Annotated in this window: 41 protein-coding genes; 15 read left to right on the top strand and 26 right to left on the bottom strand. The window is 63.7% G+C overall.

Features of this window, described 5'->3' with window-relative positions; genetic code table 11:
* The coding region (locus P0D68_RS29640; protein WP_408468785.1) for a hypothetical protein at nucleotides 1-207 on the top strand (207 nt) is incomplete at its 5' end.
* A 65-nt stretch (nucleotides 208-272) separates the two neighbouring features.
* Here P0D68_RS29640 and P0D68_RS29635 read toward each other — a convergent pair.
* Nucleotides 273-1,052 (bottom strand): AraC family transcriptional regulator, encoded by a 780-nt coding sequence (locus tag P0D68_RS29635; RefSeq protein ID WP_408301648.1) that lies wholly within the window; start codon nucleotides 1,050-1,052, stop codon nucleotides 273-275.
* A gap of 38 nt (nucleotides 1,053-1,090) precedes the next feature.
* Nucleotides 1,091-1,432 (bottom strand): FKBP-type peptidyl-prolyl cis-trans isomerase, encoded by a 342-nt coding sequence (locus tag P0D68_RS29630; protein ID WP_027803023.1) that lies wholly within the window; start codon nucleotides 1,430-1,432, stop codon nucleotides 1,091-1,093.
* Nucleotides 1,433-1,620: 188 nt separating this feature from the next.
* Here P0D68_RS29630 and P0D68_RS29625 point away from each other — a divergent pair, with 188 nt between their 5' ends.
* The 3 genes from P0D68_RS29625 (at nucleotide 1,621) to P0D68_RS29615 (ending at nucleotide 4,685) form a co-directional block, all read left to right on the top strand.
* The gene (locus P0D68_RS29625; protein ID WP_408301646.1) at nucleotides 1,621-2,427 is read left to right on the top strand and encodes a sensor histidine kinase; all 807 of its coding nucleotides are present in this window, start codon (nucleotides 1,621-1,623) and stop codon (nucleotides 2,425-2,427) included.
* A gap of 92 nt (nucleotides 2,428-2,519) precedes the next feature.
* On the top strand, nucleotides 2,520-3,863 hold the full coding sequence (locus P0D68_RS29620) for a hemolysin family protein (RefSeq protein WP_091809002.1): 1,344 nt from the start codon (nucleotides 2,520-2,522) through the stop codon (nucleotides 3,861-3,863).
* A gap of 99 nt (nucleotides 3,864-3,962) precedes the next feature.
* Nucleotides 3,963-4,685: a sulfite exporter TauE/SafE family protein gene (locus P0D68_RS29615; protein ID WP_091804832.1), complete on the top strand. Its 723-nt coding sequence runs from the start codon at nucleotides 3,963-3,965 to the stop codon at nucleotides 4,683-4,685.
* Between the two features lie 120 nt (nucleotides 4,686-4,805).
* Here P0D68_RS29615 and treY read toward each other — a convergent pair whose 3' ends face one another.
* The 8 genes from treY to P0D68_RS29575 form a co-directional block, all read right to left on the bottom strand.
* The gene (gene treY, locus P0D68_RS29610) at nucleotides 4,806-7,664 is read right to left on the bottom strand and encodes a malto-oligosyltrehalose synthase (protein ID WP_408301643.1); all 2,859 of its coding nucleotides are present in this window, start codon (nucleotides 7,662-7,664) and stop codon (nucleotides 4,806-4,808) included.
* A complete protein-coding gene (gene malQ / locus P0D68_RS29605) occupies nucleotides 7,661-9,874 on the bottom strand; it encodes a 4-alpha-glucanotransferase (protein WP_408301641.1) in 2,214 nt (737 codons plus the stop codon). The genes treY and malQ overlap by 4 nt, the downstream gene beginning before the upstream one ends.
* On the bottom strand, nucleotides 9,871-11,793 hold the full coding sequence (gene treZ / locus P0D68_RS29600) for a malto-oligosyltrehalose trehalohydrolase (protein WP_408301639.1): 1,923 nt from the start codon (nucleotides 11,791-11,793) through the stop codon (nucleotides 9,871-9,873). The genes malQ and treZ overlap by 4 nt, the downstream gene beginning before the upstream one ends.
* A 135-nt stretch (nucleotides 11,794-11,928) precedes the next feature.
* Nucleotides 11,929-14,148, bottom strand: coding sequence for a glycogen debranching protein GlgX (glgX, locus tag P0D68_RS29595; RefSeq protein WP_408301637.1), 2,220 nt, complete (start codon nucleotides 14,146-14,148; stop codon nucleotides 11,929-11,931).
* A 105-nt stretch (nucleotides 14,149-14,253) separates the two neighbouring features.
* Nucleotides 14,254-16,464, bottom strand: a complete 2,211-nt coding sequence (glgB, locus tag P0D68_RS29590) for a 1,4-alpha-glucan branching protein GlgB (RefSeq protein ID WP_408301635.1) — start codon at nucleotides 16,462-16,464, stop codon at nucleotides 14,254-14,256.
* Complete coding sequence (gene treS, locus P0D68_RS29585; RefSeq protein ID WP_408301633.1) at nucleotides 16,457-19,921, bottom strand: maltose alpha-D-glucosyltransferase; 3,465 nt, start codon at nucleotides 19,919-19,921, stop codon at nucleotides 16,457-16,459. Before treS ends, glgB begins: the two co-directional genes overlap by 8 nt.
* On the bottom strand, nucleotides 19,918-23,370 hold the full coding sequence (locus tag P0D68_RS29580) for a maltotransferase domain-containing protein (RefSeq protein ID WP_408301631.1): 3,453 nt from the start codon (nucleotides 23,368-23,370) through the stop codon (nucleotides 19,918-19,920). The genes treS and P0D68_RS29580 overlap by 4 nt, the downstream gene beginning before the upstream one ends.
* A 467-nt stretch (nucleotides 23,371-23,837) precedes the next feature.
* Entirely contained in the window at nucleotides 23,838-24,500 is a 663-nt protein-coding gene (locus tag P0D68_RS29575; RefSeq protein ID WP_408301629.1) for a DUF1345 domain-containing protein, read from the bottom strand.
* Between the two features lie 360 nt (nucleotides 24,501-24,860).
* Here P0D68_RS29575 and P0D68_RS29570 point away from each other — a divergent pair, with 360 nt between their 5' ends.
* The 4 genes from P0D68_RS29570 to P0D68_RS29555 all read left to right on the top strand — a co-directional run bounded on the left by P0D68_RS29570 (nucleotide 24,861) and on the right by P0D68_RS29555 (nucleotide 29,540).
* Entirely contained in the window at nucleotides 24,861-25,454 is a 594-nt protein-coding gene (locus P0D68_RS29570) for a sugar dehydrogenase complex small subunit (protein ID WP_408301627.1), read from the top strand.
* A 157-nt stretch (nucleotides 25,455-25,611) separates the two neighbouring features.
* The gene (locus P0D68_RS29565) at nucleotides 25,612-27,213 is read left to right on the top strand and encodes a GMC family oxidoreductase (protein ID WP_408301625.1); all 1,602 of its coding nucleotides are present in this window, start codon (nucleotides 25,612-25,614) and stop codon (nucleotides 27,211-27,213) included.
* A 19-nt stretch (nucleotides 27,214-27,232) separates the two neighbouring features.
* Entirely contained in the window at nucleotides 27,233-28,657 is a 1,425-nt protein-coding gene (locus P0D68_RS29560; protein WP_408301623.1) for a cytochrome c, read from the top strand.
* 145 nt (nucleotides 28,658-28,802) lie between these two features.
* Nucleotides 28,803-29,540, top strand: a complete 738-nt coding sequence (locus P0D68_RS29555; protein ID WP_177205134.1) for a metallophosphoesterase — start codon at nucleotides 28,803-28,805, stop codon at nucleotides 29,538-29,540.
* Nucleotides 29,541-29,581: 41 nt separating this feature from the next.
* On the opposite strand, the gene P0D68_RS29550 is transcribed toward P0D68_RS29555, so the two are convergent.
* Both P0D68_RS29550 and P0D68_RS29545 read right to left on the bottom strand, forming a co-directional pair.
* Nucleotides 29,582-30,283, bottom strand: coding sequence for an RES family NAD+ phosphorylase (locus tag P0D68_RS29550; RefSeq protein ID WP_408301621.1), 702 nt, complete (start codon nucleotides 30,281-30,283; stop codon nucleotides 29,582-29,584).
* On the bottom strand, nucleotides 30,280-30,717 hold the full coding sequence (locus tag P0D68_RS29545) for an MbcA/ParS/Xre antitoxin family protein (RefSeq protein ID WP_177205133.1): 438 nt from the start codon (nucleotides 30,715-30,717) through the stop codon (nucleotides 30,280-30,282). Before P0D68_RS29545 ends, P0D68_RS29550 begins: the two co-directional genes overlap by 4 nt.
* A 112-nt stretch (nucleotides 30,718-30,829) precedes the next feature.
* Here P0D68_RS29545 and P0D68_RS29540 point away from each other — a divergent pair, with 112 nt between their 5' ends.
* Nucleotides 30,830-31,501 carry a hypothetical protein gene (locus P0D68_RS29540; protein ID WP_408301619.1) on the top strand — a complete coding sequence of 224 codons (672 nt, stop codon included), beginning with the start codon at nucleotides 30,830-30,832 and terminating at the stop codon, nucleotides 31,499-31,501.
* A gap of 134 nt (nucleotides 31,502-31,635) precedes the next feature.
* On the opposite strand, the gene P0D68_RS29535 is transcribed toward P0D68_RS29540, so the two are convergent.
* Entirely contained in the window at nucleotides 31,636-32,487 is an 852-nt protein-coding gene (locus tag P0D68_RS29535; RefSeq protein WP_408183642.1) for a LysR family transcriptional regulator, read from the bottom strand.
* A 104-nt stretch (nucleotides 32,488-32,591) separates the two neighbouring features.
* On the opposite strand from P0D68_RS29535, the gene P0D68_RS29530 reads away from it, so the two are divergent.
* Nucleotides 32,592-32,975 carry a tautomerase family protein gene (locus P0D68_RS29530; protein ID WP_091804777.1) on the top strand — a complete coding sequence of 128 codons (384 nt, stop codon included), beginning with the start codon at nucleotides 32,592-32,594 and terminating at the stop codon, nucleotides 32,973-32,975.
* Between the two features lie 84 nt (nucleotides 32,976-33,059).
* On the opposite strand, the gene P0D68_RS29525 is transcribed toward P0D68_RS29530, so the two are convergent.
* On the bottom strand, nucleotides 33,060-33,854 hold the full coding sequence (locus P0D68_RS29525; protein WP_091809000.1) for an SDR family NAD(P)-dependent oxidoreductase: 795 nt from the start codon (nucleotides 33,852-33,854) through the stop codon (nucleotides 33,060-33,062).
* Between the two features lie 204 nt (nucleotides 33,855-34,058).
* On the opposite strand from P0D68_RS29525, the gene P0D68_RS29520 reads away from it, so the two are divergent.
* Nucleotides 34,059-34,895 carry a TOBE domain-containing protein gene (locus tag P0D68_RS29520; protein WP_408468784.1) on the top strand — a complete coding sequence of 279 codons (837 nt, stop codon included), beginning with the start codon at nucleotides 34,059-34,061 and terminating at the stop codon, nucleotides 34,893-34,895.
* 91 nt (nucleotides 34,896-34,986) lie between these two features.
* Here the strand turns inward: P0D68_RS29520 and P0D68_RS29515 are convergent, their stop codons facing one another.
* The 4 genes from P0D68_RS29515 to P0D68_RS29500 form a co-directional block, all read right to left on the bottom strand.
* The gene (locus tag P0D68_RS29515; protein ID WP_408301614.1) at nucleotides 34,987-35,694 is read right to left on the bottom strand and encodes a sulfate/molybdate ABC transporter ATP-binding protein; all 708 of its coding nucleotides are present in this window, start codon (nucleotides 35,692-35,694) and stop codon (nucleotides 34,987-34,989) included.
* 1 nt (nucleotide 35,695) lies between these two features.
* On the bottom strand, nucleotides 35,696-36,370 hold the full coding sequence (gene modB / locus P0D68_RS29510; RefSeq protein ID WP_408301612.1) for a molybdate ABC transporter permease subunit: 675 nt from the start codon (nucleotides 36,368-36,370) through the stop codon (nucleotides 35,696-35,698).
* A gap of 22 nt (nucleotides 36,371-36,392) precedes the next feature.
* On the bottom strand, nucleotides 36,393-37,163 hold the full coding sequence (gene modA / locus P0D68_RS29505; RefSeq protein WP_408468783.1) for a molybdate ABC transporter substrate-binding protein: 771 nt from the start codon (nucleotides 37,161-37,163) through the stop codon (nucleotides 36,393-36,395).
* A gap of 148 nt (nucleotides 37,164-37,311) precedes the next feature.
* Entirely contained in the window at nucleotides 37,312-38,013 is a 702-nt protein-coding gene (locus P0D68_RS29500; protein ID WP_408301608.1) for a phosphatase PAP2 family protein, read from the bottom strand.
* Nucleotides 38,014-38,406: 393 nt separating this feature from the next.
* Here P0D68_RS29500 and P0D68_RS29495 point away from each other — a divergent pair, with 393 nt between their 5' ends.
* Together P0D68_RS29495 and P0D68_RS29490 are read left to right on the top strand one after the other, a co-directional pair.
* Nucleotides 38,407-39,603: an extracellular catalytic domain type 1 short-chain-length polyhydroxyalkanoate depolymerase gene (locus tag P0D68_RS29495; protein ID WP_408183655.1), complete on the top strand. Its 1,197-nt coding sequence runs from the start codon at nucleotides 38,407-38,409 to the stop codon at nucleotides 39,601-39,603.
* Between the two features lie 107 nt (nucleotides 39,604-39,710).
* Nucleotides 39,711-39,887, top strand: coding sequence for a DUF3563 family protein (locus tag P0D68_RS29490; RefSeq protein ID WP_074766744.1), 177 nt, complete (start codon nucleotides 39,711-39,713; stop codon nucleotides 39,885-39,887).
* A gap of 278 nt (nucleotides 39,888-40,165) precedes the next feature.
* Here the strand turns inward: P0D68_RS29490 and P0D68_RS29485 are convergent, their stop codons facing one another.
* The 6 genes from P0D68_RS29485 to P0D68_RS29460 all read right to left on the bottom strand — a co-directional run bounded on the left by P0D68_RS29485 (nucleotide 40,166) and on the right by P0D68_RS29460 (nucleotide 45,538).
* Complete coding sequence (locus P0D68_RS29485; protein WP_408301606.1) at nucleotides 40,166-41,665, bottom strand: cryptochrome/photolyase family protein; 1,500 nt, start codon at nucleotides 41,663-41,665, stop codon at nucleotides 40,166-40,168.
* A 241-nt stretch (nucleotides 41,666-41,906) separates the two neighbouring features.
* Nucleotides 41,907-42,326, bottom strand: a complete 420-nt coding sequence (locus P0D68_RS29480; protein ID WP_091804754.1) for an organic hydroperoxide resistance protein — start codon at nucleotides 42,324-42,326, stop codon at nucleotides 41,907-41,909.
* Nucleotides 42,327-42,499: 173 nt separating this feature from the next.
* Entirely contained in the window at nucleotides 42,500-42,952 is a 453-nt protein-coding gene (locus tag P0D68_RS29475) for a MarR family winged helix-turn-helix transcriptional regulator (RefSeq protein ID WP_091804751.1), read from the bottom strand.
* 171 nt (nucleotides 42,953-43,123) lie between these two features.
* Nucleotides 43,124-43,930 (bottom strand): BPSS1780 family membrane protein, encoded by an 807-nt coding sequence (locus P0D68_RS29470; RefSeq protein WP_408301603.1) that lies wholly within the window; start codon nucleotides 43,928-43,930, stop codon nucleotides 43,124-43,126.
* Complete coding sequence (locus tag P0D68_RS29465; protein ID WP_091804746.1) at nucleotides 43,921-44,916, bottom strand: homoserine kinase; 996 nt, start codon at nucleotides 44,914-44,916, stop codon at nucleotides 43,921-43,923. The genes P0D68_RS29470 and P0D68_RS29465 overlap by 10 nt, the downstream gene beginning before the upstream one ends.
* A 226-nt stretch (nucleotides 44,917-45,142) precedes the next feature.
* Complete coding sequence (locus P0D68_RS29460) at nucleotides 45,143-45,538, bottom strand: hypothetical protein (protein WP_408183661.1); 396 nt, start codon at nucleotides 45,536-45,538, stop codon at nucleotides 45,143-45,145.
* A gap of 199 nt (nucleotides 45,539-45,737) precedes the next feature.
* Between P0D68_RS29460 and P0D68_RS29455 the strand changes: the two genes are divergently transcribed.
* Nucleotides 45,738-47,264 carry an AMP nucleosidase gene (locus tag P0D68_RS29455; protein WP_091808998.1) on the top strand — a complete coding sequence of 509 codons (1,527 nt, stop codon included), beginning with the start codon at nucleotides 45,738-45,740 and terminating at the stop codon, nucleotides 47,262-47,264.
* 54 nt (nucleotides 47,265-47,318) lie between these two features.
* On the opposite strand, the gene P0D68_RS29450 is transcribed toward P0D68_RS29455, so the two are convergent.
* Together P0D68_RS29450 and P0D68_RS29445 are read right to left on the bottom strand one after the other, a co-directional pair.
* Nucleotides 47,319-47,849, bottom strand: a complete 531-nt coding sequence (locus tag P0D68_RS29450) for a chromate transporter (RefSeq protein ID WP_091804741.1) — start codon at nucleotides 47,847-47,849, stop codon at nucleotides 47,319-47,321.
* Nucleotides 47,846-48,415 (bottom strand): chromate transporter, encoded by a 570-nt coding sequence (locus P0D68_RS29445; protein WP_408183664.1) that lies wholly within the window; start codon nucleotides 48,413-48,415, stop codon nucleotides 47,846-47,848. Before P0D68_RS29445 ends, P0D68_RS29450 begins: the two co-directional genes overlap by 4 nt.
* A 97-nt stretch (nucleotides 48,416-48,512) precedes the next feature.
* On the opposite strand from P0D68_RS29445, the gene P0D68_RS29440 reads away from it, so the two are divergent.
* The gene (locus P0D68_RS29440; protein WP_408183666.1) at nucleotides 48,513-49,430 is read left to right on the top strand and encodes a transcriptional regulator GcvA; all 918 of its coding nucleotides are present in this window, start codon (nucleotides 48,513-48,515) and stop codon (nucleotides 49,428-49,430) included.
* Nucleotides 49,431-49,456 lie beyond the last annotated feature (26 nt).

The raw sequence follows: 49,456 nt of genomic DNA, 5'->3' as shown, positions 1-49,456 counted from the left end.
CTCAAAGCAGTAAGACTCAAAGCAGTAAGACTCAAAGCAGTAAGACTCAAAGCAGTAAGACTCAACGCAGTAAGACTCAACGCAGTAAGACTCAACGCAGTAAGACTCAACGCAGTAAGACTCAACGCAGTAAGACTCAACGCAGTAAGACCCAGCGCAGTAAAACTCGTTGCGCTAAGACTCAACGCGGCACGCCGCCACGCGTGAAGACCCAGCGCGCCAAGACGCCACGCTGCAGAACCCGGCGCAGCAAACTCCACCGCGCTAAAAACTCAATGGCGCAACGCGCGCCATTGACCGGGCGCCAGCCCGAAACGCCGCGTGAACGCGTGCGTATACGCGCTCTGATCGCCGAAGCCGATATCCAACGCGATATCGGTCAACGAAAGGCGCGGATCGGCGAGCAATGTGAGCGACGTATCCAGACGCAGACGCTGCAAATAGCGATGCGGCGTTTCGCCGAAGGCCTCGATAAAAAGCTGATGAAAGCGCCGCATACCGAACCCGCAATGGGCGGCAAGGTCGGCGATCCGCAGAGGCTCTGATAAATGCGCGCGCAACCAGCGGTCAATACGCGCAAAGTCGAGACCGGCGCCGGCCGCCTGGGCGCCCGCCGTCGTGCCCGCGTCTGTCACTAGCGCGGCGCCGAGGCGTGCTGCTGCGTCCCAATGAAAACGTCGTGTGTCCAGATCGTCGCCTTGAGCGCCGCCGGTGGCGTGCGCGGCGATGCGATGTACAAGCTGCGTCAGCGAGGCGTCCACCGTGACGGCCCGCGCGCGGTCGAACAGCCGTTCCGGCACAGCGAGCGACGACGCCGGCAAGTCCAGAACCAATTGCCGGTTCTCGCCGATGCCCGCGTAATCGTGTCGCGCGCCTGCCGGGATGAGCCACGCGGAGCCGGCGTCGATCTGGTGCGCGACGCCGTCTACCGCCATTACCATCGCGCCGTCGAGTCCCAGCACGACCTGATGAAAATCGTGCACGTCCGACGCTTCGATTGCGCCGTAGCGGCGCAATGTAACGCTAGGTGCGGTAACGGCGGCGTGACTCATAGACGAGACGGTGCGCGGCAACAGAACGGCGAAAAAACTTAGACGCCGAGCAGTTCGACTTCGAATACGAGCGTCGCATTCGGCGGAATCACGCCGCCTGCGCCGCGCACGCCGTAGCCGAGCTGCGGCGGGATGGTCAGCTTGCGGGTGCCGCCGACCTTCATGCCTTGCACGCCTTCGTCCCAGCCCTTGATGACCATGCCGCCGCCCAGCACGAAAGCGAACGGGTCGTTGCGGTCCTTGCTCGAGTCGAACTTCTGACCATCGGTCAGCCAGCCGGTGTAGTGAACGCTGACGGTCTTGCCGGCCACTGCCTCGGCGCCGGTGCCTTCAACGATGTCTTCGTACTTCAAACCGGATTCGGTAGTCACAGTCGACATGTGTCGCTCCTTGGATCAAAAACGTAAAAACCGACATTGTAGGCGTGTTGACGCCGCGTCGCCCAGGAATGCCGCGTGGCACGCGGATTGCGTGAACACTGGTCGTCCGGCCAGGCTGATCGCGCCGGATCGCGTGCCTATAATGGGGCTTCTTTCAATCATCATGCACCGCCTGAGAGGGCTCGATCGTGACAACGTCTTCAACCGGAAATGCTGGCGCAAAGCTGGTGCCTTCCGGCTTCGCCGTCTCCGAACGCACCGCGCATCTGCGCGCTGAAACCGCGCTGTTCATGCGTGACCATGTGTTGTCACTGGTGTCGCACGACCTGCGTGGTCCATTGAATGCCATTCATAGCTGGGCCTACGTGCTGGAGCGCAAGCTCGACGCGAACGACCCCAACGCGCAACGCGCAGTCACCGGCATTCGTAACGGCGTGGATCAGCAGGTCAAGCTGCTCGAGACGATCGTGGACGCCACGCGCGCCGAAACCAAATCATTGGCGCTTGCCTACGCGCCATTTTCCCTGCATCCGTTACTCGATGAGATGGCCGAAGAAGTCCGCGCAGGCCTCGCGCGCGCTCGCGGCGTGGAAGTCACGGTCGATTCGCAACTTGCCACTGAGCAACTCAACGGCGACCGCGAGCGCCTCGCGGCCGCGCTATGGCTAATGCTCACGTTCGCGGTCGAAACCAGCGCCGAAGGCGCTACGGTCACGCTGCTCACGAAAGCGGATACGAGCGCATGGCATGCCAGCGTCGCGTACGAAACCAACAGCGCCGCGTTGGAGGACCCCTCCTTGCCGCATGTCCTCGAAGCGTTTGCCCGCAAGCAGGCGCGCGAGCCGCGCGAAGCGAAGCGGATCGCGTGGGTGCTCGCGCTGTGCAAGCGCATTGCGGAAGCGCACGGCGGCAGTTTCGAGCAAGGCGACGCGACCGACGGCACCACGGCCACGCTCGCGCTGCGCGTCCCGCTGCACGCAACGGCTGCGAAATGAGCGGTTCGACATAGCTGCGTGCTCCGCGCGAAAAGTTTTCACCGAGCTTTCACCCTCTATACTGACAACTTTTGTTGCCGGAGCCTTTCGCTTTGATCCAGGTTGTCGCCCTTATCGGTGCGTTGTTTCTCGTCGCCCTCAACGGTTTCTTTGTTGCCGCTGAATTCGGTCTCGTCAAACTGCGGCAGACGCGCGTGCAAAGCCTTGCCACCAAACACGGCATGCGCGGACGTCTGCTGGGCAAGGTGCACGGACGCCTCGACGCTTACCTCTCCGCATGTCAGCTCGGCATCACGCTGGCGTCACTCGGGCTTGGCTGGATCGGCGAGCCCGCGTTCGCGGAATTGCTCACGCCGGTTTTCAGCCTTCTCGGCGTCGAGTCGGAGAAACTGATCCACGGCATCTCGCTCTTCTTCGCGTTCTCGTGCATTTCGTTCCTGCACATCGTGGTGGGCGAACTCGCGCCGAAGTCGCTGGCGATTCGCGAGGCGGAGAAGGTCTCGCTATGGGCCGCCACGCCGCTGTACGGCTTTTATTGGGCCATGTATCCGGCGATCTGGGTGCTCAATACGAGCGCCAACGCCGTGCTCAAACTGGCCGGGCTCGACGCCGATCACGGCCACGACTCGCACTATTCGACCGACGAACTCAAGCTGATCCTGCGCGGCCGGCGCGCCAACGTCGCGACGGAGTTGGGTTCACCGGACGGCGCCTACAGCCAGGACGAGTGGAACACGATCGCGCACTCGCTGGACTTTTCGCGTATGACCGTGTCGGACCTCATGCGTCCGGCCTACGAGATGATCGGCCTGCGCCGTGATCTGCCGTTGCGCGAAAACATGCAGGTGGTGGCGCGGCACCGCTTCAGCCGCTATCCGCTGTTCGAAGACGCATCCGGCGAACGCGTGGCCGGCATGATCCATTTGAAGGACTTGCTGTTGGCCCGCCACGCGGGCAGCACGCTCGACGATCTCTCCAAATACGCGCGCCCGGTGCAGTACGTCACGCCGGATTTGCCGGCGCTCGAACTGTTTCGACGCTTCCGCAAGGGCGCGCCGCACTTCGCGCTGGTCGGCCATAAGCGCGAGAAGCCGATCGGTTTTCTGACACTCGACAATCTGCTAGGTGCACTGGTCGGCCAGATCCACGACGAATTCCGTCAGGGCGACGCCGACTGGACCCGCATGGACGACGGCACCTTGATGGGCAAGGGCAGCTTGCCGGTGGTGTCGCTGGAACGTGCGTTGGGCATCGACATCGACGAAGGCAAGGCCGAATCGGTCGGCGGCCTCGTCATTCAGGCGCTCAACGATCTGCCCACCGAAGGGCAGCGAATCGAGTTCGACCGCTTCGACGTGGTGGTCAAGAAGATGAAAGGGCCGCGTATCGTGCTCGTGCGCGTCTATCCGAAAACTTTCGACGACGAAGGCGGTTAACGCGCAATTGCGCCGCCCGACTCAGCCAGAGGCAATATCCGAAGGAGCGCGCTGCAGCGTCGCGCAGGTAGAATTGGCGTCCACACCATTGGGGGCGACATGGGATATCTGCTGGTGCTGTGCGTCGGATTGCTGGCCGGCACATTGAGCGGCGTGGTCGGCACCGGCTCGTCGATGATGTTGATGCCTGTCCTCGTGATGCTGTTCGGTCCGCAACAGGCAGTGCCCATCATGGCGATCGCGGCAATCATGGGCAACTTCGGCAAGGTTCTCGCGTGGTGGCGCGAGATCGACTGGCGTGCGTGCGGCGCCTACTGTGTGACCGCCGTGCCGGGTGCGGCACTGGGCGTGCGCACGCTGCTCGCGTTGCCGCCGCACGCGGTCGAAATTGCGTTGGGTTTGTTCTTTGTCGCCATGGTGCCCACGCGGCGTTGGCTCGCGCGGCGCGCCATCAAGTTCTCGTTGTGGCAGCTTTCCCTGATTGGTGGCGCGGTGGGTTTTCTCACCGGGATCGTCGTGTCTACCGGCCCGATTACGGTACCTGTTTTCATGTCCTATGGTCTCGTGAAGGGCGCTTTCCTTGCGACCGAAGCGGCGGGCTCGCTGACCGTCTATGCCGCCAAAGTCGCGGTTTTCAATCATTTCGGCGCTTTGCCTTTACACGTGGTGATCGATGGCCTGATTACCGGCTCCGCGTTGATGGCCGGCTCGTTTGCCGCGCGGACAATCGTGGTTCGGATGAGTCCCACGACGTTCAAACTGGTGGTCGACGGGTTGATGCTGTCGTCGGGGCTGTCGCTGCTTTGGGCGGCGGGGCGCTAGGCCCGGCAGACAGCTTCCGAAAATCACGCCGCTTGCGCTTCTGCCTCCGATAAAAGACCCATAAGAAAGGAGGTTTGAGCGCGTCCGCTCAAACCTCCTTCGCTCTGCCAATCTCGCGGATCAACTGCGTGGCACGCCGTCCTCCACCAATACCGCGATCGGCATGGCGCCCAATGCATCGCGCAGATACAACAATCCGTTCTCATCGACCTTGGGCGCCGCGGGGCTTAGCCAATCGAACAGCGCTCTCGCGGACAGGTCGGGCGGCATCTCTACCGCCGTGTTCTCCCATTTCTCGGGATCGACCATCGGCAAATCGCCTTTCTCGCCGAGCAAACCGGCAGCGAGCCGGCTCGCCACCACCACGGCCCACGCATTGCCATGGCGGCGCGCAAACGCGATCACATTCGACGCGTGCTTGCCGCGCACGGCGAGCGGCAGATATTCGCTGTGGCTCAGCAACTCGGGCAAATGCGCCCGCAACGCCAGCACGCGTTGCACCACCGCGAGTTTCACGCGTCCGTCATGCCAACTCGACAGGAATTCGGACGGTGGCGTTTGCGCGAGCCATGCCTCGCGTTTGGCGAAATCGACAGGCCGCCGGTTGTCCGGATCGACCAGACTGAAATCCCACAACTCGGTGCCCTGATAAAGATCGGGAATCCCAGGCGACGCCAACCGCAACACCGTCTGCTGCAAGCTATTGAGCGCACCGGCGCGGCCGATTCGCTCGACGAACGCGGACAATTCCTTCAGGAATCCGTCACGCCGCTGCGGCGCCAGGATGTCGAACAGGAACTCACGGCAGGCAGCTTCGTAGGCTTCGTCCGGGGCGAGCCAGTTGGTTTGCAGCTTGGCTTCGCGCAACGCCTTCAATTGCCATTGCGCAACGCGTTCGGCCAGTTCCTTCACGCCGGCTTCGTCGTCCGGTCGCAGGTCGGGCGGCCAGCAACCCACCAGCGTTTGATACAGCATCGCTTCGGCGGCGGGGCCGGGCGCCCAGTCGTAGCTCGTGTCCTGGCCGACACTGCTGACCGGCTTGCCGTCGAGCGCACGACGATGCGGCGCATTCAGCGTGGACCACGCACGCAGCGTCGCGCTCCAGTCTTGCGCGATCTCACTCAAGACAGCGATCCGCGCGCGCACGTCTTCGCCACGTTTGTGATCGTGGGTAGCGGTCGCGAGCATGGCGTGAGGGAAGCGCTGTGATCGCTCCAGATTCGATGCATGAAACTGTTCGACCGACAACGAGAATTCGCCCGGATCCGCGCCGACTTCGTTGCGCGACAGCAGCCGGCCATAGCGATAGCACGCCGTGTCCTCCACCGCCTTCGCGGCAACCGGCGCCGTCAACTGCGAAAACAGCGTCTGCGCGGTGCGCCGCGCGGAACCGGCATGACTGGGCGGCGCGCCGTTCGGGCTTTGCTGCTGCGGCGCGCCGCTTCGTCCGGCCGGCGCTTCTTCGGCGCTGCCGCCAAGCCACGCATTCACGCGTTCGAGTGCGACATGGTCCGCGCGCGCAAGCGAGCGTCGCGCGCCCTCCAAGGCCTGCTCGAAATAGACGTTATCCGCCGTGCTGCGCAGACCGTTCTGCGGATAGATTCGATACACCGGAAAGTGCACGACCAGCTCAGTCAGCACACGCCGCAGCGTGGTGAACGTGAAATCGCGCGTGGTCAGCGAATCGCGTGCAATGCGATGCAAGGCGCGCGCCGCGCGGTCCAGTTCCGCCGAGAGGTTTTCCGCGAGGATCTTGCGGCGCGCGGCGAGGGCTTCGTCGGCGAAACGCGGGCTGCGGCCAGTCAGTTCGGCCCACGTTTGAGCGAGCGGCTCGGCGCCGGCCGGATCGTGCAGCAGCGCACCCACGTCGTTCATGAAGTCATAGCCGGTCGTGCCGTCCACCGGCCAATCGTCGCGCAGCGGTTCGCCACGTCCGAGAATCTTTTCGACCACCACATACGGCGCGGTGTCGCGCAGTTCAGTGAGGCGCTGCCGCAAACGCTGACAGTATTCACGCGGCTCGGCGAGGCCGTCGACATGGTCGATCCGCAAGCCGTCCACCACGCCTTCCTGATACAGGCGGAAAGGCAGCGCATGCACGGCCTCGAACACTTCGGGCCGTTCCACGCGCACACCGGCGAGCGTCGAGATGTCGAAGAAACGCCGCCAGTTCACTTCGTCGGACGCGGTGCGCCACCACGCAAGGCGGAAATGCTGCCGCTCGATCAGCCGGTGCAGGCGGTCACGCGTCACAGGGTCGCCCGAAGAATACGTTTCGAGTGCGAACTCGATCGCCGTGCCGCCGTTCTGCGCGACGAATTCGCGCAGCATGTCGCGGCCTTCAGCTGCGCGCGGATGATCGGTGGGCTGGGTCGTCAGTCCGTGGAAACGCTCGGCGAGCGCGTTGAGATCGGAGCGGTCGGCGCTTTGCAGGATCGAGGCGTAGTCGGTCGGACACACCGGAAACACGTGCGGTCCGTAGCCGATATAAAAACGCCCCAGGTCGGCGGCGAAATGCAGCGCAATGCGGCCAGTCGCCAGTTCCTCGCCGTACGACGCACCGAGCGTGGGCAGCAGCACCTTGCCGCGCAACGCCGGATCGGGCGAATGCCAGTCCACGTCGAAGTGACGCGCATAAGCGCTGTGACGCCCCCATTCGAGGATATCGAGCCACCATGCGTTGCTGGAGCCGCCAACGCCCATATGGTTCGGCACCGTGTCGATGATCAGCCCCATGTCATGCGCGCGCAATTTGTCGACGAGGCGTTTCAGGCCCGCCTCGCCGCCGCATTCGGCGCTGACCTGGGTGTAGTCGACGGTGTCGTAGCCATGCATGGAACCCGGTTCGGCCGTCGTGATGGGCGAAGCGTACACGTGGCTGATGCCGAGCGCGGCGAAGTACTCGACGTGCTTCGCGGCATCGTCGAAGGTAAAGCCTCGATGGAACTGGAGGCGAAGCGTGGAGCGCGGGACGGTCATGGCGTATCAGGCTCCGAAGAAGCGTTGGAAGAAGGAACAGAGGCAGTGGCGGCGCGGCGCTCGCGATCGACCGCGAGCAGGCGGTCGCAGAAGGCGTCGTTCTCGAACAGTTCATTGACCGGCAAGGCGACGCGGCGCCGCCAGTTCGGATGCTCGTCGATCGAGCCGGGCAGGTTCGGCTGCTCGACCTGCGCGAGCAGATCTTCGAGCGGGAATGTCACCAGCGGGCCGGGCGTTGCGGCGACAAAGGCGAGCGCTTCGTCCACCGGCGCGTTGTCGGGCGGCGGCGCAGGGACGTGGTGCGCGGCCACGCCGGCCTGCTGGAACGCGCGCCACAACAATGCGCGGTCTTTCGCGCGCTCTTCCTGGGCGGCTTCCTCGGGATCGCGGCCGTCGGCGCGCGCCATCGTCTGGCCGATCTTGTTGCGCCATGTAATGTCGCTGCCGCGCCACCAGCCGGCGACGGTCGGCAAATCATGTGTGGTCGTCGTGCCGACTGCATTGCGATCCCAGGCGGCGGGCGGCTTGAACCCTTTGCCGTCGTGCGCGCTCTCGAACCACAGCACACGAATGCCGGCGATGCCGTGCTCTTCGAGCCGCTCGCGAAAGCCGGGCGGCACGGTGCCGAGATCTTCACCAATCACGATGGAGCGATGCCGCCACGATTCGAGTGCGATCAGACGCAGCAAGTCTTCGAGCGGATAGCGCAGATAGGCGCCGTTACGCGCGCTTTCGCCTTCCGGCACGAGCCATAGCCGCCGCAAGCCGAGAATATGATCGATGCGGATGCCGCCGGCATGCGCGAAGGCCGCGCGCAGCATGTCGATAAAGGCTGAAAAGCCCTGCATGCGCATGGCACGCGGGGAGAACGTAGTGAGCCCCCATGCCTGGCCGGCCTGGTTGAACAGATCCGGCGGTGCGCCGACCGATACGCCTTGGAGCATGTCGTCACGGTAGGACCATGCGTGACTGCCTGCGCTATCGCAGCCGACTGCGAGATCGGCGATCAGTCCGACGGACATGCCGGCATCGCGCGCCGCATGCTGCGCGTGCGACAAGCCCTTGGCGGCGAGCCATTGCAGAAACAGATGGAAATCGACCTCGTGACGATGGGCCTCGGCGAAGGCTTCGACTTCCGGGCTGCGCGGATCGCGCAACGCCTCGGGCCAGTTACGCCAATGTCCATTGCCGCCTTCCTGCGACAACTGCGCTGCCTGCAGTGCTTCGAAGCGTGCGTGATCTTCGAGCGCGCGTCCGGCGCGTTCGCAGAAGCCGTGAAATTCCAGCGCGCGCGCCGTGTTCTGCGCGCGATCGTTCGCGCAGAATTGCTCGTACAGCGCGCGCAAGACCTTCAGTTTCAACACGACCGCGTTCGGCCAGTCGATCAACGGCAGGTCTTCGAGTTTCGACCAGGCGTCGGTGGCCTGCGCGGCTTCGAGCGCGGTGTGGACCGCATTCGCGCCGAACACGGCGGCGGCGTCGATATGCGTGACGTTCAACCACAAACGCGACGACGGCGAGTACGGACTGAAGCGGTTCGGCTCCGCGCTGAACATGGCGTGAGTCGGGCTGACGGCGAGCGCGTGCGCGCCACGCTTCGCGCTTTCAACGGCGATCTGCGCCAGCGCGGAATAATCGCCGATGCCGCCGTCGCCGATCCTGCGCAAGCCGTACAACTGCGCCGCGATGCCCCACAGCGGCGGCGCGGGCGTGTCGTCGCCGGCGTCGTCGTGATCGTGCAGCGTGCGCCAGGCGTCGGCGACGGTATAGCAGCGCGGCGGTGCGACGGCGAGCGTCACCCGTTGCTCGTTGATCACGAGCGTGTGATAGCCGGGTTCGTCGATCGGTGCAAGCAAAGCTTCCTCGCCTTTGGGCGCCGTGAACCGGCCGTCGATGATCGAGCCGCTTTCGAGTTCGATCCGATAATGGCTGCCCGACTTGATCGCCGCGGCGGGCAGGGCGATGCCGCGCCCGACTTCCGCGGTCATCAGTGGCGGGAGTTTGCGGCCCGAAAGTTCGGCCTCCAGAGCAGCCGAACTTTGGCGGATTTGCGTAGCGTTGCCGCACGGCAGACCCATCCGCTCGAGCAGCACGGCGAGCGTGGTCTCGGGCACATGTTGCGTCGTATGGTGCGCGTCCTGCCACTCCACCTCGAAGCCGGCGCGCGAGGCGAGAGTGACGACAGTGTCGTGATGGCGTCGGGTTGTCACGCGTGGCGCTCCTGTTGACCCGCAATGCGCGCGTCGTGGTGGATCGCATAGTCGCTGACGTCGCCGGTCAACCATGCGACGAACGCGTATGTCGGCAAGACCTTGACATCGACCTGTTCGCGCACGCGCGGCGGCGTTTCGAAAATGACTTTGCCGGCTGGCGCCTCGGCCAACGCGACATTCTCTTTCGAGAGGTTCAGCGCAATCGACAACGTCTCGCCGTCGGCGAGTTTCCAGCGGGCGACGAGCGCATTGGCATCGCCGCCGTTCGCGGCGGTCAGCACGGTCACGCCGCACGCCTTGCTGTGTTTCAGACGCGGTGTGATCAGTTTGGCGCGCACCGCCAGCGCGGATTTGTAGAAATGCATCCAGTCGAGCCGGTCTCTCGTTTCGTCGTCGCTGTACTGTGGCGCTTCATCCGGCGCGGGCGGCGACGATGCCGCGAACGTCTTCACGTCGTTCGGATCAGGAATCTGGGCGCGCCGCTTCTCGTCGCTGAACGACGAAAAGCGCGCGAATTCACGGCGCCGTCCTTCGCGGACCGCGTCGGCGAGTTCGCCCGTGTAGTCGGTGAAAAACAGGAAGGGTCGCGTCGAGCCGTATTCCTCGTCCATGAATAGCAGCGGGATTTGCGGCGACAGCAGGAGCAAGGCGGTGGCGGCGCGCAACGCTTCGTCCGAGGTCAGTTTGCGCAAGCGCTCGCCGAACGCGCGGTTGCCGATCTGATCGTGGTTCTGCAGGAACATCACGAAAGACGTGGGCGGTAAATGTCCGCTCGCTTCGCCGCGCGGCTTGCCGTCATGAATCGGCGACGCGTCGCCCTGATAGGCAAAGCCTTCCGACAGTACGCGCGCGAGGCGGCGGATAGGCTGGTCCTCATACGCGTGGTAGTAGCCTTCCGTTTCGGCGGTCAGCAGAACGTGCAAGGTGTTGTGCGCGTCGTCGCTCCATTGCGCGTCGAAATGCGTTTCCAGAAGGCTCGCGCTGTTGTGCTCGTTTTCCAGCACCAGATGCACATGCCGGCCGTGCTGCACTTTGGCGCGGATATGATCCGACAATTCACGCAGCCACGCATGATTGTCGATGGCGTGCACCGCGTCGAAACGCAAACCGTCGATGCGATATTCGTTGATCCAGTACACGGCGTTATCCGTGAAAAAATCGCTCACTTCACTGCGCTCGAAATCGATCGCCGGGCCCCACGGCGTGTGTGTGCCTTCGCGGAAAAACGAGCGGGCGTACTGGTGCAGATAATTGCCGTCCGGTCCGAAGTGGTTGTAAACCACATCGAGGAACACCATCAGGCCGAGGCCGTGTGCCGTGTCTATCAGCGCTTTCAACTCTTCCGGGCGGCCGTAGGCGGAATCAGGCGCATACGGCAGCACGCCGTCATAGCCCCAATTGTGCTTGCCGGGAAAGTCGTTCAGCGGCATCAGTTCGATGGCGGTGACACCGAGCGCGGCGAGCGCAGGCAGGCGCTTCTGCACGCCCGCATAGCCGCCCATGGCGCCAACGTGCAACTCGTACAGCACCGTTTCTTCCCAAGGGCGTCCGTGCCAGCCCGTTTGTTCCCAACGGTACGCGCGTGGATCGATGACTTCGCTCGGTCCATGCACGTCTTGCGGCTGAAAGCGCGATGCCGGATCGGGCACCGCATGTTCGCCGTCCAGCCGGAAGCGGTACAGCGTGCCCGCGCCGCTATCGACGCTTGCTTCGAACCAGCCATTGCCGGCGGGCGTCATGTCGTGCGCGCCTTGGGCGGGTCCGTTCTCGATTTCCACCTGAACCTGCTTGCAGGAAGGCGCCCAGAAGCGAAACCGCGTGCGCGGCTTCGTACCCGCCGCGCCGATGAGTTGCGCGCCAAACGGCAGACAATGCGCGTGATGATGCGCGTGGGGATCAATCGGACTTTCGGACATGATTCGTCACCATTCAGTTTTACTTTCGAGCCGCGTTGTGACGCGTCGATCGCGCCCGCGATATCTGACGCACCATGAAGCGGCCGCCCTGCATGTTGCCGTGCCTCGCCGTGCTTCGCCGCCGCTGCCTGCCGCCTAAGTGGTCGGCGACGGATCGCTACTGGGCGGATGCGCACCCGGATCGGGCGGAAGCGCCGTGAGGAGCCGCGGCCCATGTTGCGGGCCGGGTTTCCAGCCTGCCTGCCAGTCGGCTTCGCCCACCGGCTGCGCGGCCAGCATCACGAGGCTATGCGCGGCCACTTCGACCTCTGAAACCGCCAGCCGATGCGGCGCGCTCTCCGGTTCAGCAGTGTCTAACAGCACGTGCCATTCCAGATGCGGTGCGGGAGGCGTAAACCGCAGTGTTTTCTCGTTGGCGTTGAGCATCATCAACAATACTTCTGTTTCGCCGTTTAAGCCCGGGCCCGCGCGACGCAACGTGAACGCGCGGCCTTCGGGGTCCTGCCAGGCTTCGATGGTGAGCGGATCGCCGCGTTCGTCGAACCAGCCCACATCGAACAGGCCCGGCAGCACTTCACGATCGCCGAACAGAAAACGCGTTTCACGCAGCAGCGGATGGTGCTTGCGCAGCGCGATCACGCGCGCGACGAACGCGCTCATCTGGCGTCCGTCCGGCGACTCCGCGCGTTCCCAGTCGAGCCACGATATTTCGTTGTCCTGGCAGTACGCATTGTTGTTGCCGTTCTGCGTGCGCAGCGATTCGTCGCCGGCCAGCACCATTGGCGTGCCGAGCGCCATCAACAGCGTGGCGATCAGCGAACGGGCCACGCGTTTGCGGGTAGCGAGAATCGCCGGGTCGTCACTCGGGCCTTCGGCACCCCAATTGCGGCTGCAATTCTCGTTGTGGCCGTCGTTGTTGTCTTCGCGATTGGCTTCGTTGTGCTTCTGCTCGTAAGCGGTGACGTCGGCTAACGTAAATCCGTCATGCGACGTGACAAAATTGACCGACGCCCACGGCTTCCTGAAGCGGCGGTTGAACAGATCGGCCGAGCCGGTCAGCCGTGCGGCGAGATCGGGCCGCAAGCCGGCGTCGCCGCGCCAGAAACGGCGCACGGTGTCGCGGAACCGATCGTTCCATTCGCCGAAGCCCGGCGGATGATTACCCAGCTGATAACCGCCCGGCCCGATATCCCAAGGCTCGGAAATCAGCTTGCGTTGCGACAGGATCGGGTCTTGGCGCAACGCGTCGAAGAAACCGGAGCCCGGATCGAAGCCGTGTTGCTCGCGGCCGAGCGTGACGCCGAGATCGAAACGGAAGCCGTCGATATTGAATGCCGTCGACCAGTAACGCAGCGAATCCATCACCATTTGCAACACACGCGGATGCGGCAGGTTCACGGTATTGCCGCAACCGGTGTCGTTGATATGGTGACGTTCGTCGCCGGGAATCAAGCGGTAGTAGCTGGCATTGTCGAGGCCGCGCCACGAGACGGTCGGGCCCATCTCGTTGCCTTCGCAGGTGTGGTTGTAGACCACATCGAGAATGACTTCGATGCCGGCCGCGTGCAACTGGCGCACGGCAATGCGCATTTCGTCGAGCCGGTGCGTGCTGAGGTAGGACGGTTCCGGCGCGAAAAACGCCGCCGTGTTGTAACCCCAGTAGTTGCGCAGGCCGCGCTCCACCAGAAAGCGGTCGTTGAGAAACGCATGCACGGGCAGTAACTCGACCGCGGTCACGCCGAGTTTCAGCAAATGGTCGATGAACTCCGGCGAAGCCAGCGCCGCGAACGTGCCGCGTTCGTGCTGGCGCAAATCCGCACGCAACATGGACGCACCACGCACATGCGTCTCGTAGACGATGGTTTCACCCCAAGGCACATTCGGGCGCTTGTCGTGCGACCAGTCGAATGCCTCGTCGATCACCACGCACTTTGGCATGGCCGGCGCCGAGTCGCGCCGGTCGATGGAAAGGTCCGCGCGATTCGAATGCACCCGGTAGCCGAACAGCGCATCCGACCAGCGAAACTGTCCCACCAGCTTGCGCGCGTACGGATCGAGCAGCAGCTTGTGCGGATTGAAGCGATGCCCATGTTGCGGCTGATACGGCCCGTGCGCGCGAAACCCGTAAGCGGTGCCCGGATGCGCGTTAGGCAGATAGCCGTGCCAGACTTCGTCGGTGCATTCGGGCAGCGTGTAACGGCGGATTTCCTTGCGGCCAGTGGGATCAAACAAACAAAGCTCGATTTTTTGCGCGTTCGCGGAGAACACCGCAAAGTTGACGCCGAGGCCATCCCAACTGGCGCCGAGCGGATAGGGCGAGCCGGGCAGAAGCCGGTCGGGCATTGCATGCGACATGATTCCCCTTCCTGTTCTGATTGTTGAACGCTATCGTGGGTCTTCATGCAACGAGCGCGCGGCGCGAAATGTCGCACGCCGCGCGCTCGCCTTACAGCACCTGCGTCAATCCGCGCGCAATACGATCGTCGCGAGCGGCGGCAGCGTCAGTGCGGCGGAATGCGGCCAGCCGTGGCTCGATTGCGGATCGGTGTGGATCTGCCCGCCGTTGCCCATATTCGAGCCGCCGTACACGCCGGCGTCCGTATTGAGCACTTCTGTCCAGCGCCCGGCGCGCGGCATGCCGATCCGGTAACCGACTCGCGGCACCGGCGTCATGTTGCAGACTACGACGAGTTCGCGGCCGGCGCCATCGGTGCGGCGATAGGCGAAGACGCTGTTGCCGCTGTCGTCGCCGATTAGCCATTCGAAGCCGCCGGGTTCGCAGTCGAGCAGATACAACGCGGGCTCGTCGCTATACAGACGATTCAGGTCGCGCACCAGCTTCTGCAGGCCGTGGTGGTTCGCATCGTCGAGCAGATGCCAATGCGGCGATGTATCGTGGTCGAATTCCGCCATCTGGCCGAATTCGCCGCCCATGAACAGCAGCTTCTTGCCCGGATGCGTCCACATGAAACCGAAATACGCGCGCAGGTTGGCGAACTTCTGCCACCTGTCGCCCGGCATCTTGCCGAGCAACGAGCCTTTGCCGTGCACCACTTCGTCGTGTGACAGCGGCAACACGAAGCGCTCCGAATACGCGTACACCATCCCGAACGTCATGTTGTGGTGATGGTATTGGCGGTAGACCGGGTCTTCTTCCATGTAGTGCAGCGTGTCGTGCATCCAGCCCATGTTCCACTTGAACTGGAAACCGAGGCCGCCGTCTTCGACACGCGCCGTCACGCCAGGCCATGCAGTCGATTCCTCGGCGATCGTGATCGCACCCGGCACGCCCGGCACATAGCCGACTTCGTGATTCAGGCGCTTCAGGAACGCAATCGATTCGAGGTTTTCGCGGCCGCCGTAAATGTTCGGCACCCACTGGTCGGCGGCGCGCGAATAGTCGCGGTACAGCATCGACGCCACCGCATCGACGCGCAAACCGTCGACGTGATAGCGCTTGAGCCACGCGAGCCCGGAGGCGATCAGGAACGCGCTCACCTCGTTGCGGCCGAGGTTGTAGATCATCGTGTTCCAGTCCTGGTGATAGCCTTCGCGCGGGTCGGCGTGCTCGTAGAGCGGCGTGCCGTCGAAATCGACGAGACCATGCGCGTCGTTCGGAAAATGCGCGGGCACCCAGTCTAGAATCACGCCGAGTCCGGCTTCGTGCGCCTTGTCGACGAAGCGCGCGAACTGCTCGGGTTTGCCGAAGCGCGCGGACGGCGCGAATTGCCCGAGCGGCTGATAACCCCACGATCCACCGAACGGATGCTCGGCAATCGGCATGAACTCCACGTGCGTGAAGCCCATGCTTTTCACGTACGGAATCATCCGCTCCGCGAGTTCGTCCCAATCGAGTCCGCGCTGACCTTCTTCCGCGACGCGCAGCCAGGATTCGGCGTGTACTTCGTAGATCGAAATCGGCGAGCGCGGAGTCTGCTTGTCGGCGCGCGATTGAATCCACTCGTGGTCGGTCCACGGAAACTGCTCGACCTCGTCGACGTGCGCCACGACGGAAGCGGTGCCCGGCGGCTTCTCCGTTTGCATCGCGCAGGGGTCGGCCTTGAGGGGCAGCGGGTGCCCGTCGCGCGACAGCAGTTCGTATTTGTAGCGCGTGCCGGGACCGACACGCGGCACGAACAATTCCCACACGCCGGCCTGGTGCCGCAGCCGCATCGGATGCCGGCGGCCGTCCCATGCATTGAAGTCGCCCACCACGGAGGCGCGCCGCGCGTTCGGCGCCCACACTGCGAAGCGCACACCCGGCACGCCGTCCAGTTCCATCGGGCGGGCGCCGAGGCATTCGAGCACCGCATAGGGATCGCCGCCGGCGAGGCGCCCCAGCGGCTCGTCGCCGAGAACGGGACCGAACGAATACGTGTCTTCGATTTCCTGCACCACGCCATGCCAGTCGATCCGCAAACGGTACGGCGCCGCGGACGTGACGCGGCCGGCAAAGAGCCCCGGCCGCAGCTGTTCGAGCTCGCCGAGCAGCGCGCCATCGGCGCGCGAAAATACGCTGACGTGCGCGGCGTTCGGCAACAGCGCGCGCACCACCGGACCCGCGTCCGTGTGATGCAACCCGAGCTGCGAGAAAGGATCGGGGTGGCGCGCTTCGACGAGCGCGTCGATATCGAGCGGTTGGAGGCCCGCGGCCGGATCATGCTCACTCATAGTCGCCCTCGGCCGGATTAGGCGGTGTGGCGGCGCCTGGCGCCTGGGTTGAGGAATCGTGTGCCTGCGTGCCGGTATCGCCGAGCAGGCGGCTGGTGAGCGCGGCGAGGCCGCGCACGGGCAAGCTGAGCCACGTCGGGCGGTTGGCCGCTTCGTAACGGATTTCGTAGGCGGCTTTTTCGATCAGGAACAGATCGAGCAAGGCCTGTTCGGCTTCGGGCGCGACGAGCGGCGTCGGCGCCTCCGCGGCAGCCGTGCGGTACTCGCTGAGGAACGTTTCGGCGGCATGCATGCGGAAACGTTCGAACAACGCCCGCTTGCGCTCGGCGGTCTGTTGCGGCGCGGCTTCCGTGGTGGATTGCGCCGCCGCGCTCGCATACGACAGCGAGCGCAGCAGACCGGCCACGTCGCGTAGCGGGCTCGACTTCTGACGACGCTCTTCGAGCGTGCGTGCCGGCTCGCCTTCGAAGTCGATCAGATAAGCGTCGCCCTGCGCGACCAGCACCTGGCCGAGATGGAAGTCGCCGTGAATACGAATGCGCAGCGCGCCCGCGTTGGCGGAAACGAGCGAACCGATGGCGGCAACCAACGCAGCGCGGCGGTCGATCAGGCTTTGCGCCAGCGCCTTGGTTTCGGGATCGCTCATCTGCTCGATGCGCGGCGCGAGCAGATCCAGCGCGCTGGCGAGCATTGCCTGCGTGCCGTCGATCCATGCTTTCACCTGCTCCGCGCTAGCCGGTTCCGGCGCGAATGCCGGGTCGTCCGTCGGCGAGGCGAGCGCCACATGCAGTTCGCCCAGCCGCCTGCCGATAATGCCGGCCAACGCGCTGTAGCCTTCCATCAGGATCGATTCATTGGCACGGTCCGGCGCCGACTGCGCTTCGGTATCGACGGCGATGGCGAGTTCGTCCACCGAGCGGCGCAGATAGTCGAGCGACCAGTTCCACGCGTCGCCCTGATTGTCGATGAAGCCTTGCAGAATACAGAGCGTGTGCGGCACACCTTCCGGATCGACGCGCACCACTTCGCCATACAGCGGCGCGGTGTTCGCGTAGCCCAATTGCGTCAGGTAGCGGCTGATCTCGGCTTCGGGATGGACGCCGCTGACGAGACGGCGCACCAGTTTCAGCACGGCGGCATCGGCGATGATCAGCGAACTGTTGCTTTGCTCCGCCGCGAGCCACCGAATCTCCGGTCGCTCGCCAAGCCCTTCGAGCTCGGCGAAACGTTCGGTCGGCAGGAACCTGATCTCGCTCTTCTGCACGGTCGGCACGACGGCGCGCTCGCGCAGCTTGCGCATCACGCCATGCGCGAAGATCGGCAACGCAAACGCGTCCGTCAGATGCCCGACGTTGCGGCCTCGCCGCACGCGCGCAAGCGCCAACTGCATGAACAGCGGGAAAGTCGTTTCGCCGCCCCATGTGATCGCGATCGGCACGACGTAGCGCTCGGTGTGATTGCCCACGTCCGCTTCGATCTCGGTGAAGGCGAAGCCGCCGTTCGGGATCGTGGTCAATGCCGCCAGCCGCACGGCATGCATTTTCTGATCCTTCGACGCAAACCAGCGGCGCCGGCTCAGCCACGAAGGCAGCACTTCCGATTCGAGCAGGCGCACATTCTCCGGCGTCGGGCCAACCTGGCCTTCGCGAATCACGATCGTGACGAATTCCGGCAGCGGTTCCGAATGCGCCTGAGCCCACGTCGGACGCTGGCCGCCGGGGCACAGCATGAACCACAGGAAGCCATACGGCGGGAACGTCAGCAGATAGGTCAACTGGCCGATCGCCGGGAACACGGAATCCGCGGTCATTTCGATCGGCACCGAACCGTTGAACTCGGACAGATCGAGTTCGACCGCTTGCGGCGCGCGCGACAGATTCGCCACGCACAGAATGGGCGGCTCACCCGGCATCTCACGCAGATACGCGAGAATCTTGCGGTTTTCCGGCTTCAGGAAGCGGATCGTGCCGCGCCCGAAAGTCTGTTTCGCGCGGCGCGTGGCGAGCATGCGCCGGGTCCAGTTCAGCAGCGAATGCGGGTCGCGGCTTTGCGCTTCCACGTTGACCGCGTCGAAACCGTACAGCGAGCCCATGACCGGCGGCAGCACCAGTTGCTCAGGGTCGGCGCGCGAGAAACCGCCGTTGCGATCCGACGACCACTGCATCGGCGTACGCACGCCGTCGCGGTCGCCGAGGTGAATGTTGTCGCCCATGCCGAGTTCGTCGCCGTAATAGATCACGGGTGTGCCGGGCATGGAAAGCAGCAGCGAATTGATCAGCTCGATGCGGCGGCGGTCGCGCTCCATCAGCGGCGCGAGACGGCGTCGAATGCCGAGATTCAGCCGCGCGCGGCGATCGCTCGCGTACGTATTCCACAAATAGTCGCGCTCGGAATCCGTGACCATTTCCAGCGTCAGTTCGTCGTGATTGCGCAGGAAAATCGCCCACTGGTTCGTGGCGGCAAGGTCCGGCGTTTGCCGCATGATGTCGGTAATCGGGAAACGGTCTTCGCTCGCAATCGACATGTAGATGCGCGGCATCAGCGGGAAGTGGAACGCCATGTGGCATTCGTCTTCGTCGCCGAAATATTCCTTCACGTCTTCCGGCCACTGGTTGGCTTCGGCGAGCAGCATCCGGTTCGGATACTCGGCGTCGATGGTGGCGCGGATCTTTTTGAGCACCGCGTGCGTTTCCGGCAGGTTCTCGTTGTTCGTGCCTTCACGTTCGACCAGATACGGCACTGCGTCCAGCCGCAACCCGTCAATGCCCATATCGAGCCAGAAGCGCATGACCTGCAGCACTTCCTTCAAGACGGCTGGATTGTCGAAATTCAGATCGGGCTGATGCGAGTAGAAGCGGTGCCAGTAATACGCGCCCGCCACCGGATCGTGCGTCCAGTTGGACGGCTCCGAGTCGATGAAGATGATCCGCGTTTCCTGGTACTTCTGATCGGTATTCGACCACACGTAATAGTTGCGATGGTTCGAACCCGGCTTCGCGCGGCGCGCGCGCTGAAACCACGGGTGCTGGTCCGACGTGTGGTTGATCACCAGCTCGGTGATCACGCGAATGCCGCGCGCATGCGCTTCCTGAATGAAGCGCTTCACATCGGCCAGGTTGCCGTAATCGGGGTGCACATTGCGGTAATCGGCGATGTCGTACCCATCGTCGCGCCGTGGCGACGGATAGAACGGCAGCAGCCAGATTGCATTCACGCCGAGTTCGGCAATGTAATCGAGCTTCGCAATCAGGCCGGGGAAGTCGCCGACGCCGTCGTTATTCGCGTCGAAGAACGACTTGATGTGTACCTGATAGATGATCGCGTCTTTGTACCAGAGCGGATCGTCGCTCAACGCCGCAGGTTTGCCGCGCCGATTCGTGCGCGGCCTGGCCGTGTTGCCAGGGGCATTGCCCACGGGTGACTGTGTCGTGGTTTGAGCTGGATCGTCACGCTTCATGTCGCACCTTCCGTTGGGGTTGGGTTGCCAGCGTCTGCGTGATGAACGCTGTCGGAGTCGCTGTCGGCTTCATCCGGCCGTTCGGCGGGCAGCCCGCCGAGCGGCGCGATGCGCCAGATCGAGAACGGCTGGCCCGACCCGAGCTGGACGTGCTGCCAACGGCCATGCCATTCGAAGCGCGCGCCGGTCATCTGGTCGGTGACTTCCAGCGGGCCATGATCGTGCAGATTCCATTTCTGGAAAGTCTCCCACGACAATTCGATATCCGCGCCCTGTTCATTGAACGGGTCGAGATTGATCGCGACGAGAATCACGTTGTCGCGTGATTCGGTGGCCTTCTCGAAGAACAAAACGTTGTCGTTATGCGCGGGCAGGAATGTCAGGCCGAGATGCGTTTGCAATGCCGGGTTCGCACGGCGAATCCGGTTCAGCGCAGTGATCTCGGGAACGATGTTGCCGGGCCGGTTCCAGTCCCACGCGCGTAGCTGGTATTTCTCGGAGTCGAGATATTCCTCGCTGTTCGGCAGAGCAGCGGCTTCGCACAACTCGAAACCGCTATACACGCCCCACAAACCGGCCAGCGTCGAGGCGAGCGCGGCGCGAATCAGAAAGCCCGTGCGGCCCTGCGATTGCAGATGCCGCGGGTTGATATCCGGCGTATTGACGAAGAAGTTCGGCCGGTACGAATCACGCGCGCCGGTTTGCGTGAGCTCGGTCATGTACTCGATGAAATCGCGCTTCGATTCCCGCCACGTGAAGTATGTGTACGACTGCGAGAAGCCGATCTTGCCGAGCCGGTTCATCATGCGCGGCCGTGTGAACGCTTCGGCAAGGAAGATGGTGTCCGGATAGCGCGCGCGCACATCGCCGATCACCCATTCCCAGAACGGCAGCGGTTTGGTGTGAGGGTTGTCGATGCGGAAGATATGCACGCCCGCTTCGATCCAGAACAGGAACACGTCGCGCAGCGCGAGCCATAAATCCGGCTTGGCGTCGTGCGCATAGAAGTCGGGGTTGACGATGTCCTGATACTTCTTCGGCGGATTTTCCGCGTAGCGCAGCGTGCCGTCGGGGCGCCACGCGAACCACGTTGGATGCTCCTTGAGCCACGGGTGATCCGGCGAGCACTGCACTGCGAAGTCGAGCGCGATTTCAAGGCCGTGCTCATGCGCGGCGGCGAGCATCGCCTTGAAGTCGTCGAGCGTGCCCAACTGCGGATGCACGGCGGTGTGGCCGCCTTCGACTCCACCTATCGCATACGGGCTGCCGACATCGCCGGGCTGCGCGGTCAGCGTGTTGTTACGGCCTTTGCGATTGGCCACGCCAATCGGGTGGATCGGCGGGAAATACAGCACGTCGAAGCCCATGTCGCGAATGCGCGGCAGTTTCTTCGTCACGTCGGCGAAGGTGCCGTGGCGCGATTCGTCGTCGCTCATCGAGCGCGGGAAGATCTCGTACCAACTCGCGAAGCGCGCCGCGGTGCGGTCTGCGTCGATCTTGTAGATGACCGGATCGCGGCTCAGGAACGGCCGGTGGCGCGCAGCGGTCATCGCCCTCGCCGTGGTCGGCGCGAGCAGCAGCGCGAGCTTCGTTTCAGCGTCGGCTTTGGTGAACTCCTTGACGATATGTTCGAGCGGCGCGGTAAGCGCGCCTTCCGAGGTTTCCACTTCGGCAAGCACGAGCGCGAACAGATGCGCGGCTTCGTCGAGTTCGAGTTCGACGGTTTGCCCCGCCTTCAGCTTCTTCTGAATATGTTCGACCAGCGAAGCGAAGTCGTCGCGCCACGCGATCACGGTGAACTCGTGGCGGCCCATGCGGTCGAGCGGAATGCGCGCTTTCCAGATGTCGAGCCCGGCGGGTTGAGCCGGCGTCATCAGCACTTCATGCCACGCGGTTTCGTCGGCGGCGCGCCAGATCACGGCGGCGGCAATCTTGTCGTGACCTTCGGCGAAAATCGCGGCGGTGATTTCGGCGCGTTCACCCACGGTGCGCTTGGCCGCGAAGCGGCCGTTATCGACCGAAGGCGTCACGCTTTCGATCGCCACGCGCGGCGCGTTGATCGCTTCGACCACGGTCTTGCGGCCGCTGCGCTTGCTGTTCGCTTTGTCGATGGGCGGCGCGAGACGGATCGGTTTCTCCGTGATGGCGCGAAACAGGCGAACCGCGCCCGGTGCGAGCGCGAACGGCGTGAGCGTGGCGGGCGAAGCGCTGGCGGAGGCGTCTAGCGGCACGAAGCGCGTGAAGTTGCCCGGCACGCCCGCGAGGAAGCGCGCAGGATCGACGCGCACCGGCGCGCCGAGGTCGGGGTTGATCGCGATCAGGATGGCCTCGTCGGCGTCGCGCGGGTCGCGTTGGTCGGCGCGCAACAGGACCGCTGCAGGTGCGCCGGGCCCGCTCAGCGGGCGCAATTCGCCGTTGGCGTGCAGCGTCTTCGTATCGCGCGCAATGTGGTTCGCGTGCGTGACGTGTTTCGAGAGATCGAATGGTTTGGCCTGAACAGCGAGGGCGAACTGCGAAGCATCGCCACGCGTTTGCGACATGGGCTCGGTGATGCCGTATTCGAAGCCCATCGGCATCATCCAGCCCGTGCCGATCGAAACCGACGTGTACAGCGCGCGCCGGTAAGCCCGCTCGACGATGGCGGCATCGTGAGCATCGCCCAACTCGGCGGCGAGGCGGGTGCCATAAGGCGCTTCCGGAAACGCGATCGGTGTGCCAAGGCGCGCGAGCGCGGCATGTTCTTCGACCATCCAGCTGGAGCGGAAGTCCCACCAGCGCACCGACGAGAACACGCTGTCGAAGCCGGCACCGTCGAGGCCGGGCAGATCGGCGCGAGCAAGGCCGGGTGTGGCGGCGAGAAAGCGCACCTCGGGATGTTTCGCGCGAACCGCGTCGGCCAACTGCCGCCAGACGGCGCTCGGTACGCGGTGCGGCGAATCAAATCGGAAGCCGCCCACGCCGGCGTCGGCGAGCGCCAGCAACTGCCGGGTCCACCATTCGACCAGCGCGGCGCTGCTGCCGGCGTCATTGAAGTTGGCATAGGCGACGTTGTCCTCGCGATGCACATGGCGCGGGTCGAGCCGCGCCTCTTCAGACTCCAATGCGTGGAACCAGTCGGCATGTTCGGCGTAAAGCGCGCCATCGGCGGCCATCCGGTCGATCACCAGATCGACCAGCAAGGTCAGCCCGTTCTGTGCGGCACCGCTGGCGAGCGTGCGAATTGCCTCGGCGGCGGGCTGCCGGGCCTCGAATACCGGATGAAGACGGTCATGGTTGCCGACCACCTGTCCGTGGCCGGCTCGTCCGGGCTCGAAAAGGCTGCCGATCAGCGCGTGATCGAAGCCCAGCGCGGCTGCATGCGCGAACTGCGCAGGCCATGCATCGAGTGGCCCAACCAGAAGTGAATGAAAAAAGTAAATCCGCGGCGCGTACCCGTTTGGAGATTCCATCGGTCGTTTCCAGATTCGTCCTGCTGCGGTGTGGATGCAATTGGCATGCGATCACAGCGCTCATTGGGCTTCCAGAGCCGGATACCGCGCGATGCAAGAAGCGAGGGCGCGTACTGGTCAATGTAGTGCAAAGATCGTCACGCCGCTGGCCAGTAAGGGGTGCTTTGACGCCAGGCGTCGATTGCACGGGCTGGCCAGATCGATTCGGAAGACGCAGCAAACGCTGTGCCAGTGCGGCTCGGGCGCAGCGAGGGATGGTAGGGCCGAGCGTCCCGCAGTGGGCCTGGCCGGAAGATGCGGCGGCAGACGCGAGGCATTGGCGCGAGGCCGCGAACGGCTGCCGCGTGTAAAACGGGCGGGTGGCGCCCGGGATTTACACGCGAAGGGTGAGGGGCGGCGCGATTGCCCGCAAAAGGCGGAGTTCTATGCGGCAGGGGCGGCGCGAGGGCGCGCTCGTGCCAGCAGGTTCACGAGCCGAGCAGGCCCGCTGCGATGTTCACGCACAAACCGAACACAGCGACGTTGAAGTAAAACGACAGGACCGATTGTGCGAGGGCGGCGCGGCGAACCGAACGCGAGCGCAGCATCACGTCCGACGTCTGCGAGGCCACGGCGATCGTGAACGAGAAATACAGGAAGTCCCAGTAATCCGGGTGAAGCGCCTTGTCGGGAAACTGCAGCGGCGTCTCCGGGGCATCCGGGTCGTAGTAAAGGCGCGCGTAGTGCTGGGTGAAGATGGTCGGGATCAGGAACCAGGCGCCGAACATCGTCAGTCCGGTCAGCGCGTAGTGCCAGACCGTGGAAGCGCCCGCTGTTCCCTTTGCCGACGCCAATTCCAGCACGATGGCCGCAATACTCGCAATGGTCGCCAAGCAGATCACCATGAGCACGACGCCCGCGTTCTCGTCGTCGCGACGGGCGGATTCGCGCACGCCGCCTTCGTCGGCAAGGGCCATGTAGACCCAGATCATCGCCAGATAACTCCAGATGGCGGCGTCCCAGCCGACCAGCACGCGAACCATCGGGCGCGTGTGCGCCGGCAAGGCCAGCGCCGCGATGATGCCGAGCGCAAGGCCGACCAGCATGCGTGGCCGATTGCGAAGAACTTGTGGAAGATATTTTGTCAGCATGGAATGGCGTGTGAAGGACTCTTGGTTTCGCGGATTCTACCCGGGCTTCGACCTGTATTTGTCGAATGGGCGGGACACAGGCTATAGTCTTTCGCAACGCGCTTGCGTGCCGCTTTCAATTGAAAGGCGATTGGCAGGCGGCAGTTTTTTGCCCGTTCATGCCATGCAGTGCGCACGGTTTCATACGGATGTCATCAGCACAACGTATCTCGGCTCGCATTGGGGTTCGTGCGGGCTAACAGGAAAGACCGCTTAAGCGGCTTCAGGCCAGGTTTGGGGTAGAAGATCGACGCCACGCGCGAACGGCAGACCGCCGGGGCCGTGTGGCAAGTTGAGAACGACTCACCATCTGGAGTCCCCATGACAGATGTTCCCGAGAATAATGATGCGCACCACGAAGTGACGCATCCCGCAGGCTTGTCGTCATCAGCTTCGTTTTCAGCGTCGCGTAGAGCGTGGGTGCTCGGTGCATGCGCCGCGGCCGCGGCGTTCGCATTTGCCGGCGCCGGCCGCTCACTCTCATGGATCGCCCCGGCATTGGCCGATGCGCCCGCAGGCGGCGGGCTCGATGCCTTCCTCGCGCTCTCGCAGCGCCTCACAGGCCGCACCGGCTTCGACGCCACGCTCGGCAAACGCGTCTATGACGCCCTGGCCAAATCCGACAATCATTTCGACCAGAACGTTGCCGCGCTCAACACATGGCTGCAGGGCCACGGCGGTGTGCCATCAGATACCGTCACACAAGCCTTGCAGGCTGATCAGCCCGCGCTCGCGAAATCCGTCGGCGCGATCATGCGCGCGTGGTATCTCGGCCTCGTGGGCGACACGCCGCATGTGGAAGTGGTCGCTTATGAAAAGGCGCTGATGTTCGAGCCCGTGAAGGACGTGCTGACGATTCCGTCTTATTGCCGCGACGTGCCGTTCTATTGGACAAAGAAACCGGTGAGTGCCTGAACGTCGTTTCTCTTGCGTGTGCCGCATCGTTCGATCGAATCGTTCGACGCAGCTCGGGCACGCGCGTACAGCAAGCCAGCATAAAGTGCTCTGCACTGGACCCGCGTGACGCGTTCAAGCGAACTCGGGTCGACACAAAAGAAGAGAGAGGGCAACAATGGCAAACGCAAACTCTGCCGATATCGTCGTGGTCGGTTCGGGCGTGGCAGGCGGACTGGTTGCGCATCAGATGGCGCTGGCCGGCGCGTCGGTGATTCTGCTCGAAGCCGGGCCGCGCATTCCGCGCTGGCAGATCGTCGAGAACTTCCGTAATTCGCCGGTCAAGTCCGACTTCGCGACGCCTTATCCGTCGACGCCTTACGCACCGCATCCCGAGTACGCCCCCGCCAACCATTATCTGATCCAGAAGGGCGACTATCCGTACAGCTCGCAGTATCTCCGGCTGGTGGGCGGCACGACCTGGCACTGGGCGGCCGCGGCATGGCGGCTGTTGCCGTCGGACTTCCAGTTGCGCAAGCTGTACGGCGTGGGGCGCGACTGGCCCTATCCCTATGAAACGTTGGAGCCGTGGTATTCGGCGGCGGAAGTGCAGCTCGGCGTGTCGGGTCCCGACAATTCGATCGATCTCGGTTCGCCGCGCTCGAAGCCGTATCCGATGAGCCAGCTTCCACTCTCTTACATGGATCAGCGCTTTAGCGACGTGCTCAATGCGCAGGGCTTCAAGGTCGTGCCCGAGCCGGTGGCGCGCAACAGCCGTCCTTACGATGCGCGGCCCACTTGTTGCGGCAACAACAACTGCATGCCGATCTGCCCGATCGCCGCGATGTACAACGGCGTGGTGCATGCGGAGAAGGCCGAACAGGCCGGTGCGAGGCTGGTTCCCGAGGCGGTGGTGTACCGCGTCGAAGCGGACAACAAAGGGCTGATTACAGCGATTCACTACAAGGACCCGAACGGCAACAGCACGCGCGTGACCGGCAAGCTGTTCGTGCTCGCCGCGAACGGCATCGAAACGCCAAAGCTGATGCTGATGTCCACTTCCGATAAATTTCCGCACGGCGTGGGCAACAGTTCCGATCAGGTGGGCCGCAACCTGATGGATCATCCGGGCACGGGCGTCACGTTTCTTGCCAATGAACCGCTGTGGCCCGGACGCGGGCCGATGGAAATGACCTCGATCGTGAACTTCCGCGACGGCGCGTTCCGCTCCGATTACGCGGCGAAGAAACTGCATCTGTCGAATGGCGTGCCGACCATGGCCGTGACCGCCGCACTGCTGAAGCAGGGCCTTACCGGCGCCGAGCTCGACCGGCAGATTCGCGACCGTGCGTCGCGCACGCTGAATATCAACAGCTTCCATGAGCATCTGGCGGAGCCGCAGAACCGCGTGTTGCCTTCGGCGGATCACAAGGATTCGCTCGGCATTCCGCAGCCGGAGATCTACTACTCGATCAACGACTACGTGAAGAAAAGCGCGGCCAATACGCACGAACTGTACGGGCAGATCGCCGCGCTGTTCGGCGGCGCCGAGGTCTCGTTCGACGACACCTTCGCACCCAACAATCACATCATGGGCACGACGATCATGGGCAGCGATCCGGCGGATTCAGTCGTGGACGCGGACTGCCGTACGCACGATCACTCCAATCTGTTCATTGCCAGCAGCGGCGTGATGCCGAGCGCGGCATCGGTGAATTGCACGCTGACGATCGCGGCCTTGTCGCTGAAACTGGCCGACAAGCTCAAGCGTGAAATCTGAGCCTGAACGGAGCACCACAATGAAGAAGAACACGTCTCGCGTGCAGCCGGTCGATGCGCTTGTGCGAAACGCCCGGCGCCGTCACTTCAGGGTCGCGACGCTCGCAGCGATCTTTTCGCTGTTCGCGCTCTATGTCGCCTGGCATGAGGCGCACGGCCCCAAGGTGCAGCGCAACGACGAGTTGCCTATCACGCAGGCCCGCGCGGACGACGCCTCGCGGTCGGCCAATGGCGAGGCCATCTCGGCTGAGGTGGCCGGCGGCAATCTGGTCAAGCGCGGCGAGTACCTCGCGCGCGCCGGCGATTGCGCGGCCTGCCACACGGCGGACAAAGCGCGGCCGTTCGCGGGCGGGCTGCCGATCAACACGCCGTTCGGCACGATCGTGACGCCGAACATCACGCCCGATCCGGACACCGGCATCGGCCAATGGAGCGACGCCGATTTTCTGCGCGCCATGCATGAGGGCATCGGCAGAAGTGGCCAGCGCTTGTATCCGGCCTTTCCGTACGCGGAGTACACCAAGGTCACGGATCAGGACGTGCTGGCCATTCGCGCGTATCTGAATACGCTCACGCCAATCCACTATTCGCCGCCGGGCAACAGCCTGACATTCCCATTCAATCAGCGCTGGTTGATGGTGTTCTGGAATCTGTTCAATTTCACTGAAGGCCGCTTCGTTCCCGATCCGAAGCAAAGCGCGCAATGGAATCGCGGCGCTTACCTGGTGCAAGGACTCGCCCATTGCGAGGAATGCCATACGCCGCGCAACTTCACGCAGGGTTTGAAGTCGAGCTCACGTCTTTCGGGCGCCGTGCAGGCCGGCTGGCACGCATACAACATCACGTCCGACAAGACGAGCGGCGTGGGCAACTGGAGCGACGACGAGCTGGTGTCGTATCTATCGACCGGCGCGGCGCCGGGCCGTGCCAACGCGGCCGGCCCAATGGCCGAAGTGGTGGCCGACAGCACACAATATCTGACGCGCGAAGATCTCGGCTCGATCGTCGCGTATCTGCGCGCCGTGCCGCCGATCAACGGTGGCGAATCGCGCCCGCGCGACCAGTGGGGCAATCCCGCCGACGACGTGACGGCACTGCGCGGCACTGCCATTCATGCCGTGAACGGCGCGCAATTGTTCGTCGCGAACTGCGCGAGCTGCCATAGCTGGACGGGGCAGGGTGTGGGCGCGAGCGCGCCCGGGGCGTATCCGTCGCTGATCCATAACTCGGCGGTGGGCGCGAGCGACGCCAACAATCTGGCGCTGGTGATCCTGCGCGGCGTCAGTCGTACGACGAAACAGGCGGACGTGTTGATGCCGGCATTCGGCACCCAGCTCAGCGACGATCAGGTGGCCGCCATTACGAACTACGTGACCAGACAGTTCGGCAATCCGCAATCGACCGTAACGGCCGATCAGGTGGCCAAACTGCGCACTCAGCAATAGTGACCGCGTTAGGCGTGTATTTGCGGTAAGGGCTGCCGGAAATATCCCGGTTTTGCGTCGATTTGCGTCGTTTCAGCTCGCTGCGGCGCCAGGATACGATGGGCAGCGCGCATACACGTCGCGGATGCCGCATTATCATGGACCCATGGCTTCCGTACTCGTCAATTCCGTTGAACATCACCCGGCCAACCGGAGCGGTCGCGACTTCGTGGTCGGCGACCTGCATGGCTGCGTCGATGCATTGCGCTATCTGCTGCGCGTGATTACGTTCGACCCGGCGCGCGACCGGCTCTTTTCGGTCGGCGATCTGGTGGATCGCGGCGAGCATTCTGAACTCGCTTTGGCTCTGCTCGACAAGCCGTGGTTTTTCGCCGTGCTCGGCAACCATGAAGACATGCTGTGCGCCGTCGCCGATGGACGCTTGCGGCGTCAGTCGTGGTATGGAATCGGCGGCCTATGGGCGGCGCAGCTATCCGACGAACGCCTGCAACACTACGCCGAAATCCTGCGCGGGTTGCCGCTTGCGCGCGTGATCGGCAGCGGCAAGGAGCGCTTCAACGTGCTGCATGGGGAATTCTTCGGCACGGATGCCGAGCTCGATGCGGGGAATTTCTCCGCCGAAACCCGCCAGCAATTGCTGTGGGGACGCGAGCTGGCGTTGGGCAATGGCGATCCGCAGCGGCAGCGCGGTCTCTCGCTGACCTACTGCGGCCACACGCCGATGCGTGACATCAAGCAGGTCGGCTCGCAGGTGTTTATCGACACTGGCGCGTTCGGCCCGGAAGGCAAGCTCACGATCGTGGAGCCGCTGGCGCTGCGGCGCTGGTCGATCTCGGTCGAAGAGGCTCGCGCGGAAGGGGCGGCAGCGCTGGCGCTACCTTGACTCTGCCTTGACGGCTTGGGCCCGCGCGCGGGTTTGTCAACCTAGCCCACCTGGTTGAGTTCGAAAACCATATCCACCTCGTTGCCGTTCCAGTTGTATTCCAGATACGCCGCGTGATGACAGTCGCGCAGGAGCGTGGTTTTGAACGCGGCGAGGCATTCGCCTTCGTCGTCGCGCACCGACGGATACACGATACCCGGCGCACCCGCCTCGCGGACCGCCCGGCCGAGGGATTGTCCGGCCAGATAATCATCCGGCGACAGCACCGCGAGATCCACCGACTTGTCGGCGCGAATGTCCACCACATTGCCTAGCGCGACGACGGTATAGAGGCGCATCTGCTGGCGCATGGGCGGTTCGGCCGTTGCTTCCAGAAATTTCCCCGTGTGATAGCGCGTTTCCGCGATCGCGGTGGCGCGTGAACGGGCGCAATAAAACACGCCATAGGTGCCGTCGGAGAAGCGGCTGCCGAGCGGGTTCAAATGGGTCAGCGCGGCCATGATCGGCCCATAGCCCGGTCCGAAGCGACGCTCTTCGCGCGGCACCAGATCGAGTTCGCCGACTTCGGTGCGCAGGCGGTCGTTGGTCATGGCTTCGAGCGCGTAGAGCGCGTCGAAGTCTTCCGGCGAGGCGACCCGGTCGAACAGATTGACGGCCGGAAAGCGCGTCGGAATCACGCGATACGCGGGCGACCAATCTAGTGGCGTGGTACGCCAGCGGTCCTGCCAATGCGGTTGTGTCACGCCCAGCCGCCTCGCATTGCGTCGAGATACTGGCGCACGGCCACGAGGTCGCTAATGTTGCCCGCCAGCATGCGGTCCAGCGCGCGGCGGCCGCCGAACGGTGGCGCGCTGTTGGGACGTTTGATCCAGGTGTCGGCGATGCTGGCTTGCGGCAGCAGGATTTGCAGCGCCTTATAGATACCGAGCAGCAGCGACAGGCGTTCGAGCGTGTCGCGACCGAGGCGGGCCGTTTCAGGCGCCGCCTTCCATTTGAAATAAGTCGAACGGCCCGGCGAGCCTAGCAGCACGATCTGCTCTTCCGCGCTCAAGTCCCAGTCGCGGGCGATGTTGAAGAACGCGCGCAGCCCTGCCGCGGACATTTCCGTTAGCGTGGGTGCTGAAGGCGGCCGGCGAATCGGCTCTTCAGGTTGGGTGGCACGAGCAGCGTGAGCCATGAGTGGAAAAGTCCTAATGTGTACTTGAAATTAATGTTAGTCTAAATATGGATTTTTGCAAGAGAATATAATCCAGGCTCGTTATAAAGTCGAAGATCAGGAGAGGCAGGAGATGGGCGTTCGAGCAGTAGCAGTGGGAGCGGCGTTCGCCGTGTGGTGTATGTCAGGACCGGTCATGGCCGCGGGTTATACGGAAGTGTGGAACCCGTCCGAACAGAGCGGGCATGTCACGAAGCAGGCTGGGACAAAGACGGGGGTAGCCGCCAACGGGCAGTCTGGCGTTGGCTCGAAAGGCGCTTCAAAGTCCGCTTCGAAGTCCGCCGCAAGGTCTGCTCCGAAGCGTGTGGCGGGCACCAAGCATGCCGCGCCGCACGTTGCATCAGCGTCGGGACACGGCGGTAAACCGTCGGCGCATGGCAGCGTTAACAAGGTGGCGGCCAAGGGCGCCACGAAGAGCGGAACCAAGGCAGCAGGCGCGAACAAGACCCAAGCGAAAGCGGCGGTCGTGACGCAGCGTAAAAAGCCGCATGCGCAAGTTGTTCAGGCGAAGCCGGGACACGGCAAGGTCATGCACGCCAACCTGGTCGCGAGCCGTTCGACGCATCCGCAGAAGGTCAAGGTTGCGGCGAAACCCGGTGCGACCAAACCGGCTGCGTCCCTGGTGAATTCGCCTTCGTCATCCGTCAATACGGCGCCATCCGCAAACATTGGCGCCAATCCGGCGAGCGCAACGAGCAATCCCGCTACCGCCAGCAGCGGCTCGCTGCCGCCGATCATTCACTGATCTCGAAACCGGAGCGCGCGTTCGCGCTTCGGCTGGCTGGTCGGCTTCCGCCTTTATGCCGCGGACGAGGATTTTTCTGGGTTAAAAGAAAGGCGTCGACCTTCATTTGTGGATCAACGTGACGAGGCGCTTCGTCATTGTGTCGCCAACCCATTCGTCACCAACCGCAATGTTTCCAATGACCGCGCGTCCCTGACCCGCGAATGCAGCGTAACGCGCGATTCCGGCAGTTGGGGCAAGCCCAACCGTTGGCCGACATCGATCAGACCGCGCGGCGCCACGCGGCGCGCCAGCGGCGACACCGCCAGACCTGCCGCCACCGCCGCGCCGACGGCCGCCACGCCACCGCCGACGAACACCTCCTGCCACCCAATGCCCGCCTGCGTGAGCGAGCGCAGCGCCACGTCGCGCACGTTGCACGGCGGGCTCAACAGCGCCAGCGCCAACGGTTCGCCGACTCGCGGCAGCCACGCCGGCGTGGCGAGCCAGGCGAGCGGTTCGCTGAACAGCACCTGCGCGTCGTCGCGCGGCGGTTCGTCGGCGCCATAGCGGATGATTACCGCGTCGAGGCGGCGTTCGTCGAATTGCGCAAGCAGCGCGGAAGACGTGCCCAAGTGCAATTCGATCACCAAACCCGGATCGTGCGCATTGAGCCTGCCGAGCAGAAGCGGCAAGTCCGGTCCCGCCACGTGCTCGCTGAGCCCCAACGCGAGCCGCCGACGCTCGACCGACAGCGACCCCAGCGCGCGTTCATGCGCGTTGAGCAAGTCGCGTGCGGCGCCGAGGAACGCGTTGCCGTCCGCGGAAAGACGCACGACGCGCGGCGTGCGCTCCAGCAATTGCTTGCCCAGATGCGCCTCCAGCCGTTTGAGCTTCAGGCTGACGGCCGATTGCGTTGTGTCGAGCGCGTCCGCGGCACGCGTGAAGCTGTGCAGATCGGCGACCAGGACGAATGCCCGGACCGCATCGAGATCGAGAACTTTCATTTCAAATGAATATAGATGAAATAGCCATTGATGTCTGTTTATTATGACTGAGCGCGCCTAAGCTGTCCTTACCGCATCAACACAACCAGGGAAGGAGGTTCATCATGCCGCTCACACGAATCGCTTTACGCGCCGGCAAGCCCGTCGAATACCGGAAGGCGCTGACCGATAGCATCCAACGTGCGCTGGTGGCGACGTTCAACGTGCCGAAGGACGACATCTTCATGCTGATCACCGAGCACGAGGCCGGCAACTTTGTGTACGACAACCAGTATTTGAACGTGGAGCGAAGCGACGATCTCGTGATGATTCAGATCACGCTGAACAACACGCGCACCCTCGAGCAGAAGCGGGCGCTATACAAGCGGATGGCGGACGAATTGGCGGAGTCGCCGGGGCTGCGACGAGAGGATGTGTTGATCAATCTCGTCGAGGTGCTGAAGGAAAACTGGTCGTTCGGCAATGGGATTGCGCAGTACGCGCTGTGAGCGCCACGCCGACCCGTTAGCGCGAGCTTCGGAGACGAAAACGGGCGGCCGTGCCGCCCGTCGGTCGTCAGATGCGCGGCAAGCTCAGGCGATCGTATCGACCACGCCGCCGTCGACGCGCAGCGCCGCGCCGGTGGTCGCCGACGCCTGCGGCGAGCACACGTAGACGACCATGTTCGCCACTTCCTCGGTGGTGGCGGCGCGCTGGATGATCGAACTGCTGCGATGCGCGCGCACGAACTCCGTGGCAACCTGTTCGACCGTTTTGCCTTGTTCTTTGGCCGTCTCTTCCACCATTGCCCGCAAGCCGTCGGACAGGGTCGGTCCGGGCAGCACGGCATTCACGGTGACGCCGCTGCCGGCCGCCTGCTTGGCGATGCCGCGCGCAATGCTCAACTGCGCGGTCTTCGAAAAGCCGTAAGCGAGCATGTCCGGCGGAATATTCAGTCCCGACTCGGACGAGATGAACACCACGCGGCCCCATTTGCGCTCCATCATCCCTTTGAGATAGTGGCGCGTGAGTCGCACGCCAGACATCACGTTGATCTGGAAGTAGCGCTCCCAGTCGTCGTCTTCGGTGGAGAAGATGTCGCCGGGGCCGAAGACGCCGAGGTTGTTCACCAGAATGTCCGCCTGCGGCACGGCCTGGATCAAGGCGTCGCAGCCCTGCGCCGTGCCGAGGTCGCCCGCAAAGCCTTGCAATTTCGCTTGCGGCGCCGTCTTGCGGATCGTTTCGATTGCGCGGTCCACCGCGTCCTGCTTGCGTCCGTTGATGATGGTCTGCGCACCCGATGCGGCAATGCCGGTGGCGATCGCAATGCCGATGCCCGCGGTGGATGCACTGACGATCGCAGTCTTGCCGGATAGATCGATGTTCACTGTCTTGCTCCTCGTTGATGTTACGGCGAAGCGGCCGAGGCTGGCCGCGCCGGAAAATACAAAGGGCCTGGTGTTCGAAGCGTCGAGCGGAAAGTATCCCATCTATCCGCGCGCAAGTCCGGCTCGGTGCCAGGACGGTGGCGCGGGTTGGCGTCGCTATAATGATCCGTCGTTCTTTTTGCGGTTAGCGACCGCTTCCCCGCCATGTCATTCGATCGCACCGATCTTTCCCGCGAAACCCTCGAACTCGGCGGCTCCGTGTGGTTTCAGGCAGGCGCGCAGACGCTGGGCGGCGCGTCGCGGATTGCGCTGCTCGCGGCGATGGGCGAGACCGGTTCCATCACCAGCGCGGCCAAAGCCGTCGGCATGAGCTACAAGGGCGCGTGGGATGCTATCGACACCATGAACAACCTCGCCGGCGAGCCGCTCGTGGTGCGCCTGACCGGCGGCAAAGGCGGTGGCGGCACCACGCTGACGCCGCGCGCCGTGAAGCTGATCGAGACGTTTCGCGCGGTGGAGCGCGAGCATCGGCGCTTTCTCGAACGCGCGGGTGCGGCGATCGAAGGATTTGCGACGGACTGGGATCTGATCGGCCGCATCGGCGTGAAGACGAGCGCGCGCAATCAGCTGTATGGCACGGTGTCGGCGATCATGCGCGGCACCGTCAACGACGAAGTCACGCTGGCGCTGCCCGGCGGCCAGGCGATCGTCTCCGTCATTACGCATGAAAGCACCGAGACACTCGGCCTCGTCGAGGGCGCGGCGGCGTTCGCGTTGATCAAGGCCTCGTGGGTCGTGCTGCTCGTCGGTGACGAAAGCGGCGCACCGCTCAAACTCTCGGCGCGCAATCAGTTAAGCGGCACGGTGCAGAGCGTGAAGCGCGGCGCGGTCAATGCCGAGGTGTCGCTGGTGCTGGACGGCGGCACGGTGATGACGGCGGTCGTCACCAATGAAAGTGTCGATACGCTCGGCCTCGTGGAAGGCGGGCGCGCTGTCGCGGCGTTCAAGGCGTCGAGTGTGATACTCGGCGTGAAAGACTGAGCGGGCGAAACGCTCGCGCCCGCTTTGAAAGTTCGAGCGCGGCAAGCGCTCGCCTCGGCGTGAAGGGAATGAGCGTGCGAAGCCTTGCTGTTCAGGCTCGAGGCTCGCTGCGCGCGTAGCCTGCGAACGAATGATTCTCGCGCACGCGGCCGTCGCTGACCTGCACGACCTGATCGCCGAAGGCGGCGACATCGTCGAGGTCGTGGGTGATCAACACCATCGGAATATCGAGCCGCGTTTGCAGTTCGGACAGTTCGCGGCGCATGCGCTGACGCAACGCGCTGTCGAGCGCGGAAAACGGCTCGTCCAGCAACAGCAGCTGAGGTTGCGCGACGAGCGCTCGCGCCAGCGCCACACGCTGCTTTTGTCCACCGGACAGCTGCGCCGGATGATTACCCGCGACGCTCTTCAGCTCCAGCGCATCGAGCCAGTAATCGATCTGCGGATGCGCGATTCGCGCACGCGGATTGAGCCAGCCGTGCTGCAAGCCGAAGCCGATGTTCTGCCGCACGTTCAGATGCGGAAATAGCGCGTAGTCCTGAAACAGATACGCGATCTTGCGCGCTTGCGGTTTCAGATCGATGCCGCGCGCGCTGTCGAACAGCGCGTTGCCATGCAGCGTGATCGTGCCTTCGTCGGGGCGCAGCAGGCCTGCGATAGCCTGCAACGTCAGACTCTTGCCCGCGCCCGACGGGCCGAACAGCACGACGCGTTGCGAGGCGGCCTGAAAGGCAATGTCGAGCGTGAAGCGGCGCTCGGCGCTCTGGAAGGTCTTGCGGATGTCGACGGCGAGCAGCATATCAACCGGACTTCAAAAGCGTGTGCTGCGGCACGAGTCGCCCCGCGAGCAACAGGATCACGACGCACGTCACCGAAGTTACGAGCACGAGAAAGTTCGCTGTGCTGTCGTCGCCGGCCTGCACGGCTGAATAGACCGCCACCGAGAGCGTCTGCGTGCGTCCCGGCAGGTTGCCGGCGATCATCAGCGTCGCGCCGAATTCGCCGAGCGCCCGGGCGAACGCCAGCAGGCCGCCGGCGAGAATGCCACGCGCGGCGAGCGGCAGCGTCACGCGAAAGAACATGGCCGTTTCGCTGACGCCCAGCGTGCGCGCGGCCCGTTCGAGTTGCGGATCGACGGCTTCGAACGCGGCGCGCGCGGACTTCAGCACGAGCGGAAAGGCCACCACCGTCGACGCGATCACCGCGCCCTGCCAGGTGAACACCAACTGAATGTCGAAACGGTCGAGCCAGCCGCCGATCACCCCGCGCCGTCCGAGCAGGACGAGCAGGTAATAGCCGAGCACGGTGGGCGGCATGACGAGCGGCAGCATCAGCAGCGAATCGATCACGTCGCGCGCGCCGGAGCGCCAGCGCGACAGACCGAAGGCCGCCGCGACGCCGAATACCAGATTGAGCGCGGTGGCCCAGCCCGCGACTTTCAACGAGAGCAGGAGCGGAATCCAGGCCTGTTGCATGAGCGTGCGCCGTCCTCTGAAGTTAGTGCGCGGGCTTGAAGCCGTACTTGGCGAGCACGGCCTGGCCGGCCGGCGACAGCACGAAGTTCATGAACGCCTGGGCGTCCGCCGCGTGACGGCTGCCTTCCACTTGCGCGATCGGATAGGTGATCGGCGTTTGCGTCGGCACGTTCATCGCGACCTTGACCTTGTCCGGCATGACGGCGGCGTCGGTGCTGAACACGAAACCGGCGTCGACTTCGCCTCGCGACACATAGTCGAGGCTCTGACGGACGTTCGCCGCCAGCACGGCCTTCGCGCTCACGGCGTCCCATACGCCCGCGGACTGCAGCGCGCCCTGCGTGTAACGACCAACCGGCACGGAAGCCGGATCGCCGTACGCGACCCGCTTCACGTTTGCCGATGCCAGATCGTTCAGACTTCTCGGCGCGAAACGGCTGTCCGTGGGTACGATCAGCACCAGCGAATTGGCGGCGAAATCCTTGCGGGTGGCCGGCACGATCACTTTTTCGGCGGCTGCCTTGTCCATGGCCTTCTGATCCGCGGACGCGAACACGTCGGCGGGCGCGCCCTTGACGATCTGCTGCATGAGCACGTCGGAGGCGCCGAAGTTCAGCAACACTTTGGTGCCCGGATGCTGCTGCTCGAAGACTTCGCTGACCGCCTTGAACGCGTTGGTCAGGCTGGCGGCGGCGGAGACCACCAGTTCGTCGGCGCGCGCATTGGCGCTGAGAACGACGGAGATGGCGCTGGCGACGAACAGCGCTTGCTTCAAATGGCGGCGGAATGTCATGAAGGCTTTGAAGACCGGCAGGAGCCGGATCGGCGGGTTAAAACGCTATCGTAATATACGAAAGGTTATAGCGGTGAGCCATGACAATCATTCAGCCGCGCGCATGAAACGGCTTGTTGAACAGCGGGGAAAAGGTACAGGCGCGGATTCAGACGTCGGACGAATGCGGCGGCGCCAGCGTGTTGAGTGTCTGCGACAGCGGCGCGGTGGCTGGACGGACATCGCGCACGGCTCTCCACTTTGCGCGGATGAACGGCCGGTCATGACCGGACACTTTCAGCGCGATATGCGTGACCCAGCGCTGCGTCGGCACATGGACGCCGTGCATCAGCACCGCGAGGACCATCATGCTGAGGGCGACGGGCAGCGCCGACAGCCGGCCCGGCTCCGCATGCCAGGCGAGACGGACGAACACCAGCGCCGCCACGGCGCCGGTCAGACAGCCGGTAATGGCTTCAGAAGGTGAGTGAGCGCTCAGCACGACGCGTGACAAGCCCACCGCGATCCCCGCGGCAAGGCCGAGCAAGACACCGATCAGACGAATCGCCGGGCGCGCCGGCAACAGCATCAGGAACAGCACGACCGGATAGACGGCGGTGGACAGCATGGCGTGGCCGCTGACCCCGGTGAAGTCCAGCCCGCGCACGCCGACGCCCCAGCCGAGAAACGCGAGCTTTGTCGCGGTCACCACGCCGATCGCCGCACCCAGAAGCAACAGCCAGCCCGCAGCCATGCGCCACGTATAGCCGACCGCCAGCCACAGAGCGATGGCGAACGCGAGCGGCAGCGTCATGCCGGCGCCGCCGAGGCTGGTGATCGAATACCAAAGGTGGGCAGGTAAATCGAGCATGGCAAATAGCGCGACCGAGGCCGCGTAGAATCAGGTCGGTAATGAGAATTTAACGCGCGAGCGGCACAAGTCGCCGACCGGAGCAGACCCGCAGGTCAGAGAGCTAGCCGCCAGTATAGACGGGTGTTGCAGGCCGGTCTCGCCGCGTGCGAGGCTTTTTGCCGCCGGACGTGGGTTGCCGAACAAGCGGCAAGCACTCGGAAGACGACCGGCGCACGATCAGTGCAAAGGTTTGATGCCAGCCTCGCGGCAAGGTTCGCCGAACGGAAATTTGGTTACAGAATGGCGTGCCCAGGTTCCAGCATCGCATGAGGATTGGTGTTATTGTGCAATGCACAACGAATTGCCGTTCTACCGGACGGACCCTGTCCCTTTTTGCGAGGTTATGCGCCAATGGCAAAAAGTTTATCGAAACTGTGGCTGCGCGGCCTTAAGCGGTTGCTCGCGATCCAAACGGAGCAAACTCGCAAAACCCCCAAGCGCACCACGACACGACCGGCCCGGCCCGCTGCTCCAAAGGCGTCCACCAAAGTTCGCCCGCTCAAGCCGGCGGCGGCAGTGCGCGCGCCCGCCAAGCGCGAAGTGCCGCGCGCCACGGCCCGCGAATCGCGCGTGCGCCCACGGGCGTCGGCATGGGCGAGCGGCTCGTGGACGCGCTCGTTCCACTCCGCGCCTGCTGCGCCCGGCCGGCTCGTCAATCATCTTCAGTACGGCTTGTACATCCCGACGGGTCATGCGCTCGAGGCCATGCCGCTGGTGGTGATGCTGCACGGCTGCACACAGTCGATCGATGAATTCGCCGAAGGCACGCGGATGAACGTGCTGGCCGACCGGTTCGGCTTTGCCGTGGTCTATCCGGAACAGTCGAAGCACGTGCATTCGCATCGTTGCTGGCATTGGTACGACGCCGGCGATAGCGCCGGCGGTGCCGAAGCGCGCGCAGTCGTTTCGCTGGTGGACGCGCTGGTCGCGCAGCATGGTTTCGACAGCGAGCGCGTGTATGTCGCCGGAATCTCCGCCGGTGCGGGACTAACGGCGCTGCTGGCCGTCAACTATCCGGAGCACTTCGCGGCGGTCGCACTGCATTCTGGCCCCGCTTTTGGCGAGGCGCGTTCCGGCATTGCGGCGATGGACGTGATGCGGCGCGGCGCTCGCCGTGAACCGGCCGAACTGGTCGACGAGACCGCCGACGTCGCAAATTATCCCGGCATGCCGGCCATCATCATCCACGGCGACGCCGACCATGTGGTCTCGCCTGTCAACGCGGACCAGTTGGCGGTGCAGTTTCTCCGTCTGAACCGTGTCGTCGACCAGAACGGCGCGCGCAAATCCGGCGAAGTGCGCGAAGAGCGCAAGGGCGGCGTGGTCATGCGTGACTACCTTCGCGGCGGGCGGCGCGTGGTGCGGCTGTGTCGCGTGCAAGGGCTCGCTCATGCCTGGAGCGGCGGCGACGAGGCGGTGCCGTTTCATTCCGCCAAAGGTCCGGACGCAAGCGCCATGGTGTGGGAGTTCTTCAAGCATCAGCGTCGCACGGGCACGGGCCGTATTGCGGAAGCTGCCGCCACAGCGGCCTCCGCAGGCTCCCGGTGACGTAGGAACAACAAGTCGAAATGAGTGCTGGCGCGAAACTAGGGTTTTCCCTATAATAGGGGTTATCCCTTAGGCGTTAAAGCCTAAATTTATTTTCGAGGTTGACCATGTATCTGCTTAGCCGCCTTTTCCTGTTTCTGACCAAGTCGCCCGATCAACTCGCCAAAGAACGCGCTGACGCGTTCCTCGCTGAAGCAACGGATCTGTACGATCTGGAATTCCGCATGCGCAAGCTGGACCGCGAGGCGAATGTCCGCCAGCCGTCGTGGATGAGCCAGCACTAAGCTGCGCGAATTAAAACATCGGCGCGCATTGAAACGTCGATGTTCTGGGTGAAGCGCCCAAGCTGTCGCAAACTCGCACACGTGCACAGACAGCCGGATTCGATTGCCACCACGCGTGATTCAACTCCGCGGCGAACGCCACCCAAACTCTGTAGCGCATCAACAAGTCCGCCTGCCCGGCCGTTCATTTCAGGCAACGCCAGCAGCGTCGGCGATCGGCTCATCAACGAGTCTTCTTTTTACGTGCTGAACCCACGCAAAGCGAGGTGAGCAGGTGCTCACTTGCCAAAACGGGCCAGCGTGCGCGCCCGTGCTTCGGCATGGTCCACGATCGGCGCCGGATAGTCTTTACCCAACACCACACCGCAATCGGCGAGCCGCTCCGCGCCCGCTAGCCAAGGCGCATGAATCCACTTCGACGGCAGCTTTGCCAGTTGAGGCAGATAGCGTTTGATGAAGCGTCCCTCGGCGTCGAATTTCTCAGACTGCGTGACCGGATTGAAAATCCGGAAGTAAGGCTGCGCATCGCATCCCGTCGAGGCCGCCCACTGCCAGCCGCCGTTATTTGCCGAGAAATCGAAGTCGTTGAGCTGTTCGGCGAAGTACCGCTCGCCGAGGCGCCAGTCCACGCCGAGATCCTTCACCAGAAAACTCGCCGTCACCATCCGCAAGCGGTTGTGCATGTAGCCGGTGCGATTCAGTTGCAGCATGGCGGCGTCGACCAGCGGGTAGCCCGTGCGCCCGTCGCACCACGCGGCAAACGCCTCGTCCGCTTCCGGGCCTTGCTCCCAGCGCAGCCGGTCATACTCTTCCTTGAACGACGCACCGCCCGCCAGCCGCGGATGATGCGCCAGAATCATGAAGTAGAAGTCCCGCCAGATCAGTTCCGACAGCCATGTTGCCGAGCCTTGTCCATCGGGTTGCAGCGACATCTCATGGGCAAGGCGCGCGAGCGTGCGGATCGAGACTGTGCCGAAGCGCAGATGCATCGACAGATAGCTCGGGCCCTTGGCTGCGGGGAAGTCGCGCCGGTCGGCGTAGCTGTCGATGCGGGTCATGAAATCGTCGAGCAGGGTTTGCGCGCCGCTCATGCCCGTGGGCAACTTGAGTTCACCGAGATTGCTCGGCGCGAAGCCGAGTTGTTCGAGCGACGGCAACTGGCGGTCCAGCTTCGATGGCGGCGCGGCCAGATGTTTCGCGTACGTTTCCACGGGATACGGCTTCAGATCGAAAGCGTTCAGTTGCTTGAGCCATGCATTCTTGTATGGCGTGAACACCGTGAACGGTTTGCTCTGGCCGGTGAGCACCTCGTCGCGCTCGAAAATCACCTGATCCTTGAACGTCAGCCATTGGCGGCCGGCATCGGTGAGCTGCTCGCGCACCGTCTCGTCACGCTCGATAGCGACCGGCTCGTAGTCGTGATTGGCGAACACGGCGTCTACGCTGAGTTCGTCGGCCAGCTTCGGTACCAGATCGGCCGGATTGCCGTAAAGCACGATCAGACCGCCGCCCTTCACGCGTAACGCCTCGTCCAGTTCGCCCAGCGCCGCGAGAATGAACTCGATGCGGCGGTCCTGCGGCTGCGTGTCCGGATGACGAGCCCGCCACACGTCGACCAATGGTTGCAGAATCGTCGTATCGAACACGAACACGCACCACACGCGCTCGCAATGCTTGAGCGCGTAGTAGAGCGCGGCGTTGTCCGTGCTGCGCAGGTCGCGGCGAAGCCAGACCAGCCCGGTATCGAAGGTGTCGTTCAGTCGTCGGACGCGTGTCATCAGGAAATATGGATTGTTGGACCAGGACGGATGGTGGCGCTATTTCCGGCCGCAAGCGTAACAAGCCTGGCAAGCGGTGGCACGGACCCGTTTTGCACATTGCATGCCGCGTCCGCAAATTGGGACAGCGCCCGCCCCTATTGTGCAGGGTGCGGGCGCTGTGTGTGTAGCGGTGGCGCGGTTTTCAGCGTCGCTTCAGCGCTTCTTCAGCGCTTCTTTGGCGATGCGCCGAAGAGGCAGCTTAGGCGATTTGCAAACGAACCGCGACGTTGTTGCGCGTGGCGTTCGAATACGGGCAGACCTGATGCGCTGCGTCGACCAGTTCCTTGGCCGCGCTTGCGTCGAGACCCGGAAGCGAAACGCGCAGGTCGATGTCGAGCGCGAAGCCGCCCTTGTCGTTCGGGCCGATACCGACTTCCGCCGTGACTTGCGTGTCTGCCGGCAAAGTTTTCTTCTGCTGACCGGCGACGAACTTCATTGCGCTCAGGAAACACGCCGAGTAGCCCGCTGCGAAAAGTTGTTCCGGGTTCGTACCCGCTGCGCCGGTGCCGCCCAGTTCGCGCGGTGCGGCCAGCTTAACGTCCAACGCATTGTCCGACGACACTGCACGGCCGTCGCGGCCACCGGTGCTCGTTGCGCTTGCTTTGTAGAGGATGTTCATGGTGCTGCTCCTTTGTCCGGGTTATCAGGATTTGCGTGTTTGCCGCTCTTTGCTGGCCTGCCGTTCCGGCAGAGCACTCATCGCTTGGCATGTGACAAAGATAGTGTACAAATCATTTGTGTGCAAATGATTTTTTGCATGAAGGCGATAGCGCATGATCTGGAGCGGACCGTCTAGTGGTCCATGTAATCGTTGAGGGTGCCGCGCAGGCGCGTCAGGTCATCCCGCAAGCGCAGCAGGAATTCGGGTGTCTGCTGCGTTGCGCAGAAGATTTCCGCGGGCACTTCGCGCGCCTGGCGCTTGAGTGCCGAACCGGCTTTGGTGAGCCGGACGTAGACGAGACGCTCGTCGTCGGTGCCGCGTACGCGCTCCACCAGCCCTTGCGCCTCGAGGCGCTTGAGCAGCGGCGTGACCGTCGCCGAATCGAGGTTCAGGCGCGCGGCCATGTCTTTGACCGTGACGTCGTCGCTCTCCCACAGTGCCAGCATCGCAAGATATTGCGGGTACGTCAGGCCGAGTTTATCGAGCAGCGGCTTGTACGCCTTGGTCATGGCGAGCGAGGTGGAGTAGAGGGCGAAGCAGAGTTGCTCGTCGAGGGTGAAGGGCAAAGCGGGGCGCTGGGTCATGATGCATCTCGCAAAAAAATAGCGTGCAAATCGATTGCGCGCAAACCATTGTGCCGCAAATCGACGCACGTTGACGAGTGCGGTTGGGGATGGCTGAAGCGGGAAAGACAGACGCCGCGATGAAGGCGGCGCAGGGTCCGGCGCTAGAACCGCGCCGGACCTGAACGGGATTCAAGCCGCCGGGGTGGTCGGCAAGTCCGGTGTTTCCGGCGTTTGCACGCCGAAACAGCCGCGATAGGTTGCGTAGAACGAGCAGTACAGCATGGTTGTCACGATCATCGTGGCGGGCATCAGAACCGCGAACGCGAAGTCGCCCGCACCGAGCGCCTGCATCAGCGCGGACAAGCCGAGCGACACCGTGATCGCTACCGCGAACCACAGCGCGCCGAACACAATGAACGCGCCGCGGTTGCGCCAGCAACTGACGATGCTGAAGAACATCGCCTTGACGGGCGGCACGTCATGCCATGCCGTGAGAATCGGCGAGAACCAGAAGATCATGGCGACCGGAAGGTAGAGCGCCAAAGCCGTGATTACCGCTAGCGGAATATTGCTGTTGGCAATTGCGTCCTGGTCCATCGTGGCGCCGCCGAGCATCACTTTGAGCAGCATGCCACCGTCGGCGAGCGCCGAACCGGCCAGCACCAGCGCCATCGCGAGGACATAGAGCACACCGAGCACCAGCAGCCGTTTGGCGACCACCGAGCCGTACGAGTGAAAACCGTCGACCAGAATGGTGGGGAAGACCGGCTTGCCCGCGATCGTGTTGCGGCACGCCGCCATGAAACCGACCGCGACGCCCGGAATGAACGCCAAGGGCAACACGCCGCCGATCACTGGAATCTGCGACACGAGCGTCATTACCAGCAGATAGGTGAAGAACAGCGTCAGAAACGCGAGCGGGTTCTTGCGGAACAGCCAGATACCCTGCCGGAACCACACATAGCCGGTTTTCGCGGGGACTTCGATCAGTTGCATGAGGTATGAATGCCTGGAAGTGCAACGCCGGACAGGCGTTCGCGCAGAATGCGCTCGAAATGGCCGGGATCGTGCGGTTTGAGCAACTCGGCCGCGCGCGGCAAATGGAAATCATACAGGCGCGAGACCCAGAAACGATATGCGCCCGCGCGCAGCATGTCGCCCCAATGACGGTTTTCTTCTGCGGTGAACGGGCGCACGGTCTGGTAAGCGCGCAGCATGGCTTCAGTGCGCGCGTCGTCGAGCTTGCCGGTGGCGAGGTCGACGCACCAGTCGTTGACCGTCACCGCCACGTCGAACAGCCATTTATCGCAGCCGGCGAAATAGAAGTCGAAGAAACCGCCCAGGCGTACCTCGTGGCCCGTGTCCGGATCGGCGTGGGCGAACATGGCATTGTCGCGGAACAGATCGGCGTGGCATGGGCCTTCGGGTAGAGCGGCGTAATCGGCCGAGGCGAAAAAGGCTTCCTGATGCGCCAGTTCGGACGACAGCAGGTCGCGTTGCTCGCCTTCCAGAAACGGCAGAACGGTCGGCACGGTTTCCTTCCACCACGGCAGGCTGCGCAGATTGGGCTGATAGGCCGGGTAATCGCGTCCTGCCAGATGCATGCGCGCCAGCATTTGCCCGACCTCGATGCAGTGCTCGACGCCCGGCGCCAATTCCGGCGCGCCCTCGAGTTTGGTCACGATCGCAGCGGGCTTGCCTTGCAGCAGGCCGAACAGCGCGCCGTCTTCGCGTGGCATGGGGTCCGGCACCGGCACGCGGTGCGCGGCCAGATGCCGCATGAGGTCGAGATAGAACGGCAGTTGTTCGGCTGTCAGCTTTTCGAAGATCGTGAGGACGTATTCGCCGCGCGTTGTCGTCAGAAAGAAGTTGCTGTTTTCAATACCGGAGGAGATGCCACGAAATTCGACGACGTCGCCGAGATCGTAATGGCGCATCCATTCTGCAAGTTGGGGTTCAGTGACAGCGGTGAAGACAGCCATGCGGGAAACGTCGAGTCAGGTTGGTCGGGCTGGCGCAGTGCGGCCAGTGCGATGTGTGGCAAATGCGGTACGAAACGTGTTCTCTGGGACCGTGAAGCGCTGCGGCATTTCAATGCCGAACCGCCCAGGTTGGAATCCGGCAAGCAGGCCGAAGGCCAGGACGACACCTTGCGGGCGGCGTGGATCCGGGCGGCGGCCCACTCCGGGGCCGCCGTGCCGGCATGCATCAATAGGTCAGGTTCACCGACGGCAAGCGCGTGCTTGCGCGGCCGTTGTCGCGCACGGTGGGCGACGTGTCGAGCGGCGCGCTCATCTGGTAGCGCGTGCCGAGGTTCGAATGCACGTTGATTTCGACGGGCTTGCCTTTGTCGCGGTATTCGGTGATTTCGGTGCCGTTCGGGCTGCGCTCGTAAAAGCTCGGCGTGCGCGGAACATTGATTTCGACCTTCGAGCTGACCTCGGCGGCCGGACGATTGATCTTCGCCAGGTCCGGCAGACCCGCCCGTTCATTGGCGGACTGGGGCGCGCCGGGGGGCGGAGTGTCATCGACAGGCTGGGCAGCCATCGCGGCGTTGCCAAAGGCGAGGGCCAGTGCAACGGCGACGGGAAGGAGCGGCTTCATGGTGATTCTCCGATAGGGTGCCCCGATTCTAGCAAATCCAGCCTGCCCATCGGGCGCGATCGCCTTATTTTGCGCCGCTTTCGCGCGGCGTGCCCGCAATCTTGCGAGCCGCGTGCGAGCGTGTGTTGCGACGCTGCCAGGTCATTTGGCGATCACGCGTTCCGTGGTAATGTCGCCTCATCAATCGAGGCGAATGAAGATGAACAACGATACCAATCAACGCGCGGTGCAGACTCCCGCCAACAGCTTCCCGACCGAATCCTTCGACGACGCGACCGAGGCCGTTACCCGCCTCTCGGCGATCTACGAAGCGAACACTTCGTTCTTGCGCGACGCCTTCGCGCGCTATCGCCGCAACGAACTGTTCCCGAGCCGCGTGCGCGCCTGCTATCCCTTCGTGCGCGTGTGCACCGAGGTCAACACGCATATCGACTCGCGCCGCTCGTATGGTTTCGTCGCGGGTCCGGGCGTGTTCGAGACGACCGTTACGCGCCCTGACCTGTTTGGCAATTACTATCGCGAGCAATTGCGCCTGCTGGCGAAGAACCATCACGTGAAGATCGAAGTCGGCGTGTCGGATCAGCCGATTCCGATTCATTTCGCGTTCGCCGAGGGCATCCACCTCGAAGGCGATCTGGATCGCGAGCGTCTGTTCCTGATGCGCGATGTGTTCGACACGCCCGACCTCGCGCTGCTCGACGACCGCATCGTCAACGGCACCTATGAGCCGCAGCCGGGCGAGCCGCATCCGCTCGCGCTGTTCACGGCGGCGCGGGTCGATTTCTCGCTGCACCGGCTGAAGCACTACACGGCCACGTCGCCCACGCATTGCCAGAACTACGTGCTGTACACGAACTACCAGTTCTATATCGACGAGTTCGTCAAACTCGGCCGCACGATGATGGCCCATACCGACGACGAAGAACTGCGCGCCTATCGCAGCGAATACACCTCGTTCGTCGAGCCTGGCGACGTGGTCACGTACAACGAGAACCTCGGCGAGCAGGCGCAGGAAGGCACCGCTCCGCCGCGCCTGCCGCAGATGCCGGCGTATCACCTGAAGCGCGCCGACGGCAGCGGCATCACGATGGTCAACATCGGCGTGGGTCCGTCGAATGCGAAGACCATTACGGATCACATCGCCGTGTTGCGTCCGCATGCGTGGATCATGCTCGGCCACTGCGCAGGCCTGCGCAATACACAGCGTCTCGGCGACTATGTGCTCGCGCACGGCTACGTGCGCGAGGATCACGTGCTCGACGACGACCTGCCGCTGTGGGTGCCGATTCCGGCGCTCGCCGAAGTGCAGGTCGCGCTGGAACGCGCGGTCGCGCAGGTTACGCAACTGGACGGCGTCGAATTGAAGCGTGTGATGCGCACGGGCACGGTGGCAAGTGTGGACAACCGTAACTGGGAATTGCGCGATCACCGCGAGCCGGTGCAGCGGCTGTCGCAAAGCCGCGCGATTGCGCTCGACATGGAAAGCGCGACGATCGCCGCCAATGGCTTCCGTTTCCGCGTGCCTTACGGCACCTTGCTCTGCGTGTCGGACAAGCCGTTGCATGGCGAGCTCAAGCTGCCGGGCATGGCCGATCAGTTCTATCGCGCGCAGGTCGATCAGCATCTGCAGATCGGCGTGAAGGCGATGGAGCTATTGCGGATGAACGGGCTGCATCGTTTGCATAGCCGCAAGCTGCGCAGCTTCGCGGAAGTGGCGTTCCAGTAAGCGCCTTTTCACAAGCGGGCAAGGCGAGCGCAGGTTCGGCTCGCCTTTGTTCGATCAAAGCTGCCCGAAGCCGGTCAGCCCGATCAAACTGCCGGCTGCCAGCAGCCACAGTGGATGAATGCGCGTCTTCATCGCCATCACGGCGGTGAAGGCGGTAATCGCCCATGCAATGGCCGTCGGGTTCGACGCTTCGGCAATCAGCGCCGCGCTCGCGGCGACAATGCCGGCAGTCACCGGCACCAGTCCCAATTGCGCGTAACGACGCCACGGGCGGTCCTTGAATCGCTCCCACGCATGCATGGCGAGGATCGTCACGAGCGACGACGGCCCGAACTTTGCCACCGAGGTCACCAGCATGCCCGCCCAACCGGCCACATGCCAGCCGACCAGCGTAACGATCATCAGATTCGGACCGGGCGCCGCTTGCGCGAGCGCGAACAGGGCGCTGAATTCGCTGGCCGGCATCCAGTGATGCACATCCACCACTTGCCGCTGCATCTCCGGAAGAATCGTGTTGCCGCCGCCGAACGCCAGTAGCGAAAGCTGGCTGAAAATAACGGCGAGGGAAATGAGCGTGTCGTTCATCGTGCGCTCCGCGAGGCGATGTAAATGCTGAGCGGCGTCAGCACGAGCATGGTGGGCAGAAGCGGTAGACGCATGATCGCAATCGCAATGAAGCCGAGCGCTGCGATAAGCGCGGCCATCGGACTATGCCGTAACGGCAGCAGGATTTTCACGGCCATCGAGATCAGCAGGCCGGCAGCCGCTGCGGCAAGACCGGCAAACAGATGGCGAACGTGCGGGTCGTTCTGCGTGTGTTCGTACAGCACGCCAAGGCCGATCACCACCAGCGACGGTCCCGCGATCAGTCCGAGGAGGCCGGCCAGTGCGCCCGGCACGCCGCGAAAGCGCATGCCCATTGCTACCGAGAGATTGATCACGTTGCCGCCCGGTAAAAACTGGCATAGGCCGAGCAGGTCGGTGAATTCGTCGGCGCTCAGCCAGCGGCGTTGTTCGACCAGCGCGCGCCGCGCCAGCGGCAGTGCGCCGCCGAACGAGATCAGCCCGAGGCCGAGAAAGCCGCCGAAGATTTCCCGCACGGTGGGCGTGGGCGCCAGCGCGGGCTCGGACAAGGTGAGATCGTGGTCCATGTCGGTTCGCTTCCAGTTCAAGCTCAGGAGGTTAGCGCCGAACCCGCGGCGGGCAAAACGATTTTTGAGCGCCGGCTTGTGATCTAGAATCACAAGCATGGCCCGTAACCTCCCTCCTTTTCCGGCGCTGCGCGCCTTCGAAGCCGCGGCGCGGCATGAAAGCTTCACCGCCGCGGCGACCGAGCTGCATGTGACGCATGGTGCAATCAGCCGGCAGGTCGCGGCTTTCGAAACGTGGCTCGGCGTGCAGGTGTTTCAGCGTCGCGGCAAACGCGTGCGCCTGACCGAAGAAGGGCGCCGCTACCTGTCCACCGTTCAGGCCGCGTTCGACAGCATCGCGCGTGCAACGGACCAATTGCGCGACACCGGCGTCGTCCATGTGCTGCGCGTGAATGCGTTGCCCACGTTCGCGATGAAATGGCTGCTGCCGCGCCTGCATCAGTTCCAGCGCAAGGTGCCGAATGTGGAGTTGAGACTGTCGACCTCGAACGCGCCGGTCGACACTCTGGACGGCTTCGACGTTGCGGTTCGTCGCGGTCCCGCACACTGGCCCAACTGCGTGAGCGGCCATTTTCTGGGCGAAAGCGAGATTCCCGTGTGCAGTCCGGCGCTATTGCAGCGCTCGCCGATCAACGTCGCCGACGATCTCGCGCGGCACGTGCTGCTGCATTCCGACACGCGGCCGGATGCCTGGAGCAACTGGTTATCGGCGGCCGGCGTGATGGTGAAATGCCGCAAGAAGCAATCGTTCGATCACTTCTATCTGGCCTTGCAGGCCGCGGTGGACGGCCTCGGTGTCGCGCTCGGTCCGCTGCCCCTGCTCTCGGATGAGCTGGCGTCGGGTCGGCTCGTGGTGCCGCTGGCGGCCCCGCGCATCGATGCACGCGGCTATTGGTGGGTCGCACGGCGCGAGGTCGCGCATGCGCCGCTAGTCGAGCAGTTCTGCGAATGGTTGCAAGCGCAAGGCGATCAAACCCGCGAAAAGGAAACGGGCAGCCTCGAGGCTACCCGTTAGTGATCTGCGTGTTCATGGCGCATGGA

Origin of the sequence: Paraburkholderia sp. RL17-380-BIE-A (assembly GCF_046028085.1) — a bacterium.
Lineage (GTDB): Bacteria > Pseudomonadota > Gammaproteobacteria > Burkholderiales > Burkholderiaceae > Paraburkholderia.
This window is presented reverse-complemented; position numbering and strand designations above follow the sequence as displayed.

Bases quoted from the DNA above. Each gene is read 5' to 3' on its own strand.
- P0D68_RS29455 (WP_091808998.1), top strand. From the start codon at position 45,738: ATGAACAACGATACCAATCAACGCGCGGTGCAGACTCCCGCCAACAGC.
- P0D68_RS29440 (WP_408183666.1), top strand. From the start codon at position 48,513: ATGGCCCGTAACCTCCCTCCTTTTCCGGCGCTGCGCGCCTTCGAAGCC.
- P0D68_RS29490 (WP_074766744.1), top strand. From the start codon at position 39,711: ATGTATCTGCTTAGCCGCCTTTTCCTGTTTCTGACCAAGTCGCCCGAT.
- modB (WP_408301612.1), bottom strand. From the start codon at position 36,370: ATGCAACAGGCCTGGATTCCGCTCCTGCTCTCGTTGAAAGTCGCGGGC.
- P0D68_RS29465 (WP_091804746.1), bottom strand. From the start codon at position 44,916: ATGGCTGTCTTCACCGCTGTCACTGAACCCCAACTTGCAGAATGGATG.
- P0D68_RS29520 (WP_408468784.1), top strand. From the start codon at position 34,059: ATGTCATTCGATCGCACCGATCTTTCCCGCGAAACCCTCGAACTCGGC.
- P0D68_RS29540 (WP_408301619.1), top strand. From the start codon at position 30,830: ATGGGCGTTCGAGCAGTAGCAGTGGGAGCGGCGTTCGCCGTGTGGTGT.
- P0D68_RS29565 (WP_408301625.1), top strand. From the start codon at position 25,612: ATGGCAAACGCAAACTCTGCCGATATCGTCGTGGTCGGTTCGGGCGTG.
- P0D68_RS29570 (WP_408301627.1), top strand. From the start codon at position 24,861: ATGACAGATGTTCCCGAGAATAATGATGCGCACCACGAAGTGACGCAT.
- P0D68_RS29535 (WP_408183642.1), bottom strand. From the start codon at position 32,487: ATGAAAGTTCTCGATCTCGATGCGGTCCGGGCATTCGTCCTGGTCGCC.
- P0D68_RS29560 (WP_408301623.1), top strand. From the start codon at position 27,233: ATGAAGAAGAACACGTCTCGCGTGCAGCCGGTCGATGCGCTTGTGCGA.
- P0D68_RS29485 (WP_408301606.1), bottom strand. From the start codon at position 41,665: ATGACACGCGTCCGACGACTGAACGACACCTTCGATACCGGGCTGGTC.
- P0D68_RS29515 (WP_408301614.1), bottom strand. From the start codon at position 35,694: ATGCTGCTCGCCGTCGACATCCGCAAGACCTTCCAGAGCGCCGAGCGC.
- glgX (WP_408301637.1), bottom strand. From the start codon at position 14,148: ATGTCGCATGCAATGCCCGACCGGCTTCTGCCCGGCTCGCCCTATCCG.
- P0D68_RS29630 (WP_027803023.1), bottom strand. From the start codon at position 1,432: ATGTCGACTGTGACTACCGAATCCGGTTTGAAGTACGAAGACATCGTT.
- modA (WP_408468783.1), bottom strand. From the start codon at position 37,163: ATGACATTCCGCCGCCATTTGAAGCAAGCGCTGTTCGTCGCCAGCGCC.
- P0D68_RS29475 (WP_091804751.1), bottom strand. From the start codon at position 42,952: ATGACCCAGCGCCCCGCTTTGCCCTTCACCCTCGACGAGCAACTCTGC.
- P0D68_RS29580 (WP_408301631.1), bottom strand. From the start codon at position 23,370: ATGGAATCTCCAAACGGGTACGCGCCGCGGATTTACTTTTTTCATTCA.
- P0D68_RS29575 (WP_408301629.1), bottom strand. From the start codon at position 24,500: ATGCTGACAAAATATCTTCCACAAGTTCTTCGCAATCGGCCACGCATG.
- glgB (WP_408301635.1), bottom strand. From the start codon at position 16,464: ATGAGTGAGCATGATCCGGCCGCGGGCCTCCAACCGCTCGATATCGAC.
- treZ (WP_408301639.1), bottom strand. From the start codon at position 11,793: ATGTCCGAAAGTCCGATTGATCCCCACGCGCATCATCACGCGCATTGT.
- P0D68_RS29495 (WP_408183655.1), top strand. From the start codon at position 38,407: ATGGCAAAAAGTTTATCGAAACTGTGGCTGCGCGGCCTTAAGCGGTTG.
- P0D68_RS29615 (WP_091804832.1), top strand. From the start codon at position 3,963: ATGGGATATCTGCTGGTGCTGTGCGTCGGATTGCTGGCCGGCACATTG.
- P0D68_RS29450 (WP_091804741.1), bottom strand. From the start codon at position 47,849: ATGAACGACACGCTCATTTCCCTCGCCGTTATTTTCAGCCAGCTTTCG.
- P0D68_RS29545 (WP_177205133.1), bottom strand. From the start codon at position 30,717: ATGGCTCACGCTGCTCGTGCCACCCAACCTGAAGAGCCGATTCGCCGG.
- P0D68_RS29460 (WP_408183661.1), bottom strand. From the start codon at position 45,538: ATGAAGCCGCTCCTTCCCGTCGCCGTTGCACTGGCCCTCGCCTTTGGC.
- treS (WP_408301633.1), bottom strand. From the start codon at position 19,921: ATGAAGCGTGACGATCCAGCTCAAACCACGACACAGTCACCCGTGGGC.
- P0D68_RS29445 (WP_408183664.1), bottom strand. From the start codon at position 48,415: ATGGACCACGATCTCACCTTGTCCGAGCCCGCGCTGGCGCCCACGCCC.
- P0D68_RS29635 (WP_408301648.1), bottom strand. From the start codon at position 1,052: ATGAGTCACGCCGCCGTTACCGCACCTAGCGTTACATTGCGCCGCTAC.
- P0D68_RS29470 (WP_408301603.1), bottom strand. From the start codon at position 43,930: ATGCAACTGATCGAAGTCCCCGCGAAAACCGGCTATGTGTGGTTCCGG.
- P0D68_RS29530 (WP_091804777.1), top strand. From the start codon at position 32,592: ATGCCGCTCACACGAATCGCTTTACGCGCCGGCAAGCCCGTCGAATAC.
- P0D68_RS29555 (WP_177205134.1), top strand. From the start codon at position 28,803: ATGGCTTCCGTACTCGTCAATTCCGTTGAACATCACCCGGCCAACCGG.
- P0D68_RS29480 (WP_091804754.1), bottom strand. From the start codon at position 42,326: ATGAACATCCTCTACAAAGCAAGCGCAACGAGCACCGGTGGCCGCGAC.
- P0D68_RS29500 (WP_408301608.1), bottom strand. From the start codon at position 38,013: ATGCTCGATTTACCTGCCCACCTTTGGTATTCGATCACCAGCCTCGGC.
- treY (WP_408301643.1), bottom strand. From the start codon at position 7,664: ATGACCGTCCCGCGCTCCACGCTTCGCCTCCAGTTCCATCGAGGCTTT.